Raw genomic sequence first — 56,098 nt, 5'->3', positions numbered from 1 at the left:
TTCAAGGATGCGACGAATTTCTGGAGCCTGGGCGCCGGCGTGGCCCAACCGATCTTCGAGGGCGGCAGCCTGCTGCATCAGGAGCGCGCGGCGAAGGCGGCGAACGAACAGGCCGAGGCGCAGTACCGTACTACGGTCGTGGCGGCCTTTCAGAACGTGGCCGATACGCTGTTCGCCATTCGCTCCGATGCCGATACGCTGGCTGCCGCGCAGACCTCGTCCAGCGCCGCGGCGAAAAGCCTGGCGATCGCACAGCGACAGCTGGCGCTGGGCGATATATCCGAGGTGGCCCTGCTCAACGCCCAGCAAACCGCACAACAGGCGCAGATCGCGGTTGCCAGCGCACAGGCCAGTCGCTATGCCGATACGGTAGCGCTGTTTCAGGCGCTGGGCGGCGGCTGGTGGAATCGTCAGGAACCGATCGGCCGGTAGTGCGACGAACGCGATCGCGGAGCATACGCGCCTGCCCGAAGATGGAGCAGATCAGGCCGACTTGCCGTCGGCCTGCGTGTTGCTGCGTCGCCGATGCCGCCACCACAGCACCAGCAGCAGGACGGCGATGATGCCGACCAGCGCCCACAGGCTGCTCTGTCCGCGGCCCATCCATTTCATCAGCCATTCGTGGTTGTCGGCACCGAAATAGCCCAGATACACCCAGAACGGCACGCTGATCAGCGCGGCCAGCCCATCGATCAGCAGAAAGCGCAAAAACGACACCCGGTGGCTGATGCCGGCGGTGATGTACATCGTGGTGCGCATGCCCGGCAGGAAACGGGCGACGAACAGCATGCGGTTGCCGTAGCGGACAAATTTTTCCTGCACCATCTGGTAACGCTTCGGGGTCAGGATGCGCGCCACGAAGCGCCACTTCAGAATGCTGGACCCGTAGCGGTAGCCGAGCAGGAAGATCGCCGAATCGCCCAGCAGCACGCCGAACATCGCCAGCGCAAACATGCCGTGCACGTTGACGTAGCCCAGCCCGGCGATCACGCCGCCGGCGACCAGGGTGACATCTTCCGGCAGGGGCAGGCCCGCGCCGCAGATCATCAGCGCGATAAAGACCGCAACGTAGCCGTTTTCGGCGAAAATCGTGATCAGTCGTTCAAGCAAATCCATGCGTGCCGGCGCGGCGCCGGTAGTTGATGGCAAAGCGGCATCATCCCACACGTTGCGTGACCGTTGCCCGCGGGGTGACAGGATGCCCCACCACGCATCAGCCACCGCCGAGCATCCGTGCGCGGGCTTGATGTTTCCCCTTGCAGGCTCCAGACATAAACGACACACAACCTGACGGGAGCTTCTCATGGCAAAAATCGCCATCGTTTATTTCAGCGGCTACGGCCACACTGCCAAGCAGGCCGAAGCGGTGCAGAAGGGCGCGGCGGGCGTCGCCGGCGCCGAGGTGACGGTGTTTCGCATCGACGAGCAGGGCGATCTGCCGGAGGGCGCGCTGGAGACGCTAGGCGCGCAGGACGCGATCATTTACGGTAGCCCCACTTATATGGGCGGCCCGGCGTGGCAGTTCAAGAAATTCGCCGACGCCAGCTCCAAGCCCTGGTTCAGCAGCGCGTGGAAGGACAAGATCGCCGCCGGTTTCACCAACTCCGCCTCGGTCAACGGCGACAAGTTTTCCACCATTACCTATTTCTTCACGCTGTCGCAGCAGCACGGCCAGATATGGATCGGCACCGGCCTACTGCCCTCCAACAAAAAGGAAGATGGCCCGAGCAACGTGAACTGGACGGCCGGTTCGGCCGGTGCGCTGGCGATTTCCCCGTCGGACGCGTCGCCGGACGAGGCGCCGCGATCGGGCGACCTGGAAACGGCGCGCCTGCTCGGCGAGCGTGTGGCGAAGTTTGCGGTGAAGCTGAAAGGCTGAGCGTGTTAGAGCGCGAGCTGCCGGCCACCGGCGGCGGCTCGCGTGGTGTCCGCAACGTTTAACTCAGGTCCGAGGTAAACGTCTCGCGGATCGGCAGCAGCGCTCGCAGCTCGTCCTTTTCGGCGTCGCTCAGCGCGCTGCGGCGGCTTTCAAGCTCGCGCTTGCGCGTCAGGCTGGCCTGGTGCTCCAGGCGAGCGATCGCATCGAGAAATTCGCGCGCCTGCCGGTCCGGCTCACCCACCGAAACGGCGGCCATCAGCTTCTGCAGTGCCGGATATTCCTCGCGCTCGGCGAAGTGCTCCACCAGCATGGCGGAGTTGATCCCCGGCCGCGAGCGGGCGATGTCGAGCAGCTCGGCCAGCAGGCCGATACCCGGTTTGTCCTGCGGCAGAAACCGGTAGGGTTTCTCTACCTGATCGGCGATGCCGGGCTGCGTCAGCAGCAGGGCGATGGCGCTGCGCACCAGCGAACGCTGCACTGCGATCGGGCGTTGCACCGCGCGATGGCTGGACGCTTCGGGTTGCACCAGCGCGCGCGCGCCGCTGCGCCGCTCCAGCTCTTGTGCCATCAGATCGCGAAACGCGCCGTCGGGCAGCTTGCCGATCAGCGGACGGGCGCGCTCGGCGAGCCGGGCACGCCCGTCCAGGCTGCCCAGCTCGACGTCGTGCGACAGTTCGTTGAAAAAATAGTCCGACAGCGGCATCGCTTCCTTGATGCGCTTTTCGAAGCCTTCCTTGCCTTCCTTGCGTACCAGCGAATCGGGATCCTCACCATCGGGCAGAAACAGGAAGTACGCCTGGCGTCCGTCGCGCAGCCGCGGCAGCGCCGACTCCAGCGCTTTCCAGGCCGCGGCGCGGCCGGCGCGGTCGCCGTCGAAGCAGAACACCACGTCGGGCGCGGCGCGGAACAGCACTTCGGTATGTTCGGGCGTGGTCGCGGTGCCCAGCGTGGCCACCGCAATCGGCAGCCCGGCCTGATGCAGGGCGATCACGTCCATATAGCCTTCGACCACCACGATGCGCGGCAGGTTGGCATTGGCCTGCTTCACCTGCCACATCGCAAACAGCTCGCGGCCCTTGTGGAACAGCGGCGTCTCGGGCGAGTTGAGGTATTTGGGTGAGGTGCTCTGTTGAGAAGTGCGGGCAGGGATGCCTGCTTCTTGATCTTCGCGCGCAGGAGGCGCGCTGAAAATAATTCTTCCGCCGAAGGCGATCACGCGCCCGCGCCGATCCAGGATCGGAAACATCAGCCGCTCGCGGAAACGATCGTATTTCCGCCCCTGCTCGCTGCTGGCGACCATGCCGGCCTCGTTGAGCAGCTGCAGGCGCCGTTCGCTATTGCCCAGCGACTTGATTACGCCGTCGTAGCCGGCCGGCGCCCAGCCGAGGCGAAAGCGCGCAATGGTTTCGGCGTCCAATCCGCGTTTCTTGCAATAGGCCTGCGCCTCCTTGCTCTTCGGCAGCTCGCTTTGGTACCAGCTGGCGGAGGCGTCGAGCAGGGCGTACAGATCCGTCTTGTCCTCGCGCGGCGCCGCATCGCGACCGCCTTCGCGCGGCACCGTCATGCCCAGGGTTTGCGCCAGTTCCTCGACCGCGTCGGGAAATTCCAGCCGCTCGTAGTCCATCAGAAACTTCAGCGCGCTGCCGTGCGCGCCGCAGCCGAAGCAGTGGAAAAACTGCTTGGCCGGGCTCACGTAAAACGACGGCGAGCGCTCGTTGTGGAAGGGGCAACAGGCAGTCCACTCGCGCCCGGCTTTTTTCAGCGGCACGCGCCGTTCGATCACGTCGACGATGTCGACGCGAGCAAGCAGTTCATCGATAAAGCTGTCGGGAATCAGGCCGCGCATCAGAGCGCCAGTTTAGCGGCTGGCTGGCGGGAAATTTGTTTCGGCAGAGGAGTTCGCACGCCCGAAAAACGAACGGCGCCCGAAGGCGCCGTTCGGCATGCAGCGATTCGGCCGGTCAGAACAGGTGGACGATGCCTACCAGCCCCAGCACGATGACGATGAAGATGATGATGAAAATCGCGAACAGTACCTTGGCTACAGTCGCCGCGGCGCCGGAGATGCCGCCGAAGCCCAACCAGCCGGCGACGAGCGAGATGATGGCGAAAATAATGGCCCACTTCAGCATGGTGTACTCCCTACGATGGTGATGGCCGGAGTGGCCGGACGCGGGCATTCTTGTGGCAGTCACGTGAAGAGAATGCATGGCGCGGCTGGTCGGCCTTTAAAAAGGTCGCGTTCGCAGAATATTGCGCCGTTTTCGCCGCAACATCGGTGTCCGACGCGACAAACTCAGGCCAGCCGTGCCTTGATCTTGCCCGACACCACAGCCATGTCGGCCCGGCCAGCGGCTTTTTCCTTCACCGCGGCCACGACCTTGCCCATGTCGCGGGCGGAGCTGGCGCCGGTATCGGCAATGGCGGCCTCGACCAGAGCGTCGATTTCTGCATCGTTCAACTTGGTCGGCAGGTAGGTTTCGATCACCGCCATCTCGTCGCGCTCGATGATCGCCAGATCTTCGCGACCGGCCGCCTCGAACTGGCTGACCGAGTCGCGCCGCTGCTTGAGCATCTTTTCCAGCGCGGCCAGCACCTGGGCGTCGTCCAGCTCGATGCGTTCATCGACCTCGCGTTGCTTGATCGCCGCCAGCATCAGGCGAATCACGCCCAGACGATGTTTTTCGCCCGCGCGCATGGCGTTTTTCATATCTTCGGTAAGCTGCTGCTTGAGCGTCATGTGTGGAATCTCCGGTGGGTTGGGGAGAACGGACAGCGAAAAGTCGATTCTACGGAAACGACAAAGCCGGCGTTGTCCCTGGGGACAACACCGGCCTGATCGATCCGATGCGCTTGCGGTGGCTGCGACGGCTTCAGTAAGAGCTGGCGCCAACCGCGTTTCCTATGGGCCTGGCGCTGGGCGCCGGCGAATCTGCCGCTGAGGGCAGATCGGGAAACTCAGTACAGGCGGGTCTTGCGAGAAACGTCGCGCGAGAGGCGGCGCAGATGGCGCTTGACGGCGGCAGCGCGCTTGCGCTTGCGCTCCTGGGTCGGCTTCTCATAGAACTCGCGCTTGCGCGTTTCAGCGAGCACGCCGGCCTTTTCGCAGGTACGCTTGAAACGACGCAGTGCGATCTCGAACGGCTCGTTCTCGCGAACTTTTACGTTGGGCATGGAAACTCCGAGTGGTAATCTTCCCGCGGAAACGGGACTGTTGGATAGGGCGAGCCGCAAAGTATACCGCGCATATCGCTCAATTTTCAAAGCCCCCATAAAGCCTGATTTGCGCCAGCCCGATTTGACGGGCTTCGTCCGATGAAACCCGATGTGAGCAAGCCTGATCCGATGGATCCTAATGTGATGAAACCCGTGCTCGGTATCGAGACGTCGTGCGACGAAACCGGCGTGGCCCTGTTGCGCTGGGAGCCCGCCACTCCAGGCCGCGGTCTGCTGGCGCACACGCTTTACAGCCAGATCAAGCTGCACGCCGAGTACGGCGGCGTAGTGCCGGAACTGGCCAGCCGCGACCATGTGCGCAAGCTCGTGCCACTGATTCGCCAGGCGCTGACCGACGCGGGTTTGACCGTGCAGGACCTGGGCGGCGTGGCCTATACCGCCGGCCCGGGTCTGGTCGGGGCGCTGCTGGTCGGTGCGTCGGCGGGCCGGGCACTGGCCTGGGCCCTTGGCGTGCCAGCGATCGGCGTGCATCACATGGAGGGCCATCTGCTGGCGCCGCTGCTGGAGGACGACCCGCCGGAGCCGCCGTTCGTAGCCCTGCTGGTGTCGGGCGGGCACTCGATGCTGGTCGAGGTCAAGGCCATCGGCCAGTACACGATTCTCGGCGACACGCTGGACGATGCTGCTGGCGAAGCCTTCGACAAGACCGCCAAGATGATGGGCCTGCCGTACCCCGGCGGCCCCATGCTGGCGAAGCTGGCCGAAAGCGGGCGTGCGGGCGCATTTCGCTTTTCCCGCCCGATGACCGATCGCCCCGGCCTCGACTTCAGCTTCTCCGGCCTGAAAACCCAGGTACTGCTGGCCTGGCAGCAGTCGGACAAGAGCGATCAGACGCGCGCCGATATCGCGCGAGCGTTCGAGGAGGCCATCGTCGACACGCTCATCATCAAGTGCCGGCGCGCGCTAGAGGCCAGTGGCGCGAAGCGGCTGGTGATCGCCGGCGGCGTCGGCGCCAATCGACGCTTGCGCAGCGAGCTGGCGGCGGCCGGCACGAAGGACGGCTTCAAGGTCTATTTTCCGCGACTGGATTTCTGCACCGACAACGGCGCGATGATCGCGCTGGCCGGTGCGATTCGGCTGGCCAGCGGGCAGTACCAGGATGCTTCGGTACAGGTGTATCCGCGCTGGGATCTGCAGACTCTGCCGGCGGCCTGATCCGCTCCGATGTTTTCTGATGGGAGCACTTTCTTTCTCCTACGAAGGGCGAGCTGCGACAAAAAGCGACGAGCCATAGCCAGCTAGGCTCGATGCAAGGATCGGGCACATCGATGCCTAGGCGCGAATGACCTGGCAGGAGAAGCATCCTCGCTCGGCGTTGTGCAGATGGATGTAATCGACCTGATCGTTGCCGAAGTAACTCTCGAGTCGTTTTGCCACGAGCATGCCCTCGCACACACTGGCAGCAACGATCATGTGTGCCTTGTCATACGCGCGCACCGACATGAGGCGGCCGGTGACGTAACTCGAAACCTCCCCTACCTCCAGCCTGCGCTGTTTCGCGGCACGGCGGACGAAGATGGGCCCTGACGCGCGGTACGGCGACGCGGCCGGTTGGTGAAGGTAGGGGAGAAGCAACAGTTCTTCTCCGACTTTTGCGTCCTCGAGGCTGACACGGCAGGGATAGCCCGGGCTCTCGGCTGCGATGCGACGCTCTGCATGATGTTCCTTCAACGCTTCGTCCGACAGCAGGAAGAGCGACTCAAACGGTTCGTGGTCAATACCGACAAGCTGGAACGACGGTGTCATGGGGAAGTCCTTGATGGAGTTCCGGCATTGTCAGGCAATGCTGAGTGGCGGTCTGGCCGTATTCGGACATGTCATTCGGATGGCATGTCGCGGTGCATCGGGCCACCGTTCGATGGCATTCGCCAGGAGTGTAGGGCAGAAGGTTTGCTGGCATCGATCGCCGCGATGATGCATGAGTGGCCCCACGCCGCGACAGCCGCTTCTACAAAAAATCGACCGGACTCACCACTGCGTGCGTTCCGGCAGAAGTCCTTTGAGTTCGGCTTCCGTGAGATTGCGCCACTGGCCGATTTTCAAATGTGCGAGCTTGACGTTGTCGATACGCACGCGACGCAGCTGCGTCACGCGATAGTCGAACGCGGCGGCCATCAAACGGATTTGCCGGTTCAATCCCTGGGTTAGCACGATGGAGAAGCCGTACTTGGCGATGCGGCGGGTGCGGCAGGGTTTGGTCATCTGGCCGTGGATACGCACGCCCTTGGCCATGCCGCGCAGAAATTCGTCGGTGACGGCCTTGTCCACCGCGACCAGGTATTCCTTCTCGTGGTTGTTTTCGGCGCGCAGAATCTCGTTGACGATGTCGCCGTTGCTGGTCAGCAGGATCAGCCCTTCGGAGTCTTTGTCCAGCCGACCGACCGGAAAAATGCGCTGCGGATGATCGACGAAATCGACGATATTGCTATCGACGCTCTGGTCGGTCGTGCAGGTAATGCCGACCGGTTTGTTCAGCGCAATATAGACGGCTTTCTTGGCACCCGGCGTGGCCGCGAGAATGCGTGCCTTGACGATCTCGCCATCCACGCGCACCTCGTCGCCATCCAGCGCCTTGGCGCCGGTGCTCACGATTTCACCGTTGATGGTGACGCGCCCGGCAACCAATAAATCGTCCGCCTCGCGGCGCGAGCACAGGCCGGCTTCGCTGATGTATTTGTTGACGCGCATTATTGGAGCCAGAGATGAGGGGCGACGGGCGAGGGTGCGAAATGCGAGTTCTACGTTGATTGGTTATCGATGAAAGCTCAACTTCGCAACCCTCGCTACTCGCCTCTCGCCCCTGTTTTCACGACCGCAAACCGATACCGCGCTGAAGCAACTGCAGCGCCACGATCGACAAGGCCACGACAAATGCCAGCATCACGACAAACGCGACCCAGATATTGACGTCGGTGATGCCCAGCACGCCGAAGCGGAACGCGTTGACCATGTACAGGATCGGGTTGATTCGTGAGATGGTCTGCCACGGCTCGCCGAGCATGTTGATCGAATAGAACACGCCGCCCAGATACGTGAGCGGAGTCAGCACGAAGGTAGGCACCAGCGCGATGTCGTCGAACTTCTTGGCGAACACCGCGTTGACGAAGCCGGCCAGCGAAAAAATCGTCGCGCCGAGCAGCACCGAGAGAAAGGTGATGATCGGATGTACGACATGCAGAGAGGTGAAAAACAGCGCGATCAGCAGCACCAGCACGCCGACCACCAGGCCGCGCGTCACTGCGCCGGCGACATAGCCGAGCAGGATCACCCAGTTCGGCATCGGCGAGACCAGCATCTCTTCCACCGATCGGCTGAACTTGGCGCCGAAGAACGAACTGGAGATGTTGCCGTAGCTATTGGTGATGATGCTCATCATGACCAGGCCGGGCACGATGTACTGGATGTAGCTGAAGCCGCCTTCGATGGTGCCGATACGCCCGCCGATGAGTTTGCCGAACACCACGAAGTACAGCGTCATGGTGATCGCCGGCGGAATCAGCGTCTGCGTCCAGATGCGCATGATGCGCACGATTTCGCGACGGACCAGCGTCTGCAGTGCGACGAGATTGGTTGAGGTACTCATGCCGCTTTCTCCGAGCCGTCATTGTCATGGCGACCGTTCTCGACCAGCCGCACGAACAGCTCCTCCAGCCGGTTGGTTTTGTTGCGCATCGAAACGACCGTGATGTGGTTTTCCGACAAGGCGGCGAACAGAGAATTGAGATCCTGCGCACGCGGCATGTCGGCCTCCAGCGTGTGGTCGTCGATGCGGCGCAAGATGATGCCGGGCAGCGTCGGCAGGTCGCCAAGCGTGCCGCTGATATCGAATACGAAGGTTTCGACATCCAGCGTCGCCAGCAGGTTGCGCATGCTGGTGTTTTCGACGATGCGGCCGCCGTCGATGATCGCGATGTTGCGGCACAGCTGCTCGGCTTCCTCCAGATAATGCGTGGTGAGGATCACCGTGGTGCCGGCCGCATTGATGCCGCTGACGAATTGCCACATCGAGCGGCGGATCTCGATGTCGACGCCGGCGGTAGGCTCGTCGAGGATCAGCAGCTTCGGCTCGTTCATCATGGCGCGGGCGATCATCAGGCGTCGCTTCATGCCGCCGGACAGCATGCGCGCCTGGTGCTGCGCCTTGTCCCACAGGCGCAGCTCCTTCAGATATTTTTCGGCGCGCTGGGCGGCGATCTTGCGCGGCACGCCGTAGAAACCGGCCTCGTTCACGCAGATGTCGAACAGTTTCTCGAACTGGTTGAAGTTGATTTCCTGCGGCACCAGGCCGATCAGTTTCATCGCCTCGTTTCGATGCTTATTGACCGAGATGCCGAACACCTTGGCATCGCCGTCGGTGGAATTGACCAGGGACGAGAGAATGCCGATGAGCGTCGATTTGCCGGCGCCGTTGGGGCCGAGCAGGGCAAAAAAGTCGCCGGGTTGCACGGTGAGGTTGATGCCCTTGAGGGCTTCGACGCCGTTGCCATAGGTCTTGCGCAGGTTCTCGACGACGAGTGCGGGTGCTGATGTCATGGGGGATGCCGGGTGAGGGAAAGCCTGGAAAACCATGCGCTGGGCGCGCCCCGAACCCGCGGGTTCGAATGGCGGCAGCGCCAGCGTTTGGTCAGCGGCTCTTAGCCAACTATTATAGCGGGCTTGGCGCGGCCACCCGATCCTCCGGGTGCACGCACCGTTTCCTCAAGACCGTCAGGACTCCCATGGCCGATCATTTCCAGCTCCGTCTCGTCGATAGCCGCATGTTGGCGTCGTCGGTGCGCCACCTCGTTTTCGAGCGGGTTGACGGCCAGCCGCTGGCATTCCAGCCGGGGCAGTTCCTGCAAATCCACTTTCAGTACGACGACGGCACGGCGACCAAGCGCAGCTATTCGGTAGCCACCGTGGGCGATGGCAGCTCGCCCGTGCAGCGCATCGAGATTGCGGTGAGCTACGTCGAGGGCGGCGCGGCCACCAAGCTTCTGGGGGAGCTGGCGCACGGCGGCATCATCGATGCCAGCGGACCCTACGGGCGCTTCTGCCTGCACGAGGCCGATGTTCACCCGCGTTATCTGCTGCTGGCCACGGGCACCGGCGTCACGCCGTACCGCGCGATGCTGCCGCAAATTGCCGCACTGCTGGAAAAGGGCGATCGCGAAGTCGTGCTGCTGTACGGTGCGCGCTCCGAAGAAGAGCTGCTTTACGGCGACGAGTTCGAAGCTTTCTCGCAGCAGCATCCGGGCTTCGTCTTTCACGGCTGCCTGAGCCGCCAGCCGCGCGCCACTCCGCTCCCGACCGATCGCAGCGGCCACGTGCAGACCGTGCTGGCCGAATTGGCACCCAGCGCCGAGCGTGACATCGCCTACCTCTGCGGCAATCCCAACATGGTCGATGCTGCCTTTATCGTATTGAAGGACTTCGGTCTTCCCGTGCCGCAGATCCGCCGCGAAAAGTACATTTCTTCGCGCTGAGGTCAATCTCTAACAGCCTGTTCATGCCACCGCCGACCGATATGGGCGTGCGCTTTGCGTGAGCAACGGTAACGACTTCGTATCGCACGCCGCTGTGCTGGATCACGTGGCCCTCACGCTGTCATCGCGCGAGCAATACAAAAAGTTGATTTTATTAGCTATTTCACGACGTTATCACGTTCAAACCGTGAGCTGGCCGCCATTATCGTCGAGGTCGAAAGCAGATTCTAACCCTGGCAGGGCAGACCGCCCTGAGCTGTGCTCACAGGGGGAATCTCGATATGACTTCAGTTTTCTCCAAGTTGGCGGCGGGCTTGGTTATGTGCTTCATCTCGCTTTCTTCTACGGTTAGTGCGGAAGAGTCGAAGATCGTTTTTTCAGGGAGCATTGTTGCTCCCACTTGCCCAGTTGCGCTGACGGCAACGACGGCTTCGGCAGCATCGGCCTCGACCTCGCTTGGGCAGCGTTTCGATTGCGATGCCGGAAGCGCACACGCATCGGCAGCGTCCAGGTTTTATGCCAGCACGACCGTTCAAATTTCGGCATCAGAAGCAGATCGAGTGCTCCGGTACTTTGACGAATATGTAAAGAACAGCTCGCCTAACGCCAAAGATCCTGTCGTCGTCACTCAAACCTATGAATAGTTGAGCGGGTGCGTGAAAAGCCTCCGTTTCCGTGATTTTCGAGGGAAGCGGAGCAAAACGGCACCCACGCCACTCTATTTTTCCGCAGGGTTTTCTCAAACGCCGCGCGCCACAGCATATGCGATAGCCGACATAAGGCTGTTTACGTGAGAACGGCGCATTCCTCTCCTTTCTCTGTGAATGCAGACAGGGGAAACGAACCGAGCGATTCCGAATGATGGTTCGGACGGATTATGTGACTCGGCTCACATTTCGCTCATCGGGGTAGGGAGATGGCATCAAGACATCCGTCGTGCTGCCGATGCGCTTCATGCAACCCGCCGTTTCGCGGGGGCTTGAGGACATTCCCATGCATCTTGCACGACGCGTTGTTTCGGCTTTCAGCCTATGTGCCATGGTTGCCTGCGCCCTGATCGCAGAGCCAGCCGCTGCCGACGGCGGCACCATCAGCTTCGTCGGTGCCATTGTCGCTCCAACCTGCAGCATCGCTGCCGGGTCGAGTTCTTTAACGGCAACGGTCAGTGAAGCTTTAGTGAATCAGCCGGTACGCCGAGCATGCAGCGAAACCGGCCACCCGGCCGCCAATACGGCACGCTTCTACGCCGTGAGCGTCGAGCGCTTGTCGAGTTCAGAGTCCGATCGCGTGCTCGCTTATTTCGACAGCTATGTCAAAGCCGGTCGCCCCGACGCTGACGATCCGGTTCTGGTTACGCAGACTTACGAGTGAACACGAAAGCCGGAGGTCGCCGTGTAAGCAGGCCGGCCGCTTCCGGGCGCGTGCACCTACTTGATCGGGGGCTCGGCCCGCCAGTCCGCTATCAATTGCAGAAATAAACCGTCGAACCGTCTGTTCGGCAGACCTTGGCGCTCGTGGCGCCTGCGCTCTGGATGGCACCGTTGGCTTGGTGGCCCGCAGCGGCGGTGGAATCGGTCGTTAGCGGCGCCCGCGTGATCGGCTGCGATGTATTGCCAATAGAAGGAGTTGTGTTTGGCGAGCCTGTCGCCGTATTCGCGGGTACGCCGGTTCGGCTGGTCGCATGGGCCGTTCTTGGATGCGCCACGGATTGCGCCATACCAGGGCTGGCAGATGTCGCGAAAAGACCCAGTGCTAGAACATAGTGAATCATTGGATTTTTCATAGAGGTGTGTCCGGTCACTGATACGACAGGGTGAAAGTGGCGGAGGCGTTGATGCTGCCCGCCGTGACGGTACCGCTGCGGTAGTACTGAGCGTAATAGGGAATACTCAATGCACCGGTCGGCGTGCTGCCGACAACGGTCGTGGCGCCAAACACGACCGGATTGTAATTCTGGTCCAGCAATCGCAAGCCCACCCCGGCGGAGCTGCCGGATGTTTTGGTAAGCACGCCGGTGATGTTCGATGCGGTGCCGGCATAGTCCAGCTCGATGTCGAGCGTGGCACCGCTGGAGCAGGTCAGGGCGATGGCGAACGGCGTCGTTCCAGCGGTAGCTCCGACGCTCGCCATGGCCCCGACGCTTACGGTGGGCAGCGTGACATTGATCGGCGTCGTGTTGACCGAACAAGCCGGATCGATAATGGTTATCGAGGTGGTCAGATTGAACGCTTCGATCTTCAATCCGTTCGCATACAACCAGTACGCCAGCGTGCCCGCCGGTATGACGCTGCCGCTGACAATCGGTCCGATCTTGATCAGGGTCAGAGAGGACGCGACCGAGTTGGTATACGAGCCATTGGCAATCGTGCAGCACGGATAAGGCAGCAAAAGGTTGGTCGAGGTGCTATGTCCAATGCTGTAGCCGATGCCGGCAACGCCTGTCGGATAAATCGTTGCCGTTGTTCCTGGTTGAGCGCCGACGTTGTTGCTGACGCCATAGATGGAGTTGTTGCTGCAAGTCATGGAGTTGGGATTGGCGGGCGCCACCGAGCCCGATTGATAGAGCACGGTGCCCACGGCGGCGCCGTAAGATACGGTTATCGTGGAGCTTGGCGGCGTGAAGTTGACCGCAGCGGGCGCCGAGCCGGCCGTGATGGTGCAGTTGGCTTTCGCCCCGCCGGATACAAGCGCAAGTATGCCAAGCGCCAATAACAAAGCGCTCCCGCGCAGCCATCCCGTGCCGAAAAAGTCTGCAACCCGGTCAAAAAAGCGTTTCATGATCGCCCTGGATATGTCGGTCGTCGCGCTTGAGTCGTGCGAAAGCAAGACGCATGCGCGAGTCATTGGCTGCCACCGGCCATCGCGACAGGAGTGTTGGAGAGGCAGGTGGCTTGAATTTCTTCATAGCGCTGGACATGTTTGCTTGTTGTGGCAGGCAGCCGGTAGTGGAATGAACACGATAGTTTGTTGCCATCGTCGTCCTGCCAGCGTGCGCTGAGCAATCCGCTCTGGTCCACGCCGCGCAGCAGGACCTGGCCGGCCTGGCCGACGACCCCGAGCGACTGGTTCTGTGCGTTGAATACCTCCGCACCGAACGGCAGTGCCTGGCCGTCGGGCAAGCGGGCGCGCACGATGATGGTGCGCCCGCTCTCCGTGCGGAATTTCAGCATTACCACCGCACCGGCATGCGGCGCCACCTGGGCGCTGGTGGCATCCAGCTGTACGTCCAGCGGCAGCCCTTTGGGGTCGATGCCGATAGTGTTGAGATTGTACGGGGTGAGATAAGGCACCAGCGCGTATCCGGCGCTGTCGATACGCACGCCGGAGGCATTGGTCAGCCGTGCACCGTTCGCGTCGGGTGCGAACACCACCGCCACCGTATCGCCGGTCGGCTGACCGAACGTGATGCCGCCGGGATGGGCGACCACGGCACCGGTGACGCTCAGCGACGTCTGCGAATAGCCGCTGCCGCTGCCGTAGCTGCCGTTGAAAATCGCATACGGGCTTCGATATCCGCCGTTGACGCTGCCGGAGTTGCCGGTTTCGCCGCTGCCATGCGTAGCGGTCGCGCCATAGGTGACCTGGTTGTCGGCACCGAGCGAGCCGCTGACCATCGCCTGATCTTGCGAACCGGTCTGGTCGTGACTGGCGTTGAACGACAGCGTGGGCGCATGCGCAGCGTCGCCCAGCGGCACGCTGAAACTCACCAGATACTGGTTGTCGTTGCGGCCAAGCTGATCGCGCGAACGGGTTGCCGAAAGGCTATAGCTCACGCGGTGGAACGTATTGTTGTAGCCGGCCTGGAATTGCGTATTCGTGCCCGGGCTATTCCAGTAATTGGTGGTGGAGGCATTGGCGTAGAACGAACCGCCGTGTGCGCCGAGCTGTTGACTCACGCTGATCGAAAAGGTGCCCCGTTGGCGCTGCAAGCCCGTGCTGCTGAGCAGCGAATTGCCCAGCGCATCGGTGCCAAACAGCGACGCCTGCTGAGCCGGGGTCAGCACGCCGTCGTCGGTTGTCGGAAGCGCTGTCGGAGCCACGTAGTCGAACGGATCGATACCGCGTCGCGCGTCGTCTCGCGTCAGCGCAGCGTCGGTCAGATTCAGATAACCGCTGGTCGAATATCGGTACGCGGCTACCGATAACGAAGTGTTGGTATCGGTAAAGATCTTGCTATAGCTCAGTCGGACACTCTGGCCGGCCTGGGTCGCATAACCGGGAACGTCGGTGCGTGCATGGCTCAGATCGAGCGCCACTGCGCCATAGCGGGTGTTGATCGCGCTGCCGATCAGCACCGAGGCGTAGCCTTGCGAGCCGACGAGGCCGGCATAGCCGGTCAGAAGATTGGTAAACCCGTGCTGGAGCGCTGCCTGCGCCACCGCCGGCTGGTGCTCGATGAATTGATCGCGCAGCTGCCCGATCGCGATATCGAAACGGGTGATGCCGGGACGCAGCAGCTGCACGACCGACGCATACGGGACGGAAAAGCTGCGCGCCCGTCCGTCCGCTTCGGTCACCGTTACATCGAGGCTGCCGCCGTAGCCGGTGGGATACAGGTCGCTGATGGCAAACGGGCCCGGCGCCACCGTCGTCTGGTAGATCAGCACGCCGTTCTGGCGCACGGTCACCTTGGCATTGGTGTCGGCTACGCCGCGTACCACCGGCGCGTAGCCGCGCAGGGAGTCCGGCAGCATGCGATCGTCGGAAGCAATCTGCACGCCGCGCAGGCCGAAGCTGTCGAACACCTGGCCATCGGTATACGAATCGCCCAAGGTGAGCTGCGCGCGCCATGCGGGCAGATCGCGCTGCACATAGGTATCGATGTTCTGCCACTGCCGACGTGCCGGCGCGCTGCCGCTGGCGGATTGCCAGTTGAGCGTCGAATCCTGGCGGAAGTGCCACGGGCCATAATTGAAGCCGGCATTGAGGCCGAGGTAGGCCGAGGTCTGATCCTGTCCCTCGTTGGTGGTGCGATAGCTGTTGAAACTGTAGTTCAACAGCCCGGCCGGCACGCCGGCATCCCAGTTTTCCGGGCTGACGTAGCCGCGTGGGGTCTGTCCGAGGTAGGTCTGCGGAACGCTCACGTCGATGCGCAGTTCGGCCATGTCGAACGTGACGGTGGCATCGGGTATCAGGCTAGCGATATCGACGCATGCGGCGGGATCCTCCAGCTTGGCGACAAGGTCGGCGGAGAGTTTCGGCGGATGCAGGCCGAGCTGATCGAGCAGATGGCGATCGACGCACGCGCTGGCGCTGTCCTGCCCGGCGACGGTCGCGAAACGTACGTTGCTTCGTCCGGACAGTACGGTGTTGAGATAGACGTCCGCGTTGTAGCGGCCCGGCAGCACGGGATTGCCGTGTTCGAAGCGGGACAGGTCGGTCGTGTTTTTGCTCGATCCGGACAGCAGGTTGCGGTCGAAACTGGCGTCGTTGCTGTTCGCGTCGGCCGCGGCATCGGGCGGGGCGCTGGCAACACCGTCGACCGGCATCGCCGCTGCCGGCAACACCCGCCCGGCCAACGCCATCGCGATCGAGGCACGCAGCAGGATATGGCGGCACGCACCGTACCTGCGCCAACGAAGCGCCGAAGGCGGAGCCGGTCGACCCTTCATGGGGCGATCGTGCCGCTGAACGTCGTTGCCGCGCCGTAGTCGTTGACGACAACATAGTTAACCGGCGTACCGGCGGCTGGGGCCTGGCTCAGGCCCTTGATGGTCAGTCGCAGCACACCGAGCGGATCGATCATCCCGGTTTCGCTTGCATACGATTTGCCGCCCACGTTGACCGACAGGTCGGTAATGGTGATGTGGTAAGGAGTCGGGTTGCGCACGTCGAGCACGTAGCCCTGCGCCTGCGGAGCGACCTTCCAGATCAATTGGGCCGGCACTTTTAGCGGGTCGCCTGGCAGGTGATCCGGGCGATAGAAAAGCTTGAGCCGCGAATGGATCGCCAGCTGCAGGGTGTTCTTGTCCTGCGTTTCCATCGAACTGGGTTTCGGTGGAATTTCCAGAACGTTGAGCCAGAACAACGATTCGCGATCCGTCGGTAGGGGCGCCGGCGTGGCGATGATGCGCAGGCTCTGGTCTTTGTGCGCCTCGATGCGAAACAGCGGCGGCGTTATCAGGAAGGGCGCGTCGACTTTTTCTGGCGTGGACTTCGGATCACCGCGATCCACCCATGCCTCGATCAGCGCAGGTCGTGCGCTGTCGTTGCTCAGGCGCAACGTTACCTCGCCGTCTTTCGCGGGAAAAATGACGCGAGTACCGCCGATAATCACGCTGGCCTGCGCGACGTTCGCGCAGAAAAGAAGTGCGAATGCGTACGACAGTACGCCGCAACCCATGCTTTTCATCGAAAGGTTTCCGCAAGAGGTTTGGTGCAAAGCAAACCCAGGCTTTACGGCGAAGCAGCTTCGCCGTAAAGCCTGTCATGCATGCTTACTGATAAACCATGGTGAACTGAACGCTGCTGTTGGCGGCGCCGGCCGTCACGGCCGCAGACGTGGCGTAGTACTGCACGTAGTAGTTCACCGTGCCGGCACCGGACGTCAGGGTGATCTGGTTGGAATTCTGTGCGCCATACGCATTGGCGACATTGATCACGCTATTGGTAGCGTCGTTGTTGAGCAGCTGCAGTTCGACGCCGCTGGCGCCGCCGCTGGCGATCTTCAGATTGCCGTCGGTGCTGGTGGTCAGGCCCGGCTCGAAATACGTGGTGGCCTTGGTCTGACCGGTACATGCGCTCAGCGCGATGCTGAACGGCGTGCGGCCGGCGACGGCACCGACGGATGCCAGCGACGTGTTGGCTACGGTCGGCAGGGTGACAGCGAGGGTAGCGGGAGCTGCGCCGCCGTTGATTTTGCAGGTGGACGCCGTGACAGCGCCGGTGAAGTTGATCGTGCCGTCGACGGCCAGAGCCGCTGCCGGGGCCAGAGCGGCCATGCTGAAAAAGCCGGTGGTCAGGGCGTAGAAGAGAGTCTTGTTCATGGTGCTTCCTTCAAATTGTTGTCGTGATTGGTTGATCGCAACGCGCGTCGATACCCAGGGAGATGTATTCGGACAAGCAAGACCATGCAATGACGTATCGAACGGTCTGAGTTTCATTTTGCAAAATGGGCGCCACTTGGTGCTGGAGCACTAATGGCTATAGATAAATATTTGAAAGATATGGAATTTAAATTTTTCATGCCCGCCTGAGAGGCAAAACCCCTACACATTCCCTGACAAATTATGGCACCGATAATGTGAACTACGTCACTTTTTCTTCACGCGGGTCTCATGTTTTATTTAACGCTCGTGCCCGCCAGTTCTTGCGTACTGCGCGTCGCTGACGACGGCGGTCGGCTTATTCGCACGAGAGTCCGACGCCTTCGCGCGAGCCGGCTTCACGGCAGTCTGGATATCGATAAATCGCGCCGGCCATGGCCGCGCGTTCATGCGGTCGGCGGGTGCGGTCGGGTTGCGGGCAACGGCAAGCTCGGGGACGACCGAAACGGATCAATAGGTCACGCTGACCGTGATCGTGTCGCTGTAGGTGCCGGGGGTAGGCGTCGTCTGCGGCGCCACGCGGCCGTATACGGTGTTGGTTTGCACGGCGCCGTTTCCGGTGCCGGTGACAGTGTCGGTATTGACTGTGTTGCCCCAGCGTATGGTGCGGGCGCTGTCCTGATACAGCTCGTAGATGACCAGGTCGCCGCTGCTGCCGGCCATTTGCCGGGTAGTGCCGCTGGCGTGCTGGCCGTTGTCCAGTCCGATCTGGAACGCGGTGCTGTTGGTGCACTGGGTTTGCACGGTCGTCGTCGCGTCCACGTTGCTGGTCAGCAGGCCGGCCGTCGACCCGAAATTGAGGTTGTTGGTTGCCGTGATAGTGCAGCTCTTGGTGACGACGGCGTTGGCAGTGAAGCTGAAGGCGCTGGCGTTGCCGGTGCCGCAGGTGGCCGGCGTCGTCGTGTAGTTGGAAGCGACAGTGATTTCGGCATCGGTGCCGGCAAACGTGCTGATATAGGTGCCGGCGGTCAGGCCGATTTGCGCGTTGGGCACGCTGGCATACACGGTTGCCGTGCCGCTGGCGGTGCCGGGCAGCAGCACGGTAATGCCGAGAGGTACGACGATCGATGTTTGATACGGCACATTGTTGACGGCCGAAAAAAGCGAGCCCCAGATCTGCGTGCGAGCACTGTCCTGGTACATCTGAAACTGCAGGTTTTGCCCGGTGCCGGCCGACATCAGCCGATTGGTTCCCAGAACGCCGCCGGTGCCGTTACCGATATTGATGCAGAGCGTCGCGTTGGCAGCCAGCAGCAACGAGGGGTTTTTGCAGGTCCAGCCGATCGATGCCGAGGTGGTGGCGCCGTTAACCAGACCGTCGACAGGGCCGAAGTTGATCGTCGGCGCGCTGGTCACGCTGCAGGTGACCGAGGCGGCCTGGGCATGTACGGTGCGCGGCGCTATCAGCGCGCTGCCGATCAGCGCGATCAGCAATACGATCGCGGCAATCAGCCGCGGCTTCATCATCGGAAGGTCTCCGCCAAGCAGCGCAGCGGGCCGATGTGCGGAATCGTCTTGCCCACTTTGCGATAGTCGAAGGCCACATGGCATTCGCCATCCGGGGTAAGCACGTCGAGCACGGTGTGCTTCTGCAGGGTTTCCAGGTAAGCGTGGCCATCGAAGCCGACCAGCGCCGGATCGCCGCTGCGCTGACCGTGTACGCGCACCTGACTGCCGAGCGCAAGCGGCTTGCCGTTCGTGTCGACCAGGGTGAGCACGCCGGCCTGCACCGGCGTGATACCGAACTTGACCAATATGCCTGCGCGATCGGTCGGCGTGGCGATCGTTCTGACCCGATCGATCCGCACGTCTTGCGGAAGCTGCATCGGGTCGATCGACACCTCGTTGTTCTGATACGAATTCAGTGGCTCGACCAGCAGCATGCCGTGGCTGTCGGTGGTGCCGATCGGGTTGTTCTGGAGTTTTACCGGCACGCCGGCTATGCCGTCGGTGGAAACGACGGCGAAGGCATCGTCTATGCGCCGCGAAGCGAACACGTCGCCACCCATCAAGACCAGTGAACCTGTAGCACCGGCATAGCCATAGTTCTGGCCGGCGATCGAACTGACGCCGGCATCGAGCATGCCGTAACGGCCCAGATAATCCACTTCGCCCTGGCCGCCATTCTGATCGCCACCCTGGCGCAGGTCGACACGCCAACCCCAGCCGCCGGCGCTGGGCGCCGATTTGCTGGCGTCCAGGCTCAGGCCCGTGCTGCTGCCGTCGCGCTGCAGACCGGTGCTTACCGTGGTGGTGTCGTCCAGCACGACGTTGAAGCCGGCGAACAGGCTGCGATCGGTTGCATTGTCGAGGTTCTGGTTGGCGCTCAGGCTAAGCGACATCGCATGCCCGATCGACTTGAACCAATACACGGTGGCGTAGCGCGAGGGGTCCTGTTTGGGATAGCGCAAATCCAGGTAGCTCACGCCAAACTCGCCCAGGTGCCGGGTGCTGTAGCCGACCACTGCCTGCGCGCTCACGCTCGGCGGCGGGGCGCCATACAGCGAGGCGACATCGAGGTAGTCGCCGCGAGTGCGCGTTTCATCCACGCTGAAATTGAAGCGATTGTTGCGCCAGCTGTAGCCCGCGCTGTACTGCGAGCCGCTCTGGCCCTGGTGCTCGCTCTGCGCCAGCGAGCCGGAGAGAACGCCGCCGCTGTCGCCCAGCAGCCATACGCCGCCGGCGCCGGCTTCGGTCAGGCCGGCCGTGGCCTCGCCGTGCAGTTCGGCGGTGAAATGATCGCTGACGCCATAGCGCCAGTTGCCGCTGGCGGCGGGGTCGCGACCGTAGTCGAACGACGCCAGTCCGTAGTTTTCGCGCACGTAGCCGATGTCGGTCGACCACTGCGACAGCCCTTGTTGCAGCAGCTGATGCGTGTCGTACAGCGAAAAGTTGAGCGTGGTCGCTCGCCCCAGCGCATCGGTCAGCACGATTTGCGCATTGCCCGCGCCGCTGATGTTGGGAATGGTGTTGAGCTGGAACGGTCCGGTGGGCACCTTGCCGCTGTACTGGCGCAGCCCGTTGACGTAGAGATCGACCTGCGACGGTAGCGTGGCCGAGCCGATAAATGCCGGCAGCGGCGCGGTGATCAGATACGGCTGCAGCGCGAAGTCCGTGCCCAGCTGGATGCCGCCGATGCGGGTCGAGCGCGTCCAGGTTTGCGCGCCGGTGAGGGTGTCGCCGAAACGCAGCGTCAGCAGGCTGTCGGGGAACGAGGTGCTGAACGAGGTATCCAGTCGCACCGTCTTGTCGGTTGAACTGCTGCTGCCTTCGCCACGCGTGGCCTGAGACAGGCTGGTACTGCTGAACACCCCGGCCGGTCCAAACACGCGCAGCTCGGTGAACGCACTCAGGCTGCCGGTGCCGTGCTCGCCCTGGGTGCCGTAGACCTCGTAGTTGAGCAGCGCGCCGGGCGATGCGCTGGGCTTTTTTGCCGAGGCGGTCGGCGTATTCAGCACCGTGGTCGACAGCCGCAGCAGGCGCAGCGGCACGTTGATCTTTACCGTCTGCCCGCTGGCATCGTAGGCGACCATGCTGCCGGGCAGGCTGCTCAGTCGCAGCGGGTCGGACATCCCCGGCGGCAGCGCAAACCCGAGCTGACGCAAGGTGGCCTGGCTTGCCCACAGCTGTCCGTCGCGAAGGCTGAAGTGAGCCAACCCGCTGGATGCGCCGTTGAGTATCACGTCCAGATACAGGTCGTTTCCCGCCTGGCCGTTCGGGTTGCCGCCATCGGCAATCAGTGCGGGGCTGGTGGCGGGCGCTGCGCTATCTGCCGTGTTCGATGCGTGCGCGGCCGGTGCCAGCAATCCCTGCATACATAGCAGCTCAGCGAGGACGATCGGCCAGCGACAGCTTTTGCGTAGCTTTCTCGCCATTGATCGATGCCTCCAGCGTGCCACCGGACGCGAACACGGCCACGGGCGGTTTCAAGACCCAGCGCATGGTGGCGCCGGGAAGCACGTAACCGAGCAGGCCCGGCGTGATTTCGCTGCGCTGGCCGGCGCTGTTGATGAAACTCAAGCTGGCCAGCTGCGCATGGCTGCCGCCGGTGTTGCCAACCTCCAGGACTGCATGGTCGCCGTCACGCTGCAGGGCCCAGTGCAGCGCCGGCGGTGCCGCACTCGAACCGGCCGGCTCCACGAATACCGGCACGCTGTAATGGAGGACGAACTGCAGGCCTTTTTTGCCGTGCATGTCGACCGGCAGTTCGTCGATAGCCACACGAAAGGCGTCCTCGACGGCGCCGGGGCCATTGGGCGGGGCACCGAGGCGTATAACCCGTACCAGCTGCGGCTCGCCGACCGCCAGTTGCAGCATCGGTGGACTGATCACCAGCCCCTGCGATGCGGTCAGCTGGTCGCCGCTGGCATCCTGCGACCAGTGATAAACCCGCACCTGGGCGTGGATCACGCTGTCCCCCGTATTGCTCAGCCAGAGTCCGTCGGCATTTTGCGCCGGCTGCAGACTCAGCGTGACGGGCGCCACCTGCAGACCGCTGGCCGTGGCACCGCTGCTGGCCGCGGCCAGCGCGAGCAGCGCACATCGCCAGTGCAAAGCGCGCGGCATGGCCGATCAATAATTGACGTTGACGGTGACGGTATCGGCGTAGCTGTCCGGGGTGAAGTTGGCACTGGCGGCGGTCGCGTAGACGGTCAGCGATTGCGCCAGGCCCGTGCCGGTGCCTGCCACGCCGTTGCCTACCGCCGTAGACGTCGCGGTATTGCCCCAAATCGTGCCGCCGGCGCCGGCGGTCGAGGTCAGCTGGTAGGGCACTTTGTCGGTGTTGGTCGCTGGCGCGGTGGTAGACACCATGGTGCCGGCGCCGGCCGTGTTGGCATTCGATGGCGCCAGGCCCACGTAATACGGCGTGGTCTTGGAGCAGTTGACGCTGATGGTGTTGCTGCCGGTGGTGTTTACCGCGGTAGCTGCGACCGAGCCCAGGTTGATATTGGATGCCGAGCCCGCGGTGACCGTGCAGGCCTTGGTGATAGTGATCAGTACCTGAAAGGTGGCCGTGGCGGGATTGGCGGCATGCACAGAGGCCATGACACTTGCCAAGACGGTGAACGCGATACCGCGCAAAGTATTCTTCATGAACATGGGATTCCCCCGGTAGCCAAACGATTTGAATGAACGCCTCGAACCAGATACAGGAGGCAATCCCTGTGCCAGCAGTCTTGGTCAACCCTCCCGAAAGGAATGCACAAAAAATGACAAAGGCAGGCTGCACGCGGCTTCGGTTCACATCATTTCAATGGACCTCGAAATCCGTGAGTTGGAAAGCGTGTGCTGCATCACATTCCGCTGCTGGAAGGCGGACCGCCAGATGGGGCATTCCCGCTCGAATATCACCGCCTCGGTGACTCCAGGCGGCGCTCTGTGCCGACAAACGGACAAATGCAACATCGCCCATGGCGGCAAAGGACTGATGTCAAGCAGGCTTGACATACCGGGCCGGCTCGCGCACTCTTTGTGTCAAGTACGCTTGACATGACATTTTCCTCCAACGCTGGGAAAGCGTCTGCCAGCGAGATATCACTCCAGTGAGCAAATCGAAGACTTGCTGGGATTCTCCGAGGATGCCGCCATGCCCCGCTTGAAAGAAAAGCGCTACCAGCAGCGTGTGCTGCTCGCGATGACGGTCTACGTCGCCTTGATGGTGCTGGTCTGGCCGCTGGTGCGTACGGCGAGCAGCGTGCCGCTGCGCTGGGTGCTGGCGCTCGCACCGCTGCCGCCGATGCTTTACGTGATCGCTTTGATGGCGCGGCGCATTCGCGACAGCGACGAGCTGGAGCAGCGCACGCATCTGATCGGCCTGGGCGTGGCGACCGGCGTGGTTGCCACGTTGAGCCTGGTCGGTGGGTTTCTGGCCTCGGCCCGGGTGCTGGCCCTGGATGGCAGCATCCTGATCTGGGTCTTTCCGGTCATGATGATCTGCTACGGCTTCACCCGCTGGGTGGTGGCGCAACGCTATGGCGACGATCTGGCTTGCGACGCGGATGAATCCATCGCGCTGCACTGGCGGGTGACGGCGTTCGCGGCGATGTTCGGTTTTGTGGCGCTGTTTGCCTATCTCAAGCGCGATGCGTTTCACGCTGGAATGGTGGTCGGGATGGCCGCCGCCCTTATCGTCGTCGCGCTCGCCCGGGCTGTCATCCATTGGCGAAAGCGCCGCGCCCGGCACCGCGATGGCCACGCGTGACGCATGAATAATTCGCTACGCGAACTGCGCGGCGAGCAGGGCTGGTCGCAGGCCGATCTGGCCGAACGGCTTGACGTGTCGCGGCAGACGATCAATGCCATCGAAACCGGCAAGTACGATCCCAGCCTGCCGCTGGCGTTCAAGATCGCCAAACTGTTCGACCGTTCGATTGAATCCATTTTTGTTCCGGGTGAGGGGTAGGCGGCATGGCACTGAAAGGACGGTCGCTTTTTCGTATCGGAGTCGTTGTCGTGGTGGCTGGCGTGCTCGCCTGGAATCACTTCCATGCAAAGGACGATTCGCTCGCCAACGAGCCGGTGCCGGCGACATCGCCAAAGAAAGACGAAGCGCCGGCGAAACCGCGCACTTGGCAGCTCGGTTCGGTCACGCTCACCGCATGCGAGCTCGGGCAGCCCAATAGCGGGCTCAGCACCGCGGCATGGTGCGCCGATTTTCCCGTGCCGGAAAATCGCGACGATCCGCACAGCCGGATCATCAAGCTGAAACTGGCGGTGCTGCGCACCAGCGCGCAGGTGCCCAGCCGCGACATGCTGGTGTTTCTCGCTGGCGGTCCGGGGCAGGCGGCAACCGCCGAAGCCGGCACGGTGGCCTCGGTGCTGCAGCCGCTGCGTGCGCATCGCGATGTGCTGCTGATCGATCAGCGCGGCACCGGCGGCTCCAACGCGCTCACCTGCAAGGACTCCGATGAGATCACCGCCAAGGACGACGAAGACAGCGACGACGTCGGCAAAATTCGCAGCGCCGCTGCGGCCTGCCTCAAGCAGATCAGTCCGCGCGCCGACCCGCGCTACTACACCACCACGGTAGCGGCGCAAGATCTGGAGGATGTGCGCAAGGCGCTGGGCTCGCCGGCGTTCGATCTGATCGGCGTGTCCTACGGCACGCGCATGGCGCAGCAGTACCTGATGCATTACCCGGATGCGGTGCGCAGCGTGGTGCTGGACAGCAGCGTGCCCAATACGCTGGCGCTCGGCGAAAGCTTTGCGCAGACGCTGGACGAAGCGTTGAAGCTGCAGTTTGCGCGTTGCACTGCCGAACCGGCCTGCAAGCAACGCTTCGGCGATCCGGACCAGACGCTGTATCAGCTGCGCGATGCGCTGCGCGCCAACCCGCATCCGGTGAGCTTTCGCGATCCGGAAACGTATCGGGCGGTCAAGCGCGTGTTGAACGAAAGCTCGCTGGCCAGCGTGGTGCGCATGTTCGCCTATACGCCACCGACAGCCGCGCTGCTGCCGATGTCGATCGACGCGGCCGCGCATGGCGACGTCGGCCCGCTGTTGGGGCAGGCCAAAATTCTTTCCGGCGATCTGTCGGAGCTGATGGGCAGCGGCATGCAGTACTCGGTCATCTGCAGCGAGGATGCCGACCTGCTGACGCCACGCCCGCAGGACGAGCAAACCATCCTCGGCACCAAGATGGTCGATTCGCTGAAGGCGGTCTGCTCGGTCTGGCCCAAGGGCACGCGACCGGCGAATTTCCACCAGCCGCTGAAGACCGACAAACCCGTGCTGCTGCTGGCCGGCCAGTACGATCCGGTCACGCCACCGCGCTATGCCGAAGAAATCGCCAAGGGTCTGCCCAACGCGCGCGTGCTGGTGCTGAAGGGACAGGCGCACAGCGTCATGGCGGCCGGCTGTGCGCCCAAGCTGATCAAGCAATTCGTCGAGAAGCTCGACCCCAGGTCGCTCGACGCGAGCTGTCTGGACCTGCTGCAGCCCACCCCGATATTCATCGATTTCAACGGTTCAACACCTTGAGGAGCCGCGCCATGAGAGAACACTATGTGCTGGTGAACGCCACGCTGTGGGCCGCAGCGATACTTGCTGCCGCTGTGCTCCAGGCGCCGCATTTCCTCTGCGTGATTCTGCTACCGCTGCTGGCTGTGCTGTCGCAGCGCACGGTCGGACCGCGTGCCTGCCGTAATCGGAGCAAACTCTCGTGATCGAAGTCAGGGATCTGCATAAAGCCTTCGGCGTCGTGAAAGCCGTCGATGGCGTCAGCTTTATGGCGCGCGACGGCGAAATCACCGGCCTGCTCGGGCCCAACGGCGCCGGCAAGACCACGACGCTGCGCATGCTCTATACGCTGATGACGCCGGATCGCGGCCAGGTGCTGGTCGATGGCATCGATGCCGGCGTCGACGCGCTGGCCGTGCGCCGGCAGCTCGGCGTGTTGCCGGACGCGCGCGGGCTCTACAAGCGACTCACCGCGCGCGAGAACATCGATTATTTCGGACGGCTGCACGGCCTGCCGGAAGATATTCTGAAAGCGCGCCGCGAGGCACTGATCCAGTCGCTCGAGATGGGCGATATCGGCGATCGCCGCACGGAAGGCTTTTCGCAGGGCCAACGCGTAAAAACCGCGATCGCCCGAGCGTTGGTGCACGATCCGCGCAACGTGATACTCGACGAACCGACCAACGGTCTGGACGTGATGGCCACGCGCGCGCTGCGCCAGTTTATGCAGCGTCTGAGAGAGGAGGGACGCTGCGTGCTGTTCTCCAGCCACATCATGCAGGAGGTCGCCGCGCTGTGCGACCGCATCGTGGTGATCGCGCACGGCCGCGTGGTGGCCGACGAATCGCCCGATGCGTTGCGCGAGCAGACCGGTGAAGCGAATCTGGAAGATGCCTTCGTCAAGATCATCGGCAGCGAAGAAGGTTTGGCCGCATGAATACGCCACCAAAAATTGCCGTTCGCCGCAGCCGCGCTTTTCTCACCGTCTTTCTTAAAGAGGTTAGAGAAAATTTGCGCGATCGGCGCACCATGATCAGCGCGTTTCTCACCGGTCCACTGCTGGGGCCGATCCTGTTCGTGATGCTGCTCAACGTCTCGCTCGGACGCGAGCTGGACAAGGCAGATAGGCCTTTGCCGGTGCCGGTGATCGGCGCGCAATACGCGCCCAATCTCATCGCTGCGCTTAAGGCGGGCGGCGTGGTGCCGGACGCCGCGCCGGCCGATCCGGAAAAAGCCGTGCGCAAGCAGGACGCCGACGTCGTGCTGCGCATTGCGCCGAACTACGGCAAGGCCTGGCGCGAAGGCCAGCCTGTGCAGGTCGAGATGATTTTCGATTCGTCGCAGCGCGATGCCAACACTTCGGTAGAGCGTGTCAGCCAGCTGGTGGAAAGTTATGCGCGCCAGCAGGGTGCGATGCGGCTGGTCGCGCGCGGGCTTTCCCCCAGCACGGCGTGGCCGCTGGTGGTCGCCAGGCGCGATCAGGCCACGCCGCAGTCGCGGGCGGTGCTGATGTTCGCGATGCTGCCGTACTTTTTCATCATCACGATTTTCATGGGCGGCATGTACCTGGCGATCGACCTCACTGCCGGTGAGCGCGAACGGCAGTCGCTGGAGCCGCTGTTCGCCAACCCGGTGGCACGTTGGAAAATCTTCCTGGGCAAGCTGGCGGCGATCTGCGTGTTTTCGACCGCCAGCCTGCTGATCACGCTGGTGGCGTTTGCGGTGGTGGGTCAATTCATACCGGCGGAAAAGATCGGCATGGAGCTGGATCTCGGCGTGCACTTCGCAGCCTATGTACTGCTGCTGATGCTGCCGATCCTGCTGCTGCTGGCCGCGCTGCAGTCGCTGGTGGCGGCGTTCGCCAAGAGCTATCGCGAGGCACAGACCTACCTGTCACTGCTGATGCTGGTTCCCGCGATCCCGAGCCTGGTGCTGGCCATTTTGCCGATCAAGGCCGAGCCGTGGATGTATGCCGTGCCGTTGCTCGGTCAGAACCTGGGCATCATGCAGCTGCTGCGCGGCGACGGCATGGAGCCGATGCAGGTCGTGTCATGTCTCGCAGGAAGCCTGCTGGCGGCGCTGCTTGCCGTGCTGGTGACCATGCAGCTGTATCGATCGGAGCGTCTGGCGATTTCCACTTGAGGCGCGCAGTAGGCGCGACGCCTATCAATCAACCCGGCGGCTGCGCCAGCTCTTTCGCGCTGAGGTAGCCGTCGTGGTTGCGGTCGAGCCGGTGAAACTGCCTGCGCAGATTGTCCTGGAACTCGCGCAGCGAAATGGGTCTGCCGTGCCCGCCCGGCAGCTCGCTGGACTCCAGAATGCCGTCGCCGTTCGCGTCCATGCGCAGAAAACTGCGGCTCATGTACTCGACGTATTCGGCTTCGCTGATCTTGCCGTCACCGTTGGCATCCATCAGCCGCAGGTAGTCGCGCGGCGTCTGCGGATAGTCTTGCGCCGCGGTTATCGCGCTCGCCGAAAGCAGCGTTGCGAAAAAGAACTGCGCCAGCCGCGATGAGAATGGACGTCCAGACATCGCGGCGGCGGACACTCAGCGCACGCCGCGGTCGATGCCGATAAACTGCAAAAATTCCATGCGCGTGCGCGCGTCCTCGCGGAACGAGCCCAGCATCTGGCTGGTGATCATCGAGACGCCGCGCTTGTGCACGCCGCGCGTGCTCATGCACTCGTGGCTGGCGTCGATGACAACCGCCACACCGGCCGGGTGCAGATTTTCCTGGATGCAGTTGGCGATTTCCGCGGTGAGCTTTTCCTGCACCTGGAAGCGCCGCGCAAACCCGTCGACCACGCGCGCCAGCTTGCTTATGCCGACCACGCGATTGGTCGGCAGATAGCCCACGTGCGCACGGCCGATGATCGGCGCCATGTGATGCTCGCAGTGGCTTTCAAACTCGATATCGCGCAGCACGACCATCTCGTCGTAACCGGCCACTTCCTTGAAGGTGCGGCTCAGATATTCGCCCGGGTCGGAGGTATAGCCGGAAAACCAGTCGCCATAGGCCTTGACCACGCGCTTGGGTGTGTCAAGCAGGCCTTCGCGGGTCGGGTCTTCACCGGCCCAGCGCAGCAGCGTACGCACAGCGTCTTCCGCCTGTTCGCGGGTCACCGGCGCGGATTTGTCGTTATCGCTCATGCGCGATTCCTTTTAATGGGTCACAAAGCGGCCGCTGAGTGTAGCGGGGTGGCGTCACTTTTAGCCTGCCGCGTTGTGCGACCACCCGTCGCAGCCAGCTTTGCCGCTAAGAAACGCCTGCTCGTCGCACCATGTTTACAAACCGTAGCGCTTAATGTCGCAGTCCTTCCATTCGAGTCGTTGGATGATTCCGCAGCAAGCCATGCGGCGCGTACAGGCGCTGCTAGATCGTGGCGGTCGACAGCTACTTGGTATTGTCGGCCTGCCTGGAGCAGGCAAGTCGACCTTAGCGCAGGCGCTGGTCGATGCGCTGGGTGATCAAGCTGCGCTGGCACCGATGGATGGTTTCCACCTCGCCAATGCTGAGCTCGCTCGACTGGGCCGCGCAGCTCGCAAGGGCGCGCCCGACACCTTCGACGCAGCCGGCTACGCGGCGTTGCTGCGGCGGTTAAAGCTAGCGGTGCCCGATGAAATCGTCTACGCGCCCGCGTTTCATCGCGAGATCGAGGAGCCCATCGCCGGTGAGATCGCGCTGCCACCGAACGTGCCGCTAATTGTTACCGAAGGCAACTACCTGTTACTCGATGAGGGCGCATGGAGCCATGCGCGGGCATTCCTCGACGAGGTCTGGTTTGTCGACGTGGATCCCGCGCAGCGCCATCGCCAGCTGCTGGAGCGGCACATGCGCTATGGCCGCAGCCGTGAGGACGCGCTGGCGTGGATCGAACATACCGACGAGCCCAATGCCGTTCGCATCGCGGCCACGGCGTCGCGCGCGGATTTCCATGTCTCACTGCCGCCGTCGAAGGCTTCGGGTGAGTAAGCGATGACACGGCGGCTGACCAAGGCGCTGCCGCCGAAGTTCAGGCTCCAATTTTCCACCGTAGACGCATCGTCTGCGCAGCTGCATTCTGTTCGGGAGTATGTCGATGAATACGCGCCACGATGGCCTGGCGAAGCCGCAAACCAAAAACATGATGGGTCTGGTGATTGGTATCGCCGTGATCGCCGCCCTTGGCGGTCTGCTGTTCGGTTACGACACCGGCATTATCGGCGTCGCGCTGTTGGGCCTCGGGCGGCAGTTTTCGATGGACGACACGACCAAGCAGCTGGTGACCGGCGCGATCATCTTCGGCGCGCTGTTCGGCTGTCTGGGTACCGGTCCGCTTTCCGATCGGCTGGGTCGTCGGCGTATGGTCATCGGCGTGGGCGTGCTGTTCGCCATCGGCTCGATCTGCTCGGCGCTGTCGCCGAGCATCGGGTTTCTGATCGCGTCGCGTTTTCTGCTTGGCCTCAGCGCCGGCAGCTCGACCCAGATCATTCCGGTGTACATCGCCGAAGTCTCGCCGCCGGCGCATCGCGGCAAGATGGTCGTGCTGTTTCAATTCATGGTGGTGTTCGGCATCACCGTGGCCTACGCCACCGGCTTTGCCCTGGGCGATCACTGGCGCTGGATGTTCGGCCTTGGCGTGGTGCCGGCGCTGATCCTGCTCGGTGGCATGTTCTTTTTGCCGGAAAGCCCGCGCTGGCTGCTGGTCAAAAAGCGCGACCAGGAGACGCTGACCACGCTGGAGCGCGTGCGCGGCAATCACGACGAAGCGGTGGCCGAGGTAGCCGAAATTCGCACGGTGGTGCTCGACGAACCCGAAGGGCGCTGGCGCGATCTGGCCAAGCCGTGGATTCGTCCGGCGGTGATTGTCGGCGCCAGCATCTCGATGTTCTCGCAGATCACCGGCAACAACGCGCTGATCTACTACGCGCCGACGATCCTTACCAAGGCCGGCTTCTCGGATAAGGCGGCGGTGCTGGCGACGGGTTTCAGCACCTTGCTGGTGGTGATCATGACGGTGATCGGCAGCGTGCTGGTCGACCGCATCGGTCGGCGCACCTATCTGCTGTGGATGATTCCCGGTTCGATCGTGGCCCTGGTCGTGCTGGGCTATCTGTTCGAAGGCCAGGGGCCGACTACCGATACCAGCCGATTGCTGGTGGTGCTTTGCCTGGGCGCGTATCTGATGCTCAACTGCGGCGGCTTCGGCGTGTGCATCTGGCTGATCAATTCGGAAGTCTATCCGCTGTTCGTTCGCGGCAAGGGCGCGGCGCTTGGCGCTTTCAGCCACTGGTCGTTCGACCTGATCGTGACGCTCACCACGTTGAGCCTGGTCACCTGGCTCGGCGCCACGCACACCTTCTGGCTGTACGCGGCGATCTCGGTTTTTTCGCTGGTGTTCATTTATTACCTGGTGCCGGAGACGATGGGCAAGAGCCTGGAAAAAATCGAGCACGAGCTGCGCGATCGCCAGTTCTATCCGTATCAGAAGAAGGCGGCCAAGGCGGTTTGACCGGCCATCGCGCGCAGGCGTCAGTGGATGGGCTCGTTGAAGCCCAGTCGCGACGCCAGCCGGTCCACCAGCCAGGTGACGAGGAGCGCGGCCATTGCGCCGATCATCACCTCGCCCAGGCGCAGCAGCGCAATCTGCCAGAACGGACCGGTGTGCGGTACCAGCATGATGATGGTGGTCGTCACGCTGCTGATCCGGCCGGCGGCGCCGAGGTTGATCAGCCAGCACAGCAGGGTGCCGAACATCACGGCGATCACATAGAAGAGGTAGTGGTCATCGCCCAGGGCGGCGGCGGTCAGTCCGAGCAGGCCGCCAAAGATGGCGCCGATAAACTGATCGCGCGAGGAATTTTTCACCTCCGCAAAACTGTTCTGCGTGACCGAAATCGCGGTGATCGCCGCCCAGAAACCCTGATCCAGCCCCACCGCGCGCGCCGCGAAATACCCCAGCGTGGCGCCAGCGCCAACGCGCACGGCCTGCATCAGGCCAACGATCAGCCGCTCGCGTGGCGGCAGCGTCTTGCGCAGCCGATCCAGCTCCGTTGCCAGCAGGCCGAGTCGGCGATGATGCCGGTGTATCGAACTGCGCGAATCGCTCACATTTCTTGATCCGCTTCCGTATCGAGATCGTCGGCCACATCGAGCGACGGCGTGCCGAATACCTTGTTCGGATCCTCGATGGCGATGGATTCGACGCCGCGCAACTTGCGCTCGATCGTCTTGGTCTTTTTTCCCGCGTCGCTGATGCTCTTGCTGACGGTATTGAGCTGACGCTCGGCTTTTTCCAGCACCAGACCGAACTTGCCGAACTCGTTTTTCACCACGCCCAGCAGCTTCCATACCTCGCTGCTGCGCTTGGCGATGGCCAGCGTGCGAAAGCCCATCTGCAGGCTGTTGAGCAGGGCGCTGAGCGTGGTGGGGCCGGCCACCATGACGCGATGGTCGCGCTGCAGGCTTTCGAACAAGCCCGGGCGGCGCAGCACTTCGGCATACAGGCCTTCAGTGGGCAGAAACAGCACGGCGAAATCGGTGGTGTGCGGCGCCGCCACGTACTTCGACTTGATGCGTTTGGCCTCATCGCGCACGCGCACTTCCAGCGCGCGTCCGGCCAAAGCCGCGGCCTCGACGTCGGCCGCATCCTGCGCGTCGAGCAGGCGCTGGTAGTCCTCGACCGGAAACTTGGAATCGATCGGCAGGTAGACGTTCTCGCCGTCTTCCTGTCCGGGCATGCGGATGGCGTATTCCACCCGCTCGCTGCTGCCCGGTACCGTAGCGACATTGGTGGCGTACTGTTCGTTGGTCAGCAAATCTTCGAGCAGGCCGCCGAGCTGCACTTCGCCGAGAATGCCGCGACGCTTCACGTTGCCCAACACGCGCTTGAGATCGCCCACGCCGACGGCGAGGGACTGCATTTCGCCCAGGCCGCGCTGCACCGCTTCCAATCGTTCGGAGACCAGTTTGAACGACTGGCCCAGCCGCGTTTCCAGCGTGCTCTGCAGCTTTTCATCGACGGTGGCGCGCATCTGTTCGAGCTTGGCGGCGTTGTCCTGCTGCATCGCGCCGAGCTTGGTTTCCAGCGTGGTGCGCACTTCGGTCATGCGTTTTTCGATGTCGGCGGTCAGTGCGACGAGCCGCTGCTGCTGCTGGTCGCCCAGGCGGTTGAGCGTGAGCGTCGATTCCTCGCGGCTGCGGCGGGCGTCTTCCGTCAGCCGTTGCGCCAGCGACTGCAGGCCGGCGTCGGTGCGTTCGGTGAGTTGGGTCAGGCGCAGGGCGAAGCCGTCGATCCGTTCGGCCTGCTGCTGCGACATCCCGCCGAGCTGTTCGCCAACGTGGCTTCGGAATCGATCGAAACCCTGCTGCAGCTCGTCGCGCCCGGCGCGCTGCTCTTCGCGCAGCGTGCGCTGCAGGCGTTCGCCGTCGTCCTTGAGCGCATCCAGGCGTATATGCAGGCCGGCGTCCTCACGACCGCGGCGCAGTGCGAGAACCTGCAGCACGAGCACGATCAGCACGGCGACGAGGAGAACGATCAGCAGTATTTCAACAGCAGGCATGGCGCATTCCGAAGAAGTCTGAGCGCCAGTTTACGCGCTGGCGACTCATCCGCTGCGACGGCCGCCGGCTTTCAGTCGACGGCGCAGATAGCGCAGGGTCAGCGTTTCGAGCTGACGCGCGTGCTGGCCGGCCGTGGGCGGGATGACGTGCTGCAGGCTGCCGTCCTGCCAGCCCTCGATGATCAGCGGATGGATGTAGGAGGCGCGACACACCGCCGGCGTATTGCCCAGCGTGGCGGCAACCTCCTTGATCGCTGCGGCCAGCGCCGAACGCATCGCGCGATCGCCGCCTTTTTCCGGCAGCGGCGTGCGCGCCAGCACGCCGGCCGCCTGCACCGTGCCGCCCCAGGTGCGGAAATCCTTGGCGGTGAATTCGCCGCCGGTCGTGTGACGCAGATAGTCGTTGACCATCTCCGAATCCACCGGCTGGCGTTTGCCCTGTTCGTCCAGATACTGGAACAGGCGCTGCCCCGGCAGCTGTTGCAAGGTATGGATGATTTTTGCCAGCCGCTTGTCGTCCAGTTCGAGTTCGCGCTGCTGGCCGCTCTTGCCGCGAAAATCAAAGCGCAGCCGGCCGCGATGCAGCTGCACATGGCGCGAGCGCAGCGTGGTCAGGCCGAAACTTTTGTTGTCGCGCGCATAGCGATCGTTGCCGATGCGGATCAGCGTTTCGTCGAGCAGCCGCACGATCAGCGCCAGCACTTTTTCCTCGGGCAGGCCGTGCTGTGCGAGGTCGCTGCGCACGCGTCGGCGCAGCTTCGGCAGCACGTCGCCGAAGGCGAGCACGCGGTCGAACTTGCCGTGGTCGCGCATCTCGCGCCATCGCTCGTGATAGCGGTACTGCTTGCGCGCGCGGGCGTCGCGGCCGGTGGCCTGCAGGTGGCCGTTGGGGTTGGTGCAGATCCAGACATCGACGTAGGCGGGCGGGATGGCCAGCGCGCGAATGCGCGTCAGCACCTCTTCGTCGGTAATGCGCAAACCCTTAGCATCGAGATAACCAAAGCCCTTGCCGCGACGCTTGCGCACGATGCCGGGCTGGTCGTCGCTGACGTAGCGCAGGCCGGCGGCGCGCACTGCGCTGCGCAGAAGGGGGTCGACTTCAAGGGGAACTTTGGGGATGGATGAAGGCTGGCTCATGCCGGCAGTGTCGACATGCGTGGTCAAGCTGGCGTGCACGGGCTATCGACAGCGCAGGCCCCGGCCGATTATCGTCGAGCCAGGAGCGGCGCCGACACCAGCGGTCGGCAACGCTCCGACGTCGCTCGGACGGTTCCGGGCGCTTACGTACAACGAGGCTGTCATGACCGAGCAGGTTGCTCCATCCGTTTCTGTGTCATCCCTTTCCACGGCGCGCCCTGAATCGAGGCGGTTCGAGCGCATCGAACGTCTTCCCCCTTACGTATTCAACATCACCGCCGAGCTGAAGATGGCGGCACGTCGCCGTGGCGAAGACATCGTCGATCTCAGCATGGGCAATCCCGATGGCGCTACGCCGCCGCATATCGTGGAAAAGCTGTGCACGGTGGCGCAGCGGCCGGATACGCACGGCTACTCGACCTCCAAGGGCATACCGCGCCTGCGCCGCGCGATTGCGCGCTGGTACGGCGAGCGCTACGACGTGGAAATCGACCCGGACAGCGAGGCCATCGTCACCATCGGCTCGAAGGAGGGCCTGGCGCATCTGATGCTGGCCACGCTGGACCGCGGCGATACGGTGCTGGTGCCCAATCCCAGTTATCCGATTCACATCTATGGCGCGGTGATTGCCGGCGCGCAGATCCGCTCGATCCCGATGGCGCCGGGCATCGATTTTTTCGCCGAACTCGAACGCGGCATTCGCGAGAGCATCCCCAAGCCGAAGATGATGATTCTCGGCTTTCCGTCGAATCCGACCGCGCAGTGCGTGGAGCTGGATTTCTTCGAACGCGTGGTCGCACTGGCCAAGCAGTACGACGTGCTGGTGGTGCACGATCTGGCCTACGCCGATATCGTCTACGATGGCTGGAAGGCGCCGTCGATCATGCAGGTGCCGGGCGCGAAAGACATCGCGGTGGAATTTTTCACCCTGTCCAAGAGCTACAACATGGCCGGCTGGCGGATCGGCTTCATGGTCGGCAATGCCGAGCTGGTCAACGCGCTGGCGCGGATCAAGAGCTATCACGACTACGGCACGTTTACGCCCCTGCAGGTCGCCGCCATTGCCGCGCTGGAGGGCGACCAGCAGTGCGTGCGCGACATCGCCGCCAACTATCAGCAGCGTCGCGACGTGCTGGTCAAGGGCCTGCATGAGATCGGCTGGATGGTCGAGGTGCCGAAGGCGTCGATGTACGTCTGGGCAAAAATACCCGCGTCGTACGACGGCATGGATTCGCTGTCGTTTGCCAAGAAGCTGCTGGCCGAGGCCAAGGTATCGGTGTCACCGGGCATCGGTTTCGGCGACTACGGCGACGACTACGTGCGCTTCGCCCTGATCGAAAACCAGGACCGCATCCGGCAAGCGCTGCGCGGCATCAAGGCGATGTTTCGGGCCGACGGTTTGTTGCCCGCGGCCGTGCCGAAAGCGAAGGTTTCGCCGCCGCTTTGAAAGCAGCCGCCAGCGAGGCGCGTCTACTTAAAGATGCGTCTCGCTGCCGATCGGATCGTTTGGTCGCGCCGCCTGACGCCGAATGCCGAACCACACGACGACGGCTGCCATGGCGAGCAGTGCGCTGGACAGCCAGGCGGTCCGATGCATGCCGGGCACGATGCGGCCATCACCGCCGGTGACCAGCGCGCCGAACGCCGCCACGCCGATGGCGCCGCCGGCCTGCCGCGCGGCGTTGAGCACGGCCGAGGCGGTGCCGGAAAACGTTTTTTCGACGCTGGCCAGGATCGCCGTGGTCATCGCGGGCACGCCCAGCCCCATGCCGCTGGGGATCAAAAGGAACGGGGCCAGCATCGCCAGGTAGCTGCTGTGTGCATCGAGCCGCGTCAGCAGCGCAAAGCCGGACGCGCCGATCATCGCGCCCAGCAGCATCGGCAGACGGCTGCCGTAGTGGCCGGCCATCCAGCCGCTGATCAGGTTGGCGACGGCGAATGTGGCGGTCAGCGGCAGAAAGGCCAGCCCCGCCTGCGTGGCGGTGTAGCGACACACATGCTGCAGATACAGGCTGATGATGAAGATCAGCCCGTAGTAGGTCAGGTTCACCGAGATGCCGAACATTACCGCCGGGCTGAAGTTGGGCAGGCGGAAAAAACGCAGCGGCAGCATCGGCTGGGCCACGCGCGACTCCACCCGCACGAACAGCAGCGCGCTGACCACGGCCAGCGCCAAGCTGGTCAGCACCAGCGGATGCGTGACGCCGAGCGGTCCGATTTCGATCACCGCCGCGGTAAGGCAGGTGAGCGCGGTGATCGCCAGCAGCTGGCCGCGCAGGTCCAGATGCTGCTGCGGCTTGCGCGGCGTTTCGGCAACGCGCAGGGTGATTGCCATACCGAGCGCGCACAGCGGCAGGTTGACGAAAAAGATGCTGCGCCAGCCCAGCCACCCCAGCAGCAGGCCGCCGACGATCGGACCGGCGGCGATCGATATGCCGGCCGCGGCCGTCCAGAAGCCGATCGCCTTGGCGCGCAGTTTGGCATCGTGCGCGCAGGCGTGATTGATCAGCGCAAGCGACGGCGGTACCAGCAGCGCAGCGCCAATGCCCTGCACCGCGCGCGCGGCGATCAGCTCGGCCGCGGTCTGTGCCGCGCCACACGCGGCCGAGGCCAGCGCGAAACCGGCCAGGCCGATCAGATAGGCGCGCCTAGCGCCCAGCCGGTCGCCCATGACGCCGGCCGACAGCAGCAGCACCGCAAAGACCAGGCTGTACGCATCCACCACCCACTGCAGTCCCGGCACGCTGGCGGTCAGCTCAACACTCAGCCGCGGCAGCGCCACGTTGACGATGGTGACGTCCAGCTGCACTACGGCAAAGCCGAAGCTCGCCGCGACGATGGTCCAGGCGATCGACGTCGGCCTGTCGGTGGCGAGGGTGTTCACAGTGCCGTTTCCAAAAAAGTTCGTGTCGCTGCGCCGTGTTTGCGTCAAGCCGTTGTGCGCGTGCTCAAAGGACCTTGCAGAACACCGCCTTGAGATAACGGCCTTCCGGTACGTCGGTACGGAACGGATGATCGGCGCCGGCGCCGCGCACGTCCAGAATCTGGATCTCACGCCCCGCGTTCAGCGCCACGCGGCGCAGCATCTCCAGAAAATCCGCTTCGCTGACCAGGCCCGTGCACGAGCACGTCAACAGGATACCGCCGGGCGCGATCGCGTCGAGCGCCATGCGGTTCATCGCGAAATATTTTTTCAGCGCCTCGAACACCTTGCTGCGGTCGCGCGTGAGCTTGGCCGGGTCGAGAATCACCGCGTCGAACTGCTCGCCGCGCGCCACGGCCGCGCGCACCCAGTCGAAGATATCAGCCTGGTCGAAATTCACCGTCACGTTGTTGGCCGCGGCGTTGGCGCGGGCGATCTCCAGAATGCCGGCATCCAGATCGACGCCGGTCGCGGTCAGCGCCCCGGCCGCCATCGCATGCACGGCGAAGCCGCCGGCGTTGCAGCACAGATCGAGCACGCGCTTGCCGCGCGCCAGCTCGGCGAAGCGGCGGCGGTTGTCGCGCTGATCGGCGAAGAAGCCGGTCTTGTGGCCGGAGCCCGGCGCCGCGTGAAAACGCAGCTCGTGCTCGTGCACCTGCACGGCCTCGGGCACGTCGCCGCTGCGGCAGTCGAACGACTCTTGCTTCTGCACGTGCGATTCGGCAAACCAGTAAAGCCGCGCGCCGGGGAAGTGCGTCAGCAAGGCCGCGTGGATCGCCTCGCGGAAGCGCCACATGCCGGCGGCGAAATATTCGATCACCAGGATATCGGCATAGCGGTCGACGATCAGCCCCGACAGGCCGTCCCCTTCGCTGTGCACCACGCGCCAGGCGTCGCTGACGTGGTCGATCTGCAGCAGCTCGCGGCGCAGCTGGACGGCACTGTCGATGCGTTTGGCGATCCACTGCGCATCGATCGCCTCGGCTTCGTTGTTGCTCAGCAGGCGCAGCGCGATGCGCGCATGGCCGTTCCAGAAACCGCGGCCGACGAAGCGGCCCTTGGCGTCGTGCACCTCGACCACGGTACCCGGCGGCAGCCGCGCCTCGGGCTTGTACAGCTGGGCAGACCACACCCACGGATGACCGGGATTGCGGTCGGACTTCAGGCGGATGACGGGAAGCGTGGTGGCCGCGGCAGCGGTGGGGGAGGGCGTGGATTCGGCAGGCGAGGGCGTATTCATGCACGCATGATAGCGTGCGGCGTCCCGATCACCGGTTTGGAGCGTGTTCGACGCCGCTTATGGATCGCTGTTGTCGAGCGTTGGTTTGGTGCGGCCATGCGGCAGCGGCTGATCGTCCGGGCTCATGTTGACGAAGACGATCTCGTCGATGGTGAGGATGCTTTTATGCGTCACCATGTTGCGCACTTCGCAGCGCAGTGTGATCGAGGTGCGGCCGAAGCGGGTGGCGTTGATGCCCAGCTCGATCACGTCGCCCTGGCGCGCCGAGCTGACGAAATTGATTTCCGACATGTACTTGGTCACCACGCGGCTGTTGCCGAGCTGACCGATCACGTACACCGCGGCCTCCTCATCGATCCAGCGCAGCAGGCTGCCGCCGAACAAGGTGCCGTTGGGATTGAGGTCTTCAGGCTTTACCCACTTGCGGGTGCGGAAATTCATCGGCAACAGGTCCATCGCGTATCCAGCCAGGTCATCGGTTGACCTCAGCTTAGCGATTTGCCGCGCACGCGTCGCCGCGCTCTGTTTGCCGCATTCAATCGGCCTGAAGCACGGCTAGCTCGTTGCCGTTGGGATCGGCGAAATGAAAGCGGCGCCCGCCGGGAAAGTCGAAGGTGGGTTTGACGATGGTGCCGCCGGCGGCCGTCACCGCCACCAGCGCGGCCTCCAGATCATCCACAGCGATCACCGGTAGCGGCGCGCGCGGCGCCTCCGTCATATCGCCCTGCAGGCCCACATCGACGTCGCCGGTCATGGTGCAGGCGTAGCTCGGTCCGAAATCGGTCAGTGCCCACCCGAACGCGTTCGAGTAGAACTGTTTGGCGGCGTCGATATCGGCGGCGGGCAATTCGATAAAGCTCGGACGGGCCATGGCTGTTTGCCTTGTGTGAAAGGTTCAGCGGAATCGTAGCGCCAACCACGACAGCAGGGCGAGCAAATTGATACCGATGCGCGAGGTGCCGGGGCCGCTGGTGGCCAGCACGAAACCCTGTGTGCCGAAATGCGAATCCAGCAATAAATGCGGCGGCAAGTGCAGGGTCGAAAACACGTTGACGAACGCGCCGCTGGACAGCGCATAGCTGAAGGCCGAGGTCGCGATCAGCGGCACCTGCAGCAGCTGTGCCCAGCGCGAAAAGGCGATGCCGCGTTCGCTGTTGTCCAGCAGCAGCACGCCGGCGATCAGTACGAACGCGAAGACCGCCAGATCGATCAGCGCGAAGATGCTTTCATGGGTCGAGCCCAGCGGCAGCAGTCGGCGCAGCGCGGCCACCACTCCGTAGAATCCGCCCGCGATTTCCAGGATGCCGATCAGGCGGAAAAGAACCAGGCGCATGCGTCACTCCGAAATAAAAAAAACACGTCATTGTAAGTGCTGCCGACACCCGTCTCTCGACTTTGCTGCGCGACGTTTGGAAGCGATTGACGTTTTGGATGGCGATGCTGGCCGGGCGAACGTCATTCGTGCAAAAAAGCATCACGCCAGTTCATCGGCCAGCTCATGCAGGTCGGCAATATGTTGTTCCCACCAACGCGATTCGACCGCGAACGGAAACGCCGCGGGGAACGCCGGGTCGCGCCAGCGCGTGGCGATCCATGCGGCGTAATGCATCTGCCGCATCGCGCGCAGTACGGGAACCAGCATCAGCTCGTCGTCGTTGAAATCGCGGAACTGGCGATAGCCGTCGAGCATGGCCTCCATCTGGCGCGCATCGCTGGCCAGCATCCACAGGTCCTGAACGGTCGGACCCATGCGCGCGTCGTCGAGATCGACGAAGTGTGGGCCGTCGTCCGTCCACAGCACGTTGCCCGGGTGGCAGTCGCCGTGCAGGCGCAGCTGGCGCAGGGGGCCGATCGCCGATTGCCGCTGTTCGATCGCGCCATCGAGCCGCTCGGCGGCTGCACGGTAGTGGTCATGCAGTGACGCCGGCAGCAGCGACGAACCGAGTACCGCCTGCATCGACGGCCGCACCATCGTCGCGCGATCGAGCGTGCCGCGATGCGCAAACGGCTGGCGCGCACCGACAACGTGCATCCGCGCGATCAGTCGACCCAGCCACTGCAGTTGATCGGCTGATTCCAGCGTCGGCGCCCGGCCGCCGCGCCGCGGCGTTAGCGCGTAACGAAACCCTGCGTGCTCCAGCAGGCTGCGATCGCTGAAACTCAGCGGCGCGACCACCGGCAGCTCGGCCGCCGCCAGTTCGAGAGTGAACGCATGTTCCTCGGCGATGGCGGCATTCGTCCAGCGGCCGGGCCGGTAGAATTTGGCGATGACCGGTGAACTGTCCTCGATACCGACCTGCCAGACGCGGTTCTCGTAACTGTTCAGCGCCAACAGGCGGCCGTCGGTCCACAGCCCGCAGGCGCCGACGGCATCGAGCACACAGTCCGGCGTGAGCGTGGCGTAGGGCGCGTCGTGGTTCAAAGCGTGCTCACGATAGGCCGGCTCACTTCGACGCCGCGCCGATCACGCGGGCGGGCACCACGGCCATGGTCAGTCGCGACACGCAAACCAGCGAGCCTTCCTCGTTTTCGATGCGGATCTCCCACACCTGAGTGGTGCGGCCAAGGTGGAAGGGTCGGGCGGTACCGGTGACGATACCGCTGCGCACGCCGCGGATGTGGTTGGCGTTGATGTCGAGGCCCACGGTGAGCTCTTTTTCCGGATCGAGCGTGAGCATCGCCGCGCTGCTGCCCAGCGTTTCGGCCAGCAGCACCGAGGCGCCTCCGTGCAGCAGGCCGAACGGCTGGTGTGTGCGTCGGTCGACCGGCATCGTGCCCTGCAGCCAGTCGTCGCCGACCGCGGTGAAGCGGATGCCGAGTACCTCCATGGCGGTGTTGACGTTCCACGCGTTGATGCGCTCGAGGTCGGTGCTCTGTTTCCAGATCGGAGTGGTAGATGTCGTCATTGTTGATTCCTGCCAGTCGAACCGCCATTGTTGTCCGCTGTCACCGCCGCGACAATGCATCGGGAAAACTCGGGTGTTCACTGCCACCATCAAATCCTCCGGTCGCCAGTTCGCCATCGCGGCCGATGAAACTGTGCTTGAGGCCGCCCAGCGCGCCGGTATTGCGCTGCCGTATTCCTGCCGCTCGGGCGTCTGCGGCAGCTGCAAGGCGACGTTGCTGCAGGGCGAATGCGAATACACGCACAACCCACCGATCGCACTGAGCGCCAGCGACAAGGCTCATCACGCCGTGCTGCTGTGCCAGGCCACCGCAACCAGCGACCTGCTGCTGGACGTGCGCGAAGTGACCTCGGTCGAAGCGATCGCCCGACGCCAGCTCGATGTGGTCGTGGCGGAAAAGTGGCAACTGGCCAGCGACGCGGTCGGCCTGCACCTGCTGCCGGCGCCGGGCGAAATCAAGCTCAACTGGGTGCCCGGCCAGTATCTGGACGTGATCCTGGAGAACGGCAAGCATCGGCCGTTCTCTATCGCCAACGGCCCGCAGGCCGACGGTATGATCGAGCTGCACGTGCGTCGGGCCATCGGTGGCGGTTTCACCTCGTGGGTCTACGAAAGCCTCAAAGTGGGCGACATGCTGCACATCGAGGGGCCGCTAGGCACCTTTGTGCCGCGCGAGGATTCCGAGCGGCCGATGATCTTCATGGCCGGCGGCACCGGCTTTGCGCCGATCAAGGCCATCGTCGAGCACTTCATTGCGCTGGGCACACGGCGGCCGATGCACGTCTATTGGGGTGCGCGCAGCGCGGCGGATATCTACATGCCCGCTCTGGCGGAGCGCTGGACCGAGGCGGCGCCGAACCTGCATTTTCACGCGGTGGTGTCCGACCCCGAACAGGCCGGCGGCATGCGCAGCGGCCTGGTGCACGAAGTGGTGCTGCTTGATCACCCGCAGCTGTCCGGCTACGACGTCTACATGAGCGGACCGCCACCCATGATCGAGGCCGGACACCAGCTGTTTCTGCAGGCCGGCCTGCCCGAGGATCGCCTGTACTACGACTCGTTCGAGTACGCGCCCGACGTGCTGGCGCAGATACTCAACGGCCGCGCCGGGATTCACCATCTTTAGTGCCGGCTTGCCCGCCGCACGCGTTGCAACGGGTTTGACCACAGACGTTCCAGAACGCGCCGTTTATTTCTTGCCCTTGGCCAGCGGCAGCTGCGCCTGCTGCCAGGCGAGCACGCCGCCGCCAAGTGTATAGACCTGGGTGAAGCCGGCCTTGACCAGCTGCTGCGAGGCCTTGATCGAGTTGCCGCGGCCGTCCTTGTCCATCACCACTACCGGCAGCTCGCGTGCCTTGGCCAGATCCTTGTTGGCTGGATCGAACTGGCTCATCAGCACGTGCTTGGCGCCGGGCACGTGCATTTTCTCGAAGTCGACCACAGCCGACAGATCGACCAGCAGCGGGTTCTCGCGGTTGATCAGCAGGGTCAGGCCGGCAGGCGTAAGCACCTTGGTCTTGCTGAAGAGTTCGGTGATCTGCATGACGATCAGCGCCAGCAGCAGGATTGCGAACAGAGCGGAGAGCGCCGCGTGGTTGCCGATAAATTCGGGCAGCTTGTGCAGAAAATCGTTCATCGTGGTTCCACTGCCGCGTGAAGTGCGGCTGTTCGGGTAAACCGGCGATTATACGGGCAGTGCGGGTCAGGCAGGGCGGCGCTGCCAAGCGGCGAACCTGTGGCGGTCACTGCTGCTGCGTGATGTCCGGCAGCCCGCTGGTCAGCCACCAGTGCTTGGTGGTTTCGTCGTAGCGCCAGGTCTGCCGGTCGATGATGCTGCGCTCGGACTGTGTGCTGACGTTGATCAGGTTGATATGCACGATCTGCCGCACTTGGTTTTCACCGTCGGGCACGGGACCGTTGCCAGCGTCGTATCCGCTGACCTGCACCAGCTTGTAGCGCGCCAGGTCGAGCGCAGTGGGCATTTTGTCGGCGCGCGTCTTCGGGTCGAGGAAAATGGTGGCGCTCTGAAAATCGCCCCAGCGCACCGTGCTGGCATAGGCCGTCAGCGTGGTGTTAAGCGTTTCCGTACGGCTCTGCGTGGCGCAACCGGCGACCAGAAGCAAAGCGGCAAGGGCAAGAATGCTCAGTACGCGGCGCATGGCGGGTAGCCTCAGTCGGTATGACAGCGATTTGGCGAAGGGTTGGCTGTTGACTGATCTATTCTGCCTCAAGCCGCTGCCGGCGTCCGGTGTCGTTAAGACGCCTGTGCGCTGCGCCGTTTGGCGACGAAGCGGGCGCATAGCGTCGCCGCCGGCTTACCGTGTTCGCCGGGCACCGAGCAAACCACCTCGATGCGCGCCTTCCCACGCGTATCCAGCGTGCGAAAAAACGTCGCCCAGTCCGCCTGCGCCGAGAGCTTGGCTTCGCTGCGGAAATCGCGCAGCACCGGCGTCAGGTAATGCACGCTGGACTCGCCGACGAACAGGTCGCAGTCCTCGCCGTGCCGGCGTAGGGCCAACTCCACCAGCGCCCAGCCGTTGAGGGTCATGACGCTGACCAGGCTGCCGCCGAACGCGCTGCCCTTGTCGTTGACGTTGGGTGCGAGCGGGGCGAGCAGATCCAGATGGTCCTCATCGCAGTCGCCCAGCCGGATATCCATCGCCAGCGCCATGGGAATTTCATCGCGCATGAACTGCACCAGCTGCTTTGCTTGACGGGCGAGGTTGTGCGTTGGGAGATCGATGGTGCTCACGTGAGGCTCTGTCCATACGGGTGAATACCCGATTGTAGGTAGGTCGTTACACTTACGGCCAATGGCGAGAAGTGGATGCGAGGCGAAGATGCAGCGGCAAACTCCCCCGGATCTGGGCGGCCGCACGGTGGTCATCACACGCCCCGCCGGTACGGCTGCTTCGATGGCGCGCAGGGTGCGTGCCCGCGGCGGCGTGCCGATGCTGCTGCCGGGCCTGTCGCTGCGCGGTGTGTCCGATCAGGCTGTAGCCCGTGCAGCGTTGCAGCATGCCCTTGCCGACGATCTGCTGATTTTCACCAGCCCTGCGGCGGTAGCGTTCGCTGCCGCGCTGTCGCCGCTGCTTTCGTCCGCGACCGTGCTGGCCGTGGGGCAAGGTACCGCAAGCGCGCTGCAAAGGCACGGCATGCATGTCGCATGGGTACCTGCAAGGCAGGATAGCGAAGGCCTGCTCGATCATCCGGCCCTGCGCGAGCCGGCCGGCAAACGGGTTGCGCTGATCGGTGCGCCCGGTGGCCGCGGCTTGCTGGGCGAGCAGCTGGCGACGCGCGGCGCGCAGCTGCGCGAGCTGCACGTGTATCGGCGCGTGGCGCCGCGGCTCGATCGTCGCCACGTCGATGCGCTGCTGCAGCTACCGACCTCGGCGTTGATTCTGTTGTCGAGTGCCGAGGCGCTGAGTCATCTCTGGCGGCTGCTGCCGCCGCTGCCGCTGGCCCGGCTGTTGGCGACCACGGCGGTGGTCAGCAGCGAACGGTTGGCCGCGGCAGCCAGCGCTGCCGGTTTCGGTCGCGTCATGCGTGCCGAGTCGGCGCTCTCGGCCGATCTGCTCGATGCCGCCGCGCGCGTCGGCTGATTCTCGCGCCAGCGCTTCATGGCGCCCTTCACAAGGCCTCGCTACGACCCTGAACGCACGGGCTGGTAGCATGGCTCGTAGATCCACGCAGACAACCCGAGTGAGAACGCCGTGCCCGAGAACATCCGCCCCGATCCAGCCCCAGTCGACCCGATGCCGGCAAAACCGATGCGCCCCGTGCCAGCGAAACATGAGCCGGGTTCGCGCGGCGGTGGCACGCTGGCGCTGGCCGTACTGCTGGCGCTGATCGCCATCGGTGGCACCGGATACGTGGGCTGGCGGCAGTGGCAGCAGGCGCAGGTGAGTACGGTCGATAGCCGCAATCTGGCCACGCTGCAGCAGCGCGTGGCCGCGCTGGAAACCACGCTCAGCGGCGTGAGCGGCGAGCGCACCAGCCTCAATCAACGCCTCAGCGATGCCGATCAGGTCAACCGTTCGCTGCGCGAAGAGCTGCTCGGTCAGGCCGAGCGCACGCGCAATCTCGAAGACGCCGTGGCCAAGCTCGCGCAAAAGAGCCTGTCCGGCCAGGACGCCACCCTGCTGGACGAAACCGAATCGCTGCTGCGCATGGCCGGCGAGCGCTACACGCTGTTCCACGACGCGCAGGGTGCGGTCGCGGCCTACACCCTGGCCGATCAGACTCTGGCCGGCGTCAACGACGCCACGTTTGCCGGCCTGCGTCAAAGCATCACCGTCGAGCGCGATGCGCTGGTCAAGAGCCAGCCCGCCAGCCAGGCCAGCGCGCTGCAGCAGCTGACCGAACTGCGCGGCGACCTCGCCACGCTGCCGCTGAAGACGCTGGACAGCCCGACCAGCAACGATCAATCGCCAACCGTCTGGCAGCGAATCAAGCAGGCGCTGGCCAGCGTGATCAGCGTGCAGCGCTCCAACGGCGCGCCACTCGCTGTCGCCGATGCGCGTTTCGCCCGCGAGCTGGCCTCGCTCGATCTGGCGCAGGCACAAACCGCGCTGCTCGCCTACGATGCCAACGCCTACGCCGCCGCGCTGCAGCGCGTGGACGTGGCGCTGTCGAGCCAGTTCGACGACAGCAATCCCGACGTGCAGCAGGCGCGCGTCACCCTGAAACAGCTCGGTGCGGCGCTGCCGCCCAGCGCGCCCGTGCATCTGGGCGCGGCGCTGACCGAGCTGCGCAATCTGCGCACCTTGCATGCGCTGAAACCGGATGCGACCGGCACGGTGCCGGCGCCGTCGGGCAGCAGCGCAGCCCCGGGCAACGGAGTCAAGCTATGAAGCTGTGGCGCTGGATATTGCTGTTGCTGGTGATCGCCGCGCTGGTTGCGTTCGGCTGGCACTGGGCGGCCGATGATCCGGGCTACGTCTATGTGCAGTGGCATGGCTGGTACGCCGAACGCACCGTGGTCACCGCGATCCTCACGCTGCTGCTGTTCTGGGTCGTGCTCAGCGCACTGTGGTGGCTGATTCGCTGGCCGTTCGGCGCGTTCTCCCGGCGGCATCGGCGGGTGAGCCGTCAGCGCATGAACGATGGGTTGATCGCGCTGGCCGAGGGCCGGCACGGCGACGCCGAGCGCGATCTGAATCGTGCCTCGCGTCTGGACAGCTTGCGCGGCGCCGCTCTGCTGGGTTCGGCCGAGGCCTCCTCGCGTCGGGGCGAATACGCGCGTGCGTTCGAATCGCTCGATCAGGCCGCCCAGTCCGCGCCCAAGGGCGCCCGCGTGCTGCGCGCCCGCGCGCTGCGCCGCGACGGCAAGTTTGCCGAAGCGGTGGCCTTGCTGGCGCCGGAGTCGGACAGCGGCAGCCTCACGCCCGCCGGTTGGCGCGAACTCGCGCTGGCCGCGCTGGCCAGCGGCGATCTGCGCCGCGCGCGCCAGGCGCTGGAGCCGCTGCAGAAAAGCGGTGCCTTCGGCACGCGCGCCTACAACGCGCTGGAATCGAAAATACTCGTTGCCACGCTCAGTGCATCGCCCGATGGCGCCACGCTCAACACGCTGTGGTCGCAGCTGCCCAAGGCGCAGCGCCGCGTACCCGCCATCATCGACGCCTATGCTCGCCGCGCGGCGAGCTTCGGGCTGATCCTGCCGGCGATGGACGAAGTCGAGTCGGCCTTGCGCCGCGAGTGGTCGCCGCTGCTGATCGAAACCTACGGCACGCTCGGCAACCACGACATCGACGCCCGCCTGCGCCGCGCCGAAGGCTGGCTCGACGGTCACCCCAACGACGCCAGCCTGCTGCTCACGCTGGGCCGCATGTGCCTGCGCCTCAAGCTGTGGAGCAAGGCACAAACCTATTTGCAGCGCGTCCTCGCCCTCGCGCCCAGCGCATCGGTGTGGGAGGCCCTCGGCGATTTGCACGCCGGCCAAGGCAACGACGCCCTGGCCAGCCGCTGCTACCGCAACGCGTTGGCCTTCGCCCGCGGCGAGGTTACCGACCCGCTGCCGCTGAATCCCAACAGCAGCGTCGACACGCGTCCGATCACGATCGAAGAGCGCAGCGAGCTTGGGGTACCGCGGTTGCGGGAATAAATGCGAGTCGAGACGGTATGGTTCGAATCGCAAAGCATCTGCTTTCGCGCTGATATCAGGTAGCCGTCTCGATCTCAGTGACAATGCTAGGTCATGCCAGTCCAATCATATGGCCGAAGTGTCTGCGGGAGCCGAGCAAGTCCCAATGGCAGTGCCCTGACGCTGGCACGTTTTCACAAGATCTAGGACACGCTTCACCTTGGGTTTCAGGCTCGGTCCATACAGCACCGTCTTGAAGCCGCCCGGGTAACCCTGCACGCTCCGCGTTTAACTTGCGAATGGTACTGGGGAAGTGGATGAGACGGCGGACTTTTGATCTGCTGGCGGTTGCCGGCATCTTTGCGGCTTATTCGATGACTATCCGGCTGGCCTTGCATCTCGACCTGCGTGGAAGCCTGCTGGGCGGAGCGGCTAATACGGTGCCTGTAGTAATTTTCGGAGCGATAGCGCGCCGCATTATTCTGCGGAAACTTTTCGGGAAGCCCGGCGCGATCCAGCTGGCCGCCCATGTTCTGCTATGCGCCGCATTCGTTTCCCTGTCGTATGGGTTGCTGATCGTTCTTCTGGGCCTGTTCGACGGCGAGGGTCCGACTGGATTTCTGGTGCGACCCTTCTCGATCAGTGGAACCGCTTGGCAGTCGCTTGAGAATGTCACTACCTATGCATTGATAGCGACCTTGTCCTATTTGCAGGGCCAACACGGGGTGCCCGCCACGCCGTACGTCGACGCGATGGTGATCGGGGGAGTAATTAAGGGCACACGGTCATTGCCCGAGACGGATGATCCCAAAGTGATGATGGGCGCAGATCAAGCTGATGCCATTGTGATTGCTCCGTTAACGGTCGTTTCAGGGGAGGATACCGAAGCAAGAGCCGATACGGCATTGTCACGTTACTTTGTCCGAATCGGCGATGAGCTTAGGCCGCTCGATATAGACAACGTCGTGAGCATCGGTGGCGCGGACGACTACGCCGAAGTGAGAACACTGTCCACCAAGCACCTTGTTCGCGTGACGCTTGCTGAATTTGCCAAGTCACTCGATCCGGCGAAGTACGTTCGCGTTCATCGTTCCTGGATCGTGAACGTTCATCGCGTCGTTCGAGCAGAACCCGCCGGCGGAGGACGCCTGCTCTTGCATATGGAAACTGGCCAAACGATTTCGACCAGCCGGGCAGGCGCGAAGTTGCTGCGCGACCGCGTTATTTGACCGTTCGCCGCGCACGAGTGTTCGTTCGCCGATTTCTTCGCCGCATCCTTTCATTTCCCGGGATTATTCCGCGATCTGAGCGTGGCTTGATGTGCACGGTTCTTTTGAGTGGGTTGGGGTGAAAGGATCTTATGAACGTTCTCGCTTCGTCGGCCTTATTGATCATGGGCCTGTTGACTGCGGTCGCCGCAGGCGCACAGAGTGTCTCGGTCGAACAATCTCAAATTCCGAACGTCGCGGCGGAGTTGATCTCGACCTTTGCGGCGGCACGGAGCCCGGCCGACCTGACAAAACGTTTCCGACTTCAGCTTGCTGCCGGACGTTTCATTGATGCGGAGTCGACACTGGATCGCCTTCAGGCCGCTTATCGTTCGAACGAGCCGAGGCTTGTTCCTGCTGTCACGCCGTGGCGGATCTATACCCGATCCAAAGCTTATGAAGCGGCTGGGTTGGGGCGATCCGAGGCGCTGTCTCGCGCGTTTTCAGAGCTGTATGGAGCGCTTCCCGATAGCCAGGCGGCCGACATCCTGCCCTGGTACGGCGAGGGCCTCGATAGGCTCCGCTCGGAGGAGTCAAAGCAGAAAAAAGCTTGCCAGGGAATGGCGCTGGAGCAGTGCCCATCGGCGGCGGACTTCGTAGCGGCCCATGAGGCGCTGATGGCATGGACGTACCTCATGCCAGCGTCGGTGCCGTTGCTCGAAGCGGACGGCAGGCATCGCTATCTGATCGATGACCAAGTTTTGATCCCGACGCCCGATGGCGCAAAAATCGCCGCCATTGTCGTGCGCCCCCGCGTTACGGGTACGACGAAACTAACCGCGCTGTTGAATTTCACGATTTACGCCCGGGACGATTGGAGCATGAGTGACGCGATAATGATGGCTGCCCATGGCTATGCGGGGGTGGTCGCCTATACGCGAGGCAAAGGTCGAAGTCCTCAACCAGTGACCCCTTACGTGCATGACGGTGACGACGCGGCAACTGTGATCGAGTGGCTCGCGCATCGGAACTGGAGCGATGGCCGCGTTGGCATGTTCAGCGGTAGCTACAACGGATTCACTCAATGGTCCGCTGCGAAACATCATCCTCCAGCACTGAAGGCGATCGCTACCAACGCCACCAACGCCCCTGGCATCGACACGCCGATGCAAGGCAATGTGTTTCAGAGCTTTATCTATCCTTGGCCGTTCTACACGACTGATATCAAGACTTTGGATGACAACACCTACGATGACCGGGCTCGCTGGGATACGCTGGAAAAGAAATGGTACGTGAGCGGCAGGCCTTATCGTGATCTCGACAAGATCGACGGCAAGCCCAATCCCATCTTCGATACCTGGTTGCAACACCCGGCCTACGATGCCTATTGGCAACGCCTGATACCCTACGGTCTCGAGTTCGCCAGTATCGATATTCCGGTATTCGTAGAGACGGGTTATTACGACGGCGGCATGGTTGGTGCGCTCTATTACTTTCAGGAGCACCTCAAGTACCGGCCTGCCGCCGACGATCGAATGATCATCGGCCCTTATCACCACATTGCCATGCAGACCGGCGTGCTCGCCAAGGTCGATGGCTATGTGGTCGACAAGGCATCGTTGATTGACCTTCAGGATTTACGCCTTGAGTGGTTTGACCACGTTTTCCGTGGCTTTCCGCTGCCGACGCTCCTGAGCGACCGAGTCAACTTCGAAGTGATGGGTGCCAATACGTGGCGCCATACGTCGACTCTCGCGGACATGGCCGCCAGCCGTGTACGCCTCTATCTCACGGGAAACCGAGAAGCTGACCGGCTGTTGTTTGGGCACGCCCCGGCTAGCCAGGCAATACCTGAACTTGCTGTTGACTTCACTAATCGCAGCGATGTGGATTTTCAACCTCCCACGAGCGCGCCCGACACCCGTAACGCACTGGTGTTCGAAACAAAGCCGTTTAAGAAGTCGTTGGAGATCGACGGTCTGTTTAAAGGACGATTCGAAATCATTGCCAACAAGCGCGACTTTGATCTGTCAGTCAATTTTTATGAGTTGAAATCGGACGGTCGCTATCTCGACTTGGCCTCTTACCTCGGCCGTGTGAGCTTCATGCAAGATCGGACTCGGCGACAATTGCTCGTGCCTGGTCAAGCACACACTCTCAATTTTCAGAGCCAGACTTTGACAGCCCGCATGTTGGCGCCAGGAAGCCGGATCGTAGCCGTAGTCGGCGTCCCCAAAGTCCCTCATATCCAGATCAATTACGGCACAGGTCGTGACGTGGGCACGGAGTCAATGGCGGACGCGGGGACGCCACTACGTATTCACTGGCTCGTTGATAGTTACCTTGAACTTGGTATCCGAGGGACCATCGAGTTTGCGCAGGACCGTTGACTGCCCGACTTGAGCGATAAGCGAGACTGCATGTTTCAGTCTGAGCAAGTAAGCCTACGTGTGCGGGCAGTACAAATGCATGTCTTCGCTAGAATGATCATCGTCGCCAGCCAGGGAAAAGCCAATCGAAGGTGCCTGTGTAACCCCGTGTGGCGAATGGCGCTGCATTAAATATAGAGAGGAGTCAACCGACAACCTCAAGCTATAGCGGCGTCAGATTCGCATACGACGCCACCAGCCACTTGCTGCCGGCGCCTTCGAAATTCACCTGCAGTCGCGCGTGGCCGCCGCTGCCTTCGGCGCTGATCACCACGCCTTCGCCGAAGCTGGGGTGGCTGACGCGCTGGCCGAGTTTCACCGGCAGTTCCTCCTGCAACGACGCGGACGGCTGATTGAAGCGGCCGGCGTAGATGGGGCGGGTGACCTGCACGCGCGGACGCACTTCGTCGACCAGCTCGGCGGGTATTTCGCCGAGGAAGCGGGACGGGCGCGCCAGCATTTCGGTGCCGTGCATGCGGCGCGATTCGGCATGCGTGACGAACAGCTTTTCGCGCGCGCGGGTGATGCCGACGTAGGCGAGCCGGCGCTCTTCTTCGAGTCGACCTTCGTCGTCGACAGAACGCTGGCTGGGGAACAGGCCTTCTTCCATGCCGACCAGAAACACGATGGGAAACTCCAGGCCCTTGGCCGAGTGCAGCGTCATCAGCTGTACGCAGTCGTCCCACTTTTCGCCCTGGTTTTCGCCGGACTCCAGCGTGGCATGTGAAAGGAAGGCGGAGAGTTCGCTGAGCCCCGCGTCGATATCTTCCTGCGTGGGCTCGAAGCGGCTGGCGACGTTGACCAGCTCGTCGAGGTTTTCCACGCGCGCCTCGCCGTTGCCGCGGCTGTCCTTTTCGTAGTGGTCGCGCAGGCCCGTGTGGGTGATGGCGTGGTCGATCTGTTCGGCAAGCGTAAACGCAGCATCGCTATCGAGGCCCGCAAACGCTTTGGCCATCGCATCGATCATGGCCAGAAACGCCTTCACCGCATTCTTGGCGCGGCCGGCGAGTTCGCTGGCGCCGGCCAGTTCGGTCAGCGCGGTTTCCCACATCGAGGTGTTGTCGGTGCGGGCGCGCTTGCGCAGGGCGTCGAGCGTGCGATCGCCGATGCCGCGCGGTGGCGTGTTGACCGCGCGTTCGAACGCCGCGTCGTCGTGCCGGTTGGCGGTAAGGCGCAGATAGGCCAGCGCGTCCTTGACCTCGGCGCGCTCGAAGAAGCGCTGGCCGCCGTAGACGCGGTAGGGAATGTCGCGCTGGATCAGCTGCTCTTCGAAGTTGCGCGACTGCGCGTTGGAGCGATAGAGAATCGCGCAGTCTTTCGCGCTGCCGTGCTCCGCGACGTATTCGCGGATGCGCTCGATCACGAAGCGCGCCTCGTCCTGCTCGTTGTACGCGGCGTAAAGAGCGATGCGTTCCCCGTCGTCGCCTGCGGTCCACAGCTGTTTGCCCAGGCGTCCGCCGTTGCGCGCGATGACGCTGTTGGCGGCCTTGAGGATGTTGGAGGTGGAACGGTAGTTCTGCTCCAGCTTGATCGTGCGGGCGCCGGGAAAATCCTTCAGAAACTGCTGCACGTTTTCGACTTTCGCGCCGCGCCAGCCGTAGATCGCTTGGTCGTCGTCGCCCACGACAAACACCTGGCCAGTGGCTCCTGCGAGTACACGAATCCACGCGTATTGCAGCGTGTTGGTGTCCTGGAATTCGTCGATCAGCAGGTAGCGCCAGCGCTGCTGGTAGTGCTCCAGCACGGCGGGATTTTTCAACCACAGCTCGTGCGCGCGCAGCAGCAGTTCGGCGAAGTCGACCAGCCCGGCGCGGCGGCAGGCGTCTTCATAGGCCTGATAGATCTGCACGAAGGTGCGCGTGACCGGATGGTTGCCGTGTTCGATGCTCTCCGGGCGCTTGCCTTCGTCCTTCCAGTTGTTGATCTGCCAGCTGGCCTGACGCGGCGGAAAGCGCGCGTCGTCCAGGCCGAGGCCGGCGACCACGCGTTTGACCAGGCGCAGCTGATCGTCCGAATCGAGGATCTGAAAGGTTTCGGTGAGCCCCGCTTCGCGCCAGTGCCGACGCAGCAGGCGATGGGCGATGCCGTGGAAGGTGCCCACGGTCAGCCCCTGCGTGCTGCCGGGAATCAAGGCATCCAGCCGCGCACGCATCTCGCCGGCGGCCTTGTTGGTGAACGTGACGGCGAGGATCGCCCATGGCGGCACGCGTTCGACCTGGGTCAGCCAGCCGATGCGGTGGGTGAGCACGCGGGTCTTGCCGGAGCCGGCGCCGGCCAGCACCAGATAGTGGCCGGGTGGGGCGCAGACGGCTTCGCGCTGCGCGTCGTTGAGCGAGTCGATCAGGTAGGAGACATCCATCGATGCCATTGTAGCGGGCGGCGTCTCTCTGGGCTGGCGTGCGGCATGAAAGCCTGCACAAAAGAAAACCGCCGCGGAGGCGGCGGTTTAGGGGAAGGGCGCTGCAGCTTCAGCGCTTTTTGCTGACGAACCCACCGACCACCAGCAGGCCACCGACCACGATGCCGGCGATACCCGCCCATTCGGGCACAGTCTTGGTGTGCGTGGCTTCGATTTTGGCCGGCCCAAGCTGCGCCACGGTATCGGTCTGCTTGTAGCTGCCGTTGCCCATGGTGACGTAGATGCCGGCAACCAGCAGAAGGATACCGACGATGATCAGACCTGCGCGCATGAAACTCTCCCATGTGATTGAGCGGCGAGTATGCCCGATGCCCTTGTGCAGAAAGGGTCCACGGCATTCGCACGAATCGCGGGCAAAAAAAGGCCCCGAAGGCTAGGGGGAACCTTCGGGGCCGGCCGCCACGGTACCCAGGGGAGAGGCTCGTGGCGGGTGGCGGCCCAGGGAGGTAGGCGCGCCGGGGATGCCGTTGCGTGCATCCGATAGATTGGAACGCGCCCTGCGGGGAAAGTTGCAAAAGACCGCTGAAAAAATTCATTGCCGGTTCATCTGCAAAAATAGGCGCCAAAGCTATTGTTCTGTATGGGTTTTTAGTGCCGCCTGCAAAAATGGCGGCCGCCTCTGTTCTCAGTGCGCCTGATCCCAGTTGTCGCCCACGCCCACATCGACCAGCAGCGGCACGGCCAGTGCCGCGGCGCCCGACATCCGCTCGATCACCGCCGCGCGCACCTCGTCCACCGCATCGGCGCGTACCTCGAACACGAGTTCATCGTGCACCTGCATCAGCATGTGGGCGTCGTCGCGGCCTTTCAGCCAACCCGACACCGCGATCATGGCGCGCTTGATGATGTCGGCGGCGCTGCCCTGCATCGGCGCGTTCACTGCAGCGCGCTCGGCGCCCTGGCGCAGGCCCTGATTGCGCGAGGTGAGGTTATCCAGATACAGCCGGCGGCCGTAGATGGTTTCGACGTAGCCATCGCGATGCGCCTGCTCGCGCGTGGCGTCCATATAGGCGCGCACCCCGGGGTAGCGCGAAAAATAGCGCGCCATGTAATCGCTGGCTTCGCCGCGATCGACTGCAAGCTGCTTGGCTAGGCCGAAGGCGCTCATGCCGTACATCAGGCCGAAGTTGATCGCCTTCGCTGCGCGACGCTGGTTGGTCGTAACCTCTTCCGCGGGTACGCCAAAGACTTCCGCGGCGGTGGCACGATGCACGTCGCCGCCGTCGTGGAACGCGCGCAGCAGGCCCTCGTCGCTGGAGAGGTGCGCCATGATGCGCAGTTCGATCTGCGAATAGTCCGCCGCCATCACCATCCAGCCCGGCGGCGCGATAAAGGCCTGGCGGATGCGTCGCCCCTCTTCGGTGCGCACCGGAATGTTCTGCAGATTCGGCTCGGACGACGAGATGCGCCCGGTGGCGACCGATCCCTGGTGGTAGCTGGTATGCACGCGACCGGTGCGCGGGTTGACGATGCCGGACAGCTTGTCGGTGTAGGTGGAGCGCAGCTTGGCCAGGCCGCGGTAGTCGAGCAGCAGGCGCGGCAGTTCGTGCGTGTCGGCGATCGCCTCCAGCGCTTCTTCATTCGTCGACGGCTGGCCGGTCGGCGTTTTCATTTTTGCCTGCAGGCCGAGTTCGTCGAACAGCACGGCCTGCAGCTGCTTGGGCGAATCGAGGTTGAACTCATGGCCGGCGAGCTTGTACGACTGCTGCTGCAGCTCGTGCATGCGCTTGCCCAGCTGCTGGCTCTGCGTTCGCAGTACGTCGCCGTCGATCAGCACGCCGCGGCGCTCCATCTCGGCCAGCACCGGCACCAGCGGGATTTCGATGTCCTGATACACCGCGTGCAGCTTCGGCACGCTTTCGAGCTTCGGCCACAGCGCGTGGTGCAGGCGCAAGGTGATATCGGCATCTTCGGCCGCGTAGCGACAGGCGGTATCGAGATCGACCTGCGAAAACGAAATCTGCTTCGCGCCCTTGCCGGCAACCTGTTCGTACTTGATGGTGTCGACGCCGAGATATTTCTTCGCCAGCGAGTCCATGTCGTGGCGCGTCGCCGTGGCGTTCCACACATAGGACTCGAGCATCGAATCGTGCTTCAGCCCCTGCACCGCGATGCCGTAATGGCTGAGCACGTTGATGTCGTACTTAGCGTGCTGGCCGAGTTTGGGTCTGTCGGCATCTTCGAAGATGGGCTTCAGTGCGGCCAGCACGGTATCGCGCGGCAGCTGGGCCGGTGCGCCGGGGTAATCGTGGCCTAGCGGGATATAGCATGCAGTGCCGACTTCCACCGCCAGGCTGACGCCGACGATTTCGGCGCGCATCGCGTCGATACTGGTGGTTTCGGTATCGAAGGCGATCAGTTCGGCGCCGCGCAGTTTTTCCAGCCACGCGTCTAAGCGGTCGGGCGTGGTGACAAGCTCGTAGGTGCCGGGAGCCGATAGCGATGCATCAATGGCGTCTGTCGTGGCAATCGCCGCGCTTGCAGCAGTTTCCGAAAAGCTGGCTGTTCCCCGTTCCCCACCGGGTCCCCTCGGGGGAGTCCCCGTTCCCCGCTCTTCCAGCGCATCCAAATCCTTCAGCGCCGCCTTGAAACCATAGCGCGTATACAGCTCGCGCAGCTGTGCGG

At 63.4% G+C, this 56,098-nt stretch carries 56 protein-coding genes (2 of these 56 only partly in view); 21 read left to right on the top strand and 35 right to left on the bottom strand.

The window, feature by feature from the left end:
• Positions 1–432: the 3' portion of an efflux transporter outer membrane subunit gene (locus HDE76_RS12570; RefSeq protein WP_184508026.1), read on the top strand. Its footprint begins 1,053 nt before the window's first position; only the last 432 of its 1,485 coding nucleotides appear in the window; the start codon falls outside the window, past its left edge; it ends in the stop codon at positions 430–432.
• Between the two features lie 51 nt (positions 433–483).
• On the opposite strand, the gene HDE76_RS12565 is transcribed toward HDE76_RS12570, so the two are convergent.
• Positions 484–1,116 carry a DedA family protein gene (locus tag HDE76_RS12565; RefSeq protein ID WP_179480757.1) on the bottom strand — a complete coding sequence of 211 codons (633 nt, stop codon included), beginning with the start codon at positions 1,114–1,116 and terminating at the stop codon, positions 484–486.
• Between the two features lie 187 nt (positions 1,117–1,303).
• On the opposite strand from HDE76_RS12565, the gene HDE76_RS12560 reads away from it, so the two are divergent.
• A complete protein-coding gene (locus HDE76_RS12560) occupies positions 1,304–1,879 on the top strand; it encodes a flavodoxin family protein (RefSeq protein WP_179480565.1) in 576 nt (191 codons plus the stop codon).
• Positions 1,880–1,937: 58 nt separating this feature from the next.
• On the opposite strand, the gene dnaG is transcribed toward HDE76_RS12560, so the two are convergent.
• The 4 genes from dnaG to rpsU all read right to left on the bottom strand — a co-directional run bounded on the left by dnaG (position 1,938) and on the right by rpsU (position 5,053).
• Positions 1,938–3,725, bottom strand: coding sequence for a DNA primase (dnaG, locus tag HDE76_RS12555; protein ID WP_184508023.1), 1,788 nt, complete (start codon positions 3,723–3,725; stop codon positions 1,938–1,940).
• Positions 3,726–3,840: 115 nt separating this feature from the next.
• Positions 3,841–4,011 carry a DUF1328 domain-containing protein gene (locus HDE76_RS12550; RefSeq protein WP_179480568.1) on the bottom strand — a complete coding sequence of 57 codons (171 nt, stop codon included), beginning with the start codon at positions 4,009–4,011 and terminating at the stop codon, positions 3,841–3,843.
• Between the two features lie 164 nt (positions 4,012–4,175).
• Positions 4,176–4,619, bottom strand: coding sequence for a GatB/YqeY domain-containing protein (locus HDE76_RS12545; RefSeq protein WP_179480570.1), 444 nt, complete (start codon positions 4,617–4,619; stop codon positions 4,176–4,178).
• A 218-nt stretch (positions 4,620–4,837) separates the two neighbouring features.
• Entirely contained in the window at positions 4,838–5,053 is a 216-nt protein-coding gene (gene rpsU, locus HDE76_RS12540) for a 30S ribosomal protein S21 (protein WP_077483322.1), read from the bottom strand.
• Between the two features lie 171 nt (positions 5,054–5,224).
• On the opposite strand from rpsU, the gene tsaD reads away from it, so the two are divergent.
• Positions 5,225–6,271: a tRNA (adenosine(37)-N6)-threonylcarbamoyltransferase complex transferase subunit TsaD gene (gene tsaD, locus HDE76_RS12535; RefSeq protein ID WP_184508477.1), complete on the top strand. Its 1,047-nt coding sequence runs from the start codon at positions 5,225–5,227 to the stop codon at positions 6,269–6,271.
• A gap of 117 nt (positions 6,272–6,388) precedes the next feature.
• On the opposite strand, the gene HDE76_RS12530 is transcribed toward tsaD, so the two are convergent.
• The 4 genes from HDE76_RS12530 to HDE76_RS12515 form a co-directional block, all read right to left on the bottom strand.
• Positions 6,389–6,862 (bottom strand): DUF1203 domain-containing protein, encoded by a 474-nt coding sequence (locus tag HDE76_RS12530; RefSeq protein WP_179480572.1) that lies wholly within the window; start codon positions 6,860–6,862, stop codon positions 6,389–6,391.
• A 222-nt stretch (positions 6,863–7,084) separates the two neighbouring features.
• Complete coding sequence (locus HDE76_RS12525) at positions 7,085–7,804, bottom strand: pseudouridine synthase (RefSeq protein ID WP_184508021.1); 720 nt, start codon at positions 7,802–7,804, stop codon at positions 7,085–7,087.
• A gap of 118 nt (positions 7,805–7,922) precedes the next feature.
• On the bottom strand, positions 7,923–8,699 hold the full coding sequence (locus tag HDE76_RS12520) for an ABC transporter permease (protein WP_179480576.1): 777 nt from the start codon (positions 8,697–8,699) through the stop codon (positions 7,923–7,925).
• Complete coding sequence (locus HDE76_RS12515; protein WP_184508018.1) at positions 8,696–9,649, bottom strand: ABC transporter ATP-binding protein; 954 nt, start codon at positions 9,647–9,649, stop codon at positions 8,696–8,698. Before HDE76_RS12515 ends, HDE76_RS12520 begins: the two co-directional genes overlap by 4 nt.
• 185 nt (positions 9,650–9,834) lie before the next feature.
• Here HDE76_RS12515 and HDE76_RS12510 point away from each other — a divergent pair, with 185 nt between their 5' ends.
• The 3 genes from HDE76_RS12510 to HDE76_RS12500 all read left to right on the top strand — a co-directional run bounded on the left by HDE76_RS12510 (position 9,835) and on the right by HDE76_RS12500 (position 11,952).
• Positions 9,835–10,581, top strand: a complete 747-nt coding sequence (locus HDE76_RS12510; protein ID WP_179480580.1) for an FAD-binding oxidoreductase — start codon at positions 9,835–9,837, stop codon at positions 10,579–10,581.
• 281 nt (positions 10,582–10,862) lie between these two features.
• Complete coding sequence (locus HDE76_RS12505) at positions 10,863–11,225, top strand: hypothetical protein (RefSeq protein ID WP_184508015.1); 363 nt, start codon at positions 10,863–10,865, stop codon at positions 11,223–11,225.
• Positions 11,226–11,517: 292 nt separating this feature from the next.
• Positions 11,518–11,952 (top strand): type 1 fimbrial protein, encoded by a 435-nt coding sequence (locus HDE76_RS12500; protein ID WP_184508012.1) that lies wholly within the window; start codon positions 11,518–11,520, stop codon positions 11,950–11,952.
• A gap of 426 nt (positions 11,953–12,378) precedes the next feature.
• Here HDE76_RS12500 and HDE76_RS12495 read toward each other — a convergent pair whose 3' ends face one another.
• From HDE76_RS12495 to HDE76_RS12460, 8 genes are all read right to left on the bottom strand, one after another.
• Positions 12,379–13,359, bottom strand: coding sequence for a fimbrial protein (locus HDE76_RS12495; protein ID WP_184508009.1), 981 nt, complete (start codon positions 13,357–13,359; stop codon positions 12,379–12,381).
• Between the two features lie 62 nt (positions 13,360–13,421).
• Positions 13,422–16,193: a fimbria/pilus outer membrane usher protein gene (locus tag HDE76_RS12490; protein ID WP_184508006.1), complete on the bottom strand. Its 2,772-nt coding sequence runs from the start codon at positions 16,191–16,193 to the stop codon at positions 13,422–13,424.
• Positions 16,190–16,933 carry a fimbria/pilus periplasmic chaperone gene (locus HDE76_RS12485; RefSeq protein ID WP_179480588.1) on the bottom strand — a complete coding sequence of 248 codons (744 nt, stop codon included), beginning with the start codon at positions 16,931–16,933 and terminating at the stop codon, positions 16,190–16,192. Before HDE76_RS12485 ends, HDE76_RS12490 begins: the two co-directional genes overlap by 4 nt.
• 85 nt (positions 16,934–17,018) lie before the next feature.
• Positions 17,019–17,567, bottom strand: coding sequence for a fimbrial protein (locus tag HDE76_RS12480; RefSeq protein ID WP_255481587.1), 549 nt, complete (start codon positions 17,565–17,567; stop codon positions 17,019–17,021).
• 510 nt (positions 17,568–18,077) lie between these two features.
• Positions 18,078–19,094 (bottom strand): spore coat protein U domain-containing protein, encoded by a 1,017-nt coding sequence (locus tag HDE76_RS12475; RefSeq protein WP_179480590.1) that lies wholly within the window; start codon positions 19,092–19,094, stop codon positions 18,078–18,080.
• Positions 19,091–21,442, bottom strand: a complete 2,352-nt coding sequence (locus tag HDE76_RS12470) for a fimbria/pilus outer membrane usher protein (RefSeq protein WP_255481586.1) — start codon at positions 21,440–21,442, stop codon at positions 19,091–19,093. The genes HDE76_RS12475 and HDE76_RS12470 overlap by 4 nt, the downstream gene beginning before the upstream one ends.
• A 10-nt stretch (positions 21,443–21,452) precedes the next feature.
• Complete coding sequence (locus HDE76_RS12465; RefSeq protein WP_184508000.1) at positions 21,453–22,193, bottom strand: fimbria/pilus periplasmic chaperone; 741 nt, start codon at positions 22,191–22,193, stop codon at positions 21,453–21,455.
• Between the two features lie 6 nt (positions 22,194–22,199).
• The gene (locus HDE76_RS12460; protein WP_218862376.1) at positions 22,200–22,673 is read right to left on the bottom strand and encodes a spore coat protein U domain-containing protein; all 474 of its coding nucleotides are present in this window, start codon (positions 22,671–22,673) and stop codon (positions 22,200–22,202) included.
• Between the two features lie 541 nt (positions 22,674–23,214).
• Here HDE76_RS12460 and HDE76_RS12455 point away from each other — a divergent pair.
• The 6 genes from HDE76_RS12455 to HDE76_RS12430 are packed head-to-tail and all read left to right on the top strand — an operon-like array spanning position 23,215 to position 27,728.
• Positions 23,215–23,829 (top strand): hypothetical protein, encoded by a 615-nt coding sequence (locus HDE76_RS12455; RefSeq protein WP_184507997.1) that lies wholly within the window; start codon positions 23,215–23,217, stop codon positions 23,827–23,829.
• 3 nt (positions 23,830–23,832) lie between these two features.
• The gene (locus tag HDE76_RS12450) at positions 23,833–24,030 is read left to right on the top strand and encodes a helix-turn-helix transcriptional regulator (protein WP_179480600.1); all 198 of its coding nucleotides are present in this window, start codon (positions 23,833–23,835) and stop codon (positions 24,028–24,030) included.
• Between the two features lie 5 nt (positions 24,031–24,035).
• Positions 24,036–25,607 carry an alpha/beta hydrolase gene (locus HDE76_RS12445; protein WP_179480602.1) on the top strand — a complete coding sequence of 524 codons (1,572 nt, stop codon included), beginning with the start codon at positions 24,036–24,038 and terminating at the stop codon, positions 25,605–25,607.
• 11 nt (positions 25,608–25,618) lie between these two features.
• A complete protein-coding gene (locus HDE76_RS12440) occupies positions 25,619–25,792 on the top strand; it encodes a hypothetical protein (protein WP_179480604.1) in 174 nt (57 codons plus the stop codon).
• Positions 25,789–26,523, top strand: coding sequence for an ATP-binding cassette domain-containing protein (locus HDE76_RS12435; protein WP_179480605.1), 735 nt, complete (start codon positions 25,789–25,791; stop codon positions 26,521–26,523). Before HDE76_RS12440 ends, HDE76_RS12435 begins: the two co-directional genes overlap by 4 nt.
• Positions 26,520–27,728 carry an ABC transporter permease gene (locus HDE76_RS12430; protein ID WP_179480607.1) on the top strand — a complete coding sequence of 403 codons (1,209 nt, stop codon included), beginning with the start codon at positions 26,520–26,522 and terminating at the stop codon, positions 27,726–27,728. The genes HDE76_RS12435 and HDE76_RS12430 overlap by 4 nt, the downstream gene beginning before the upstream one ends.
• Positions 27,729–27,756: 28 nt before the next feature.
• On the opposite strand, the gene HDE76_RS12425 is transcribed toward HDE76_RS12430, so the two are convergent.
• Positions 27,757–28,134 (bottom strand): hypothetical protein, encoded by a 378-nt coding sequence (locus tag HDE76_RS12425; RefSeq protein ID WP_343205704.1) that lies wholly within the window; start codon positions 28,132–28,134, stop codon positions 27,757–27,759.
• Positions 28,135–28,737 (bottom strand): GTP cyclohydrolase I FolE, encoded by a 603-nt coding sequence (folE, locus tag HDE76_RS12420; protein WP_179480611.1) that lies wholly within the window; start codon positions 28,735–28,737, stop codon positions 28,135–28,137.
• A gap of 184 nt (positions 28,738–28,921) precedes the next feature.
• Here folE and HDE76_RS12415 point away from each other — a divergent pair, with 184 nt between their 5' ends.
• The gene (locus HDE76_RS12415) at positions 28,922–29,560 is read left to right on the top strand and encodes a nucleoside/nucleotide kinase family protein (protein ID WP_179480613.1); all 639 of its coding nucleotides are present in this window, start codon (positions 28,922–28,924) and stop codon (positions 29,558–29,560) included.
• Positions 29,561–29,666: 106 nt separating this feature from the next.
• Positions 29,667–31,079, top strand: coding sequence for a sugar porter family MFS transporter (locus HDE76_RS12410; protein ID WP_184507994.1), 1,413 nt, complete (start codon positions 29,667–29,669; stop codon positions 31,077–31,079).
• 20 nt (positions 31,080–31,099) lie between these two features.
• On the opposite strand, the gene HDE76_RS12405 is transcribed toward HDE76_RS12410, so the two are convergent.
• Genes HDE76_RS12405 through HDE76_RS12395 form a run of 3 tightly spaced genes read right to left on the bottom strand, consistent with a single transcriptional unit; the run spans position 31,100 to position 34,266 of the window.
• A complete protein-coding gene (locus tag HDE76_RS12405; RefSeq protein ID WP_184507991.1) occupies positions 31,100–31,678 on the bottom strand; it encodes an FUSC family protein in 579 nt (192 codons plus the stop codon).
• The gene (rmuC, locus tag HDE76_RS12400; protein ID WP_179480619.1) at positions 31,675–33,129 is read right to left on the bottom strand and encodes a DNA recombination protein RmuC; all 1,455 of its coding nucleotides are present in this window, start codon (positions 33,127–33,129) and stop codon (positions 31,675–31,677) included. The genes HDE76_RS12405 and rmuC overlap by 4 nt, the downstream gene beginning before the upstream one ends.
• A 45-nt stretch (positions 33,130–33,174) precedes the next feature.
• On the bottom strand, positions 33,175–34,266 hold the full coding sequence (locus tag HDE76_RS12395; RefSeq protein WP_179480763.1) for a DNA topoisomerase IB: 1,092 nt from the start codon (positions 34,264–34,266) through the stop codon (positions 33,175–33,177).
• A 163-nt stretch (positions 34,267–34,429) separates the two neighbouring features.
• Here HDE76_RS12395 and alaC point away from each other — a divergent pair, with 163 nt between their 5' ends.
• Positions 34,430–35,713, top strand: a complete 1,284-nt coding sequence (alaC, locus tag HDE76_RS12390; RefSeq protein WP_179480621.1) for an alanine transaminase — start codon at positions 34,430–34,432, stop codon at positions 35,711–35,713.
• A gap of 27 nt (positions 35,714–35,740) precedes the next feature.
• Here alaC and HDE76_RS12385 read toward each other — a convergent pair whose 3' ends face one another.
• The 7 genes from HDE76_RS12385 to HDE76_RS12355 form a co-directional block, all read right to left on the bottom strand.
• Positions 35,741–37,150 (bottom strand): MFS transporter, encoded by a 1,410-nt coding sequence (locus tag HDE76_RS12385; RefSeq protein WP_221262409.1) that lies wholly within the window; start codon positions 37,148–37,150, stop codon positions 35,741–35,743.
• 64 nt (positions 37,151–37,214) lie between these two features.
• On the bottom strand, positions 37,215–38,429 hold the full coding sequence (locus tag HDE76_RS12380; RefSeq protein WP_184507988.1) for a class I SAM-dependent rRNA methyltransferase: 1,215 nt from the start codon (positions 38,427–38,429) through the stop codon (positions 37,215–37,217).
• 57 nt (positions 38,430–38,486) lie between these two features.
• The gene (locus HDE76_RS12375) at positions 38,487–38,885 is read right to left on the bottom strand and encodes a hotdog domain-containing protein (protein WP_218862379.1); all 399 of its coding nucleotides are present in this window, start codon (positions 38,883–38,885) and stop codon (positions 38,487–38,489) included.
• A 79-nt stretch (positions 38,886–38,964) separates the two neighbouring features.
• Positions 38,965–39,300, bottom strand: coding sequence for a VOC family protein (locus HDE76_RS12370; RefSeq protein WP_184507985.1), 336 nt, complete (start codon positions 39,298–39,300; stop codon positions 38,965–38,967).
• A 24-nt stretch (positions 39,301–39,324) separates the two neighbouring features.
• Positions 39,325–39,762 (bottom strand): hypothetical protein, encoded by a 438-nt coding sequence (locus HDE76_RS12365; protein ID WP_184507982.1) that lies wholly within the window; start codon positions 39,760–39,762, stop codon positions 39,325–39,327.
• A gap of 141 nt (positions 39,763–39,903) precedes the next feature.
• Positions 39,904–40,851: a serine/threonine protein kinase gene (locus HDE76_RS12360; protein ID WP_184507978.1), complete on the bottom strand. Its 948-nt coding sequence runs from the start codon at positions 40,849–40,851 to the stop codon at positions 39,904–39,906.
• Positions 40,852–40,873: 22 nt separating this feature from the next.
• Entirely contained in the window at positions 40,874–41,335 is a 462-nt protein-coding gene (locus HDE76_RS12355) for a hotdog fold thioesterase (protein ID WP_179480631.1), read from the bottom strand.
• 73 nt (positions 41,336–41,408) lie between these two features.
• Here HDE76_RS12355 and HDE76_RS12350 point away from each other — a divergent pair, with 73 nt between their 5' ends.
• A complete protein-coding gene (locus HDE76_RS12350; protein WP_184507975.1) occupies positions 41,409–42,461 on the top strand; it encodes a 2Fe-2S iron-sulfur cluster-binding protein in 1,053 nt (350 codons plus the stop codon).
• A gap of 63 nt (positions 42,462–42,524) precedes the next feature.
• Here the strand turns inward: HDE76_RS12350 and HDE76_RS12345 are convergent, their stop codons facing one another.
• From HDE76_RS12345 to HDE76_RS12335, 3 genes are all read right to left on the bottom strand, one after another.
• Positions 42,525–42,971, bottom strand: coding sequence for a rhodanese-like domain-containing protein (locus tag HDE76_RS12345; RefSeq protein WP_184507972.1), 447 nt, complete (start codon positions 42,969–42,971; stop codon positions 42,525–42,527).
• 106 nt (positions 42,972–43,077) lie between these two features.
• Positions 43,078–43,494, bottom strand: coding sequence for a hypothetical protein (locus HDE76_RS12340; protein WP_179480637.1), 417 nt, complete (start codon positions 43,492–43,494; stop codon positions 43,078–43,080).
• Positions 43,495–43,589: 95 nt separating this feature from the next.
• A complete protein-coding gene (locus tag HDE76_RS12335; protein WP_343205703.1) occupies positions 43,590–44,087 on the bottom strand; it encodes a YiiD C-terminal domain-containing protein in 498 nt (165 codons plus the stop codon).
• A gap of 88 nt (positions 44,088–44,175) precedes the next feature.
• On the opposite strand from HDE76_RS12335, the gene HDE76_RS12330 reads away from it, so the two are divergent.
• The 5 genes from HDE76_RS12330 to HDE76_RS12310 all read left to right on the top strand — a co-directional run bounded on the left by HDE76_RS12330 (position 44,176) and on the right by HDE76_RS12310 (position 51,015).
• On the top strand, positions 44,176–44,937 hold the full coding sequence (locus HDE76_RS12330) for a uroporphyrinogen-III synthase (RefSeq protein ID WP_184507966.1): 762 nt from the start codon (positions 44,176–44,178) through the stop codon (positions 44,935–44,937).
• 168 nt (positions 44,938–45,105) lie between these two features.
• Positions 45,106–46,188 carry a uroporphyrinogen-III C-methyltransferase gene (locus HDE76_RS12325; RefSeq protein ID WP_255481584.1) on the top strand — a complete coding sequence of 361 codons (1,083 nt, stop codon included), beginning with the start codon at positions 45,106–45,108 and terminating at the stop codon, positions 46,186–46,188.
• Positions 46,185–47,438, top strand: a complete 1,254-nt coding sequence (locus HDE76_RS12320) for a heme biosynthesis HemY N-terminal domain-containing protein (RefSeq protein ID WP_184507963.1) — start codon at positions 46,185–46,187, stop codon at positions 47,436–47,438. The genes HDE76_RS12325 and HDE76_RS12320 overlap by 4 nt, the downstream gene beginning before the upstream one ends.
• 296 nt (positions 47,439–47,734) lie before the next feature.
• Complete coding sequence (locus HDE76_RS12315; RefSeq protein WP_255481583.1) at positions 47,735–48,646, top strand: LytTR family DNA-binding domain-containing protein; 912 nt, start codon at positions 47,735–47,737, stop codon at positions 48,644–48,646.
• Between the two features lie 131 nt (positions 48,647–48,777).
• Complete coding sequence (locus HDE76_RS12310) at positions 48,778–51,015, top strand: CocE/NonD family hydrolase (protein WP_184507960.1); 2,238 nt, start codon at positions 48,778–48,780, stop codon at positions 51,013–51,015.
• 202 nt (positions 51,016–51,217) lie between these two features.
• Here the strand turns inward: HDE76_RS12310 and uvrD are convergent, their stop codons facing one another.
• The 3 genes from uvrD to polA all read right to left on the bottom strand — a co-directional run.
• The gene (uvrD, locus tag HDE76_RS12305; protein WP_179480647.1) at positions 51,218–53,413 is read right to left on the bottom strand and encodes a DNA helicase II; all 2,196 of its coding nucleotides are present in this window, start codon (positions 53,411–53,413) and stop codon (positions 51,218–51,220) included.
• 109 nt (positions 53,414–53,522) lie between these two features.
• Positions 53,523–53,744 (bottom strand): hypothetical protein, encoded by a 222-nt coding sequence (locus tag HDE76_RS12300; protein WP_179480649.1) that lies wholly within the window; start codon positions 53,742–53,744, stop codon positions 53,523–53,525.
• Between the two features lie 354 nt (positions 53,745–54,098).
• Positions 54,099–56,098, bottom strand: partial view of a DNA polymerase I gene (polA, locus tag HDE76_RS12295; RefSeq protein ID WP_184507957.1) — the 3' portion only. 775 nt of this gene lie beyond the right edge of the window; 2,000 of the gene's 2,775 nt are visible here — the last part of the coding sequence; its start codon lies off the right edge, out of view; its stop codon occupies positions 54,099–54,101.

The sequence above is a fragment of the Rhodanobacter sp. ANJX3 genome, from assembly GCF_014200755.1.
Lineage (GTDB): Bacteria > Pseudomonadota > Gammaproteobacteria > Xanthomonadales > Rhodanobacteraceae > Rhodanobacter.
This window is presented reverse-complemented; position numbering and strand designations above follow the sequence as displayed.

Bases quoted from the DNA above. Each gene is read 5' to 3' on its own strand.
- HDE76_RS12565 (WP_179480757.1), bottom strand. From the start codon at position 1,116: ATGGATTTGCTTGAACGACTGATCACGATTTTCGCCGAAAACGGCTAC.
- HDE76_RS12560 (WP_179480565.1), top strand. From the start codon at position 1,304: ATGGCAAAAATCGCCATCGTTTATTTCAGCGGCTACGGCCACACTGCC.
- dnaG (WP_184508023.1), bottom strand. From the start codon at position 3,725: ATGCGCGGCCTGATTCCCGACAGCTTTATCGATGAACTGCTTGCTCGC.
- HDE76_RS12550 (WP_179480568.1), bottom strand. From the start codon at position 4,011: ATGCTGAAGTGGGCCATTATTTTCGCCATCATCTCGCTCGTCGCCGGC.
- HDE76_RS12545 (WP_179480570.1), bottom strand. From the start codon at position 4,619: ATGACGCTCAAGCAGCAGCTTACCGAAGATATGAAAAACGCCATGCGC.
- rpsU (WP_077483322.1), bottom strand. From the start codon at position 5,053: ATGCCCAACGTAAAAGTTCGCGAGAACGAGCCGTTCGAGATCGCACTG.
- tsaD (WP_184508477.1), top strand. From the start codon at position 5,225: ATGGATCCTAATGTGATGAAACCCGTGCTCGGTATCGAGACGTCGTGC.
- HDE76_RS12530 (WP_179480572.1), bottom strand. From the start codon at position 6,862: ATGACACCGTCGTTCCAGCTTGTCGGTATTGACCACGAACCGTTTGAG.
- HDE76_RS12525 (WP_184508021.1), bottom strand. From the start codon at position 7,804: ATGCGCGTCAACAAATACATCAGCGAAGCCGGCCTGTGCTCGCGCCGC.
- HDE76_RS12520 (WP_179480576.1), bottom strand. From the start codon at position 8,699: ATGAGTACCTCAACCAATCTCGTCGCACTGCAGACGCTGGTCCGTCGC.
- HDE76_RS12515 (WP_184508018.1), bottom strand. From the start codon at position 9,649: ATGACATCAGCACCCGCACTCGTCGTCGAGAACCTGCGCAAGACCTAT.
- HDE76_RS12510 (WP_179480580.1), top strand. From the start codon at position 9,835: ATGGCCGATCATTTCCAGCTCCGTCTCGTCGATAGCCGCATGTTGGCG.
- HDE76_RS12505 (WP_184508015.1), top strand. From the start codon at position 10,863: ATGACTTCAGTTTTCTCCAAGTTGGCGGCGGGCTTGGTTATGTGCTTC.
- HDE76_RS12495 (WP_184508009.1), bottom strand. From the start codon at position 13,359: ATGAAACGCTTTTTTGACCGGGTTGCAGACTTTTTCGGCACGGGATGG.
- HDE76_RS12490 (WP_184508006.1), bottom strand. From the start codon at position 16,193: ATGAAGGGTCGACCGGCTCCGCCTTCGGCGCTTCGTTGGCGCAGGTAC.
- HDE76_RS12485 (WP_179480588.1), bottom strand. From the start codon at position 16,933: ATGAAAAGCATGGGTTGCGGCGTACTGTCGTACGCATTCGCACTTCTT.
- HDE76_RS12480 (WP_255481587.1), bottom strand. From the start codon at position 17,567: ATGAACAAGACTCTCTTCTACGCCCTGACCACCGGCTTTTTCAGCATG.
- HDE76_RS12475 (WP_179480590.1), bottom strand. From the start codon at position 19,094: ATGATGAAGCCGCGGCTGATTGCCGCGATCGTATTGCTGATCGCGCTG.
- HDE76_RS12470 (WP_255481586.1), bottom strand. From the start codon at position 21,442: ATGCAGGGATTGCTGGCACCGGCCGCGCACGCATCGAACACGGCAGAT.
- HDE76_RS12465 (WP_184508000.1), bottom strand. From the start codon at position 22,193: ATGCCGCGCGCTTTGCACTGGCGATGTGCGCTGCTCGCGCTGGCCGCG.
- HDE76_RS12460 (WP_218862376.1), bottom strand. From the start codon at position 22,673: ATGGCCTCTGTGCATGCCGCCAATCCCGCCACGGCCACCTTTCAGGTA.
- HDE76_RS12455 (WP_184507997.1), top strand. From the start codon at position 23,215: ATGCCCCGCTTGAAAGAAAAGCGCTACCAGCAGCGTGTGCTGCTCGCG.
- HDE76_RS12450 (WP_179480600.1), top strand. From the start codon at position 23,833: ATGAATAATTCGCTACGCGAACTGCGCGGCGAGCAGGGCTGGTCGCAG.
- HDE76_RS12445 (WP_179480602.1), top strand. From the start codon at position 24,036: ATGGCACTGAAAGGACGGTCGCTTTTTCGTATCGGAGTCGTTGTCGTG.
- HDE76_RS12440 (WP_179480604.1), top strand. From the start codon at position 25,619: ATGAGAGAACACTATGTGCTGGTGAACGCCACGCTGTGGGCCGCAGCG.
- HDE76_RS12430 (WP_179480607.1), top strand. From the start codon at position 26,520: ATGAATACGCCACCAAAAATTGCCGTTCGCCGCAGCCGCGCTTTTCTC.
- folE (WP_179480611.1), bottom strand. From the start codon at position 28,737: ATGAGCGATAACGACAAATCCGCGCCGGTGACCCGCGAACAGGCGGAA.
- HDE76_RS12415 (WP_179480613.1), top strand. From the start codon at position 28,922: ATGATTCCGCAGCAAGCCATGCGGCGCGTACAGGCGCTGCTAGATCGT.
- HDE76_RS12410 (WP_184507994.1), top strand. From the start codon at position 29,667: ATGAATACGCGCCACGATGGCCTGGCGAAGCCGCAAACCAAAAACATG.
- rmuC (WP_179480619.1), bottom strand. From the start codon at position 33,129: ATGCCTGCTGTTGAAATACTGCTGATCGTTCTCCTCGTCGCCGTGCTG.
- HDE76_RS12395 (WP_179480763.1), bottom strand. From the start codon at position 34,266: ATGAGCCAGCCTTCATCCATCCCCAAAGTTCCCCTTGAAGTCGACCCC.
- alaC (WP_179480621.1), top strand. From the start codon at position 34,430: ATGACCGAGCAGGTTGCTCCATCCGTTTCTGTGTCATCCCTTTCCACG.
- HDE76_RS12380 (WP_184507988.1), bottom strand. From the start codon at position 38,429: ATGAATACGCCCTCGCCTGCCGAATCCACGCCCTCCCCCACCGCTGCC.
- HDE76_RS12375 (WP_218862379.1), bottom strand. From the start codon at position 38,885: ATGGACCTGTTGCCGATGAATTTCCGCACCCGCAAGTGGGTAAAGCCT.
- HDE76_RS12370 (WP_184507985.1), bottom strand. From the start codon at position 39,300: ATGGCCCGTCCGAGCTTTATCGAATTGCCCGCCGCCGATATCGACGCC.
- HDE76_RS12365 (WP_184507982.1), bottom strand. From the start codon at position 39,762: ATGCGCCTGGTTCTTTTCCGCCTGATCGGCATCCTGGAAATCGCGGGC.
- HDE76_RS12355 (WP_179480631.1), bottom strand. From the start codon at position 41,335: ATGACGACATCTACCACTCCGATCTGGAAACAGAGCACCGACCTCGAG.
- HDE76_RS12345 (WP_184507972.1), bottom strand. From the start codon at position 42,971: ATGAACGATTTTCTGCACAAGCTGCCCGAATTTATCGGCAACCACGCG.
- HDE76_RS12340 (WP_179480637.1), bottom strand. From the start codon at position 43,494: ATGCGCCGCGTACTGAGCATTCTTGCCCTTGCCGCTTTGCTTCTGGTC.
- HDE76_RS12330 (WP_184507966.1), top strand. From the start codon at position 44,176: ATGCAGCGGCAAACTCCCCCGGATCTGGGCGGCCGCACGGTGGTCATC.
- HDE76_RS12325 (WP_255481584.1), top strand. From the start codon at position 45,106: ATGCGCCCCGTGCCAGCGAAACATGAGCCGGGTTCGCGCGGCGGTGGC.
- HDE76_RS12320 (WP_184507963.1), top strand. From the start codon at position 46,185: ATGAAGCTGTGGCGCTGGATATTGCTGTTGCTGGTGATCGCCGCGCTG.
- HDE76_RS12315 (WP_255481583.1), top strand. From the start codon at position 47,735: ATGAGACGGCGGACTTTTGATCTGCTGGCGGTTGCCGGCATCTTTGCG.
- HDE76_RS12310 (WP_184507960.1), top strand. From the start codon at position 48,778: ATGAACGTTCTCGCTTCGTCGGCCTTATTGATCATGGGCCTGTTGACT.
- uvrD (WP_179480647.1), bottom strand. From the start codon at position 53,413: ATGGATGTCTCCTACCTGATCGACTCGCTCAACGACGCGCAGCGCGAA.
- HDE76_RS12300 (WP_179480649.1), bottom strand. From the start codon at position 53,744: ATGCGCGCAGGTCTGATCATCGTCGGTATCCTTCTGCTGGTTGCCGGC.